Origin of the sequence: Rubripirellula reticaptiva (genome assembly GCF_007860175.1) — a bacterium.
GTDB lineage: Bacteria > Planctomycetota > Planctomycetia > Pirellulales > Pirellulaceae > Rubripirellula > Rubripirellula reticaptiva.
The window spans coordinates 749,730-807,400 of record NZ_SJPX01000001.1; the positions used below are offsets into that span (position 1 = coordinate 749,730).

The 57,671-nt window shown below is 55.5% G+C and carries 52 protein-coding genes and 1 tRNA gene (2 of these 53 cut by a window edge); 31 read left to right on the forward strand and 22 right to left on the reverse strand.

From position 1 onward, the window contains the following. Positions 1-469, forward strand: the 3' portion of a protein-coding gene (locus Poly59_RS02795; RefSeq protein WP_146532527.1) for a hypothetical protein. The gene continues 425 nt to the left of window position 1, outside the view; 469 of the gene's 894 nt are visible here — the last part of the coding sequence; its start codon lies beyond the left edge, outside the window; its stop codon occupies positions 467-469. Continuing rightward, positions 444-1,334, forward strand: a complete 891-nt coding sequence (locus Poly59_RS02800) for a DUF6339 family protein (RefSeq protein WP_146532528.1) — start codon at positions 444-446, stop codon at positions 1,332-1,334. Before Poly59_RS02795 ends, Poly59_RS02800 begins: the two co-directional genes overlap by 26 nt. Positions 1,335-1,534: 200 nt before the next feature. Here the strand turns inward: Poly59_RS02800 and Poly59_RS29205 are convergent, their stop codons facing one another. The 14 genes from Poly59_RS29205 to Poly59_RS02865 all read right to left on the reverse strand — a co-directional run bounded on the left by Poly59_RS29205 (position 1,535) and on the right by Poly59_RS02865 (position 14,326). Then, entirely contained in the window at positions 1,535-1,687 is a 153-nt protein-coding gene (locus Poly59_RS29205) for a hypothetical protein (protein ID WP_186775980.1), read from the reverse strand. Positions 1,688-1,723: 36 nt separating this feature from the next. Further along, positions 1,724-2,017, reverse strand: coding sequence for a S1/P1 nuclease (locus Poly59_RS02805; protein WP_146532529.1), 294 nt, complete (start codon positions 2,015-2,017; stop codon positions 1,724-1,726). 162 nt (positions 2,018-2,179) lie between these two features. Then, positions 2,180-5,440: a DEAD/DEAH box helicase gene (locus Poly59_RS02810; RefSeq protein ID WP_146532530.1), complete on the reverse strand. Its 3,261-nt coding sequence runs from the start codon at positions 5,438-5,440 to the stop codon at positions 2,180-2,182. A 2-nt stretch (positions 5,441-5,442) separates the two neighbouring features. Further along, positions 5,443-6,306, reverse strand: a complete 864-nt coding sequence (locus Poly59_RS02815) for a hypothetical protein (RefSeq protein ID WP_146532531.1) — start codon at positions 6,304-6,306, stop codon at positions 5,443-5,445. Between the two features lie 373 nt (positions 6,307-6,679). Next, on the reverse strand, positions 6,680-6,871 hold the full coding sequence (locus Poly59_RS02825) for a hypothetical protein (RefSeq protein ID WP_146532533.1): 192 nt from the start codon (positions 6,869-6,871) through the stop codon (positions 6,680-6,682). Positions 6,872-7,102: 231 nt separating this feature from the next. Continuing rightward, positions 7,103-7,576, reverse strand: a complete 474-nt coding sequence (locus Poly59_RS02830) for a hypothetical protein (RefSeq protein ID WP_146532534.1) — start codon at positions 7,574-7,576, stop codon at positions 7,103-7,105. A gap of 28 nt (positions 7,577-7,604) precedes the next feature. Further along, positions 7,605-10,379: a DUF3854 domain-containing protein gene (locus Poly59_RS02835; protein ID WP_186775982.1), complete on the reverse strand. Its 2,775-nt coding sequence runs from the start codon at positions 10,377-10,379 to the stop codon at positions 7,605-7,607. Then, the gene (locus Poly59_RS29210; protein WP_186775983.1) at positions 10,376-10,678 is read right to left on the reverse strand and encodes a hypothetical protein; all 303 of its coding nucleotides are present in this window, start codon (positions 10,676-10,678) and stop codon (positions 10,376-10,378) included. Before Poly59_RS29210 ends, Poly59_RS02835 begins: the two co-directional genes overlap by 4 nt. 155 nt (positions 10,679-10,833) lie before the next feature. Then, positions 10,834-11,142, reverse strand: coding sequence for a DUF1580 domain-containing protein (locus Poly59_RS02840; protein ID WP_146532536.1), 309 nt, complete (start codon positions 11,140-11,142; stop codon positions 10,834-10,836). A gap of 118 nt (positions 11,143-11,260) precedes the next feature. Then, complete coding sequence (locus Poly59_RS02845; RefSeq protein ID WP_146532537.1) at positions 11,261-12,040, reverse strand: hypothetical protein; 780 nt, start codon at positions 12,038-12,040, stop codon at positions 11,261-11,263. Positions 12,041-12,187: 147 nt separating this feature from the next. Further along, the gene (locus tag Poly59_RS02850) at positions 12,188-13,468 is read right to left on the reverse strand and encodes a tyrosine-type recombinase/integrase (protein WP_146532538.1); all 1,281 of its coding nucleotides are present in this window, start codon (positions 13,466-13,468) and stop codon (positions 12,188-12,190) included. A 123-nt stretch (positions 13,469-13,591) separates the two neighbouring features. Continuing rightward, positions 13,592-13,665: transfer RNA gene (locus Poly59_RS02855), tRNA-Val, on the reverse strand. Between the two features lie 148 nt (positions 13,666-13,813). Continuing rightward, on the reverse strand, positions 13,814-14,092 hold the full coding sequence (locus Poly59_RS02860; RefSeq protein WP_146532539.1) for a Sec-independent protein translocase subunit TatA/TatB: 279 nt from the start codon (positions 14,090-14,092) through the stop codon (positions 13,814-13,816). 3 nt (positions 14,093-14,095) lie between these two features. Beyond that, positions 14,096-14,326 (reverse strand): twin-arginine translocase TatA/TatE family subunit, encoded by a 231-nt coding sequence (locus tag Poly59_RS02865; RefSeq protein ID WP_246151331.1) that lies wholly within the window; start codon positions 14,324-14,326, stop codon positions 14,096-14,098. A 376-nt stretch (positions 14,327-14,702) separates the two neighbouring features. Between Poly59_RS02865 and Poly59_RS02870 the strand changes: the two genes are divergently transcribed. The 3 genes from Poly59_RS02870 to Poly59_RS02880 all read left to right on the forward strand — a co-directional run bounded on the left by Poly59_RS02870 (position 14,703) and on the right by Poly59_RS02880 (position 19,720). Beyond that, positions 14,703-15,662, forward strand: coding sequence for an AEC family transporter (locus Poly59_RS02870; protein WP_146532540.1), 960 nt, complete (start codon positions 14,703-14,705; stop codon positions 15,660-15,662). A gap of 161 nt (positions 15,663-15,823) precedes the next feature. Continuing rightward, a complete protein-coding gene (locus Poly59_RS02875; RefSeq protein ID WP_146532541.1) occupies positions 15,824-18,322 on the forward strand; it encodes a PSD1 and planctomycete cytochrome C domain-containing protein in 2,499 nt (832 codons plus the stop codon). Between the two features lie 6 nt (positions 18,323-18,328). Continuing rightward, positions 18,329-19,720, forward strand: a complete 1,392-nt coding sequence (locus Poly59_RS02880) for a DUF1501 domain-containing protein (RefSeq protein ID WP_222436031.1) — start codon at positions 18,329-18,331, stop codon at positions 19,718-19,720. A gap of 72 nt (positions 19,721-19,792) precedes the next feature. Here Poly59_RS02880 and Poly59_RS02885 read toward each other — a convergent pair whose 3' ends face one another. From Poly59_RS02885 to Poly59_RS02910, 6 genes are all read right to left on the reverse strand, one after another. Next, positions 19,793-20,947 (reverse strand): hypothetical protein, encoded by a 1,155-nt coding sequence (locus Poly59_RS02885; protein ID WP_146532542.1) that lies wholly within the window; start codon positions 20,945-20,947, stop codon positions 19,793-19,795. A 32-nt stretch (positions 20,948-20,979) separates the two neighbouring features. Next, positions 20,980-21,669 carry a tributyrin esterase gene (locus Poly59_RS30050; protein ID WP_146533221.1) on the reverse strand — a complete coding sequence of 230 codons (690 nt, stop codon included), beginning with the start codon at positions 21,667-21,669 and terminating at the stop codon, positions 20,980-20,982. 168 nt (positions 21,670-21,837) lie between these two features. Beyond that, a complete protein-coding gene (locus Poly59_RS02895) occupies positions 21,838-22,683 on the reverse strand; it encodes a purine-nucleoside phosphorylase (protein WP_146532543.1) in 846 nt (281 codons plus the stop codon). Between the two features lie 55 nt (positions 22,684-22,738). After that, positions 22,739-23,578 (reverse strand): purine-nucleoside phosphorylase, encoded by an 840-nt coding sequence (locus Poly59_RS02900; RefSeq protein WP_146532544.1) that lies wholly within the window; start codon positions 23,576-23,578, stop codon positions 22,739-22,741. A 170-nt stretch (positions 23,579-23,748) separates the two neighbouring features. Then, the gene (locus tag Poly59_RS02905) at positions 23,749-25,065 is read right to left on the reverse strand and encodes a glycosyltransferase (protein WP_146532545.1); all 1,317 of its coding nucleotides are present in this window, start codon (positions 25,063-25,065) and stop codon (positions 23,749-23,751) included. 161 nt (positions 25,066-25,226) lie between these two features. After that, on the reverse strand, positions 25,227-26,309 hold the full coding sequence (locus Poly59_RS02910) for an O-fucosyltransferase family protein (protein WP_146532546.1): 1,083 nt from the start codon (positions 26,307-26,309) through the stop codon (positions 25,227-25,229). Between the two features lie 62 nt (positions 26,310-26,371). Between Poly59_RS02910 and Poly59_RS02915 the strand changes: the two genes are divergently transcribed. From Poly59_RS02915 to Poly59_RS02950, 8 genes are all read left to right on the forward strand, one after another. Continuing rightward, positions 26,372-27,397 (forward strand): class I SAM-dependent methyltransferase, encoded by a 1,026-nt coding sequence (locus tag Poly59_RS02915; RefSeq protein WP_146532547.1) that lies wholly within the window; start codon positions 26,372-26,374, stop codon positions 27,395-27,397. A gap of 265 nt (positions 27,398-27,662) precedes the next feature. Further along, positions 27,663-28,418 (forward strand): triose-phosphate isomerase, encoded by a 756-nt coding sequence (gene tpiA / locus Poly59_RS02920; protein WP_146532548.1) that lies wholly within the window; start codon positions 27,663-27,665, stop codon positions 28,416-28,418. A 68-nt stretch (positions 28,419-28,486) separates the two neighbouring features. After that, complete coding sequence (secG, locus tag Poly59_RS02925) at positions 28,487-28,999, forward strand: preprotein translocase subunit SecG (RefSeq protein ID WP_146532549.1); 513 nt, start codon at positions 28,487-28,489, stop codon at positions 28,997-28,999. Between the two features lie 163 nt (positions 29,000-29,162). Then, on the forward strand, positions 29,163-30,089 hold the full coding sequence (locus tag Poly59_RS02930; RefSeq protein ID WP_146532550.1) for a YicC/YloC family endoribonuclease: 927 nt from the start codon (positions 29,163-29,165) through the stop codon (positions 30,087-30,089). Further along, the gene (gene gmk, locus Poly59_RS02935) at positions 30,086-30,688 is read left to right on the forward strand and encodes a guanylate kinase (protein WP_146532551.1); all 603 of its coding nucleotides are present in this window, start codon (positions 30,086-30,088) and stop codon (positions 30,686-30,688) included. The genes Poly59_RS02930 and gmk overlap by 4 nt, the downstream gene beginning before the upstream one ends. Further along, a complete protein-coding gene (locus tag Poly59_RS02940; protein ID WP_146532552.1) occupies positions 30,673-30,945 on the forward strand; it encodes a DNA-directed RNA polymerase subunit omega in 273 nt (90 codons plus the stop codon). The genes gmk and Poly59_RS02940 overlap by 16 nt, the downstream gene beginning before the upstream one ends. Positions 30,946-31,048: 103 nt before the next feature. After that, entirely contained in the window at positions 31,049-31,606 is a 558-nt protein-coding gene (locus tag Poly59_RS02945) for a flavoprotein (protein WP_146532553.1), read from the forward strand. Between the two features lie 6 nt (positions 31,607-31,612). Next, positions 31,613-33,271, forward strand: a complete 1,659-nt coding sequence (locus Poly59_RS02950) for a putative manganese-dependent inorganic diphosphatase (protein WP_146532554.1) — start codon at positions 31,613-31,615, stop codon at positions 33,269-33,271. 135 nt (positions 33,272-33,406) lie between these two features. Here Poly59_RS02950 and Poly59_RS02955 read toward each other — a convergent pair whose 3' ends face one another. Together Poly59_RS02955 and Poly59_RS02960 are read right to left on the reverse strand one after the other, a co-directional pair. Next, positions 33,407-34,495, reverse strand: a complete 1,089-nt coding sequence (locus Poly59_RS02955; RefSeq protein WP_146532555.1) for a sugar kinase — start codon at positions 34,493-34,495, stop codon at positions 33,407-33,409. Between the two features lie 65 nt (positions 34,496-34,560). Next, positions 34,561-35,373 (reverse strand): SDR family oxidoreductase, encoded by an 813-nt coding sequence (locus Poly59_RS02960; RefSeq protein WP_146532556.1) that lies wholly within the window; start codon positions 35,371-35,373, stop codon positions 34,561-34,563. 117 nt (positions 35,374-35,490) lie between these two features. Here Poly59_RS02960 and Poly59_RS02965 point away from each other — a divergent pair, with 117 nt between their 5' ends. The 18 genes from Poly59_RS02965 to Poly59_RS03050 all read left to right on the forward strand — a co-directional run. Continuing rightward, positions 35,491-39,258, forward strand: a complete 3,768-nt coding sequence (locus tag Poly59_RS02965; RefSeq protein ID WP_146532557.1) for a protein kinase domain-containing protein — start codon at positions 35,491-35,493, stop codon at positions 39,256-39,258. 115 nt (positions 39,259-39,373) lie between these two features. Continuing rightward, positions 39,374-39,955: a hypothetical protein gene (locus Poly59_RS02970; protein ID WP_146532558.1), complete on the forward strand. Its 582-nt coding sequence runs from the start codon at positions 39,374-39,376 to the stop codon at positions 39,953-39,955. A 114-nt stretch (positions 39,956-40,069) separates the two neighbouring features. After that, on the forward strand, positions 40,070-40,774 hold the full coding sequence (locus Poly59_RS02975) for a PDZ domain-containing protein (protein WP_146532559.1): 705 nt from the start codon (positions 40,070-40,072) through the stop codon (positions 40,772-40,774). A 199-nt stretch (positions 40,775-40,973) separates the two neighbouring features. Beyond that, on the forward strand, positions 40,974-41,756 hold the full coding sequence (locus tag Poly59_RS02980; RefSeq protein WP_146532560.1) for a hypothetical protein: 783 nt from the start codon (positions 40,974-40,976) through the stop codon (positions 41,754-41,756). A gap of 263 nt (positions 41,757-42,019) precedes the next feature. Continuing rightward, positions 42,020-42,538, forward strand: a complete 519-nt coding sequence (locus Poly59_RS02985; protein WP_146532561.1) for a hypothetical protein — start codon at positions 42,020-42,022, stop codon at positions 42,536-42,538. A 139-nt stretch (positions 42,539-42,677) separates the two neighbouring features. Next, positions 42,678-43,250: a sigma-70 family RNA polymerase sigma factor gene (locus tag Poly59_RS02990; protein ID WP_146532562.1), complete on the forward strand. Its 573-nt coding sequence runs from the start codon at positions 42,678-42,680 to the stop codon at positions 43,248-43,250. A gap of 21 nt (positions 43,251-43,271) precedes the next feature. Continuing rightward, on the forward strand, positions 43,272-43,670 hold the full coding sequence (locus Poly59_RS02995) for an acyl-CoA thioesterase (protein WP_146532563.1): 399 nt from the start codon (positions 43,272-43,274) through the stop codon (positions 43,668-43,670). A gap of 133 nt (positions 43,671-43,803) precedes the next feature. Then, positions 43,804-47,238, forward strand: a complete 3,435-nt coding sequence (locus Poly59_RS03000; protein WP_146532564.1) for a DUF7932 domain-containing protein — start codon at positions 43,804-43,806, stop codon at positions 47,236-47,238. A 3-nt stretch (positions 47,239-47,241) separates the two neighbouring features. Further along, on the forward strand, positions 47,242-48,150 hold the full coding sequence (locus Poly59_RS03005; RefSeq protein ID WP_146532565.1) for a fructosamine kinase family protein: 909 nt from the start codon (positions 47,242-47,244) through the stop codon (positions 48,148-48,150). A gap of 16 nt (positions 48,151-48,166) precedes the next feature. Next, complete coding sequence (hisF, locus tag Poly59_RS03010) at positions 48,167-48,934, forward strand: imidazole glycerol phosphate synthase subunit HisF (protein WP_146532566.1); 768 nt, start codon at positions 48,167-48,169, stop codon at positions 48,932-48,934. 102 nt (positions 48,935-49,036) lie between these two features. Further along, on the forward strand, positions 49,037-50,614 hold the full coding sequence (gene purH, locus Poly59_RS03015) for a bifunctional phosphoribosylaminoimidazolecarboxamide formyltransferase/IMP cyclohydrolase (protein WP_146532567.1): 1,578 nt from the start codon (positions 49,037-49,039) through the stop codon (positions 50,612-50,614). Between the two features lie 204 nt (positions 50,615-50,818). Continuing rightward, positions 50,819-51,607, forward strand: a complete 789-nt coding sequence (gene trpC, locus Poly59_RS03020) for an indole-3-glycerol phosphate synthase TrpC (RefSeq protein WP_146533222.1) — start codon at positions 50,819-50,821, stop codon at positions 51,605-51,607. Continuing rightward, complete coding sequence (locus Poly59_RS03025) at positions 51,600-52,934, forward strand: glycosyltransferase family 87 protein (RefSeq protein WP_146532568.1); 1,335 nt, start codon at positions 51,600-51,602, stop codon at positions 52,932-52,934. Before trpC ends, Poly59_RS03025 begins: the two co-directional genes overlap by 8 nt. Before the next feature lie 250 nt (positions 52,935-53,184). Beyond that, positions 53,185-53,940, forward strand: coding sequence for a glycosyltransferase (locus Poly59_RS03030; RefSeq protein WP_246151430.1), 756 nt, complete (start codon positions 53,185-53,187; stop codon positions 53,938-53,940). Positions 53,941-53,942: 2 nt separating this feature from the next. Beyond that, complete coding sequence (locus tag Poly59_RS03035; RefSeq protein ID WP_246151333.1) at positions 53,943-55,337, forward strand: NAD(P)/FAD-dependent oxidoreductase; 1,395 nt, start codon at positions 53,943-53,945, stop codon at positions 55,335-55,337. 116 nt (positions 55,338-55,453) lie between these two features. Continuing rightward, the gene (locus tag Poly59_RS03040) at positions 55,454-56,668 is read left to right on the forward strand and encodes an NAD-dependent epimerase/dehydratase family protein (RefSeq protein ID WP_246151334.1); all 1,215 of its coding nucleotides are present in this window, start codon (positions 55,454-55,456) and stop codon (positions 56,666-56,668) included. Positions 56,669-56,717: 49 nt separating this feature from the next. After that, on the forward strand, positions 56,718-57,593 hold the full coding sequence (locus tag Poly59_RS03045; RefSeq protein ID WP_146532570.1) for a glycosyltransferase family 2 protein: 876 nt from the start codon (positions 56,718-56,720) through the stop codon (positions 57,591-57,593). After that, positions 57,590-57,671 carry the 5' end (the start) of a hypothetical protein gene (locus Poly59_RS03050; protein WP_146532571.1) on the forward strand. It continues 1,259 nt past the right edge of the window, so 82 of the gene's 1,341 nt are visible here — the first part of the coding sequence; the start codon lies at positions 57,590-57,592; the stop codon falls past the right edge of the window. The genes Poly59_RS03045 and Poly59_RS03050 overlap by 4 nt, the downstream gene beginning before the upstream one ends.

The window sequence follows — 57,671 nt, forward strand, 5'->3', positions numbered from 1 at the left end:
CCATGTTGTCGAGCTTGAAGGCCCAGTGCCAGTCGTCTATCTAAATCAGGATTTCGAGGGACTCTACGCACTCCTTCAAGACCGAAAAGACCGAGCGCCAGTTGAATTGGCACTCCATGACGCACATCGCTATTCAATCGCTCGAAGCGTATGGATGGCACTGGTGCTGGACTCGGTGATGTCCGTTGAACCTGGAGAGGAAGAGTCGGACGCGAACTGGCCAAGCAAGGAATGGCAGAGCGAAGTTTTGAAAAAAGTTCTTCCAAAAATCGCTCCTGACAAGACCGACCAAGAATTGCTGAATCTCGCAGCTAATGATTGGAAATCCGGAACTAGTTCGGCAATTTTCCTTGGCAGAGCGGAAGCCGTCGTCGGCGAAGTTGTCGATAGCAATGCGGCACTTCGAAAATCACTACACAAGCTAAACCGAGCAGGAGTATTCCATGACGAATCAAAACAAACTTCGTAATCTACGATTGTCAGTTCGGACGTTGCTGGACGAAAGCTTTCGATCACTTAACGGATCGAATCTAGACACAACTGAATTTGAAGATGATTTCCACCGTGATATTGACCTTGAATCGCTGGCTGCAATCGTGGCTGAGGCGGAATCAAGGTTTGGTGCTCAGGTGGAGAAAGCAGACACTTGGTTAGCTCCCCGCGTTCACGCTAGTTTGCGACTAACCCGTCGAGAAGCTTCGAGAAGAGAACTGTGGGCTTATCTAAATGTTGCCGCGTTTCCTGATTTTGTACGGTGGCGTCATACTTCAACCCAGGGGCCGAGCAAAGGCCTAATCGACATAGGACGGTTCATTGGCGAAAACAGCCGCAATGCACTCGGACGACTCTGGTGGGCAGCCGAAATGACACGGAACGGAAGTGATTATTCATTGACGGAGAAAGCGATGTCTACCACGCGATTCTCAATCTCATGGCAATCGCTCGACACACTGCACCATAAAGCGTTTGCGCTCGCGTGCGTTAAGTTCCTGACCGAAGGCAATGGCGGATCACCACTGAATGACGTCGCTGGAAAACGACTGGCTAAAGCAGTGAACCTTTGCCTACGAACGACGCACATAGACGCGATCGCACCGAGTCAGCTGCTTGACGAAATTGCGATACAGGATTGGGTTAATTCAGTTCCGGACTATACAAGATTCCTGGATTCACTTCCGACAGGTCCTGACGAAGATTCTGTAAACCCTGATGACATTGAAACTTTTATCAATTTCTTGTCTGATGTCGCAACGCAAATTGATATTTTCGACAGCGTGCACGATGACTCGACAGAGGGAGAAGAAGCCAGTGAAATCGACGCAATGACGACGTAACACTGTGCTTGAACTCGCGCTTTCCGATGCTCTTAATGCGTATCGCACGCTAACCCAAGAACGCCCCGCAATCCATGAACAACGTTCCAACCGAAAGACCATCAAGAGTTTCAACAACGAATGGGACGCTTCCGTGATTTCGCCTGTGTAAACGTGAGTGCGACCAAGCTCTGACGACTCAGCAAGCCACGTCGATGGCCTTAACCAGACGGCCGAACGCTCCAACGGGACGTCAACGCTTTCCAGTTCGGCAACACGCCGGCGTACGTCGCCAGCCGATGCACTGCCGCCAAGCAAGTTGTCCCAAGCGGAGTAAAGTTTCCCGCGACCGCTGAAACGGATTGAGTTACCACCACGATCACCTTAGGAAAAGTCGGAGCGTACAAGCTTCAAGCATGGCACGGCTGATGACCGTCCACGAAAAGATGAAGAACCCAGCAGAGGGCAATTGCTCGGTCGGCTTTCGATCGTGACTTGTCGCTAAGAACCTTGACGCAAAGCTCGGTCGCTTGGCCGATGCGCAAACCTTGAGTGTCGAGAGTAGCATCGGACGGCAGCAGCCCAGGCGGATCCGGTGGCGTCACGTCGCCGAGTACGGTAGTCGCCACAAGTTGATAGTGCCACGTCGGACGGTCGTGGCTTGAGCGTCGAATCATGTCGGGCCAACAACTGGCAACACCCATACGCCAACGGTCGACTGATTCGGGATCGGTCGTCCCCCCTGGGTGTCTTGAAGTGCTTGTCGAATTGCGGACAGTGGCCCAGAACGTCCATGACAGCGGCTCGTTCCGCTGACCTGTACGCCATCGTCTGCTGAACAAGCTGAACCTCGGAATAAGCCCCTGTCACGATTCAGTCTCCCCAGAAAGCTGTTTCCAGACCTCTCGATAGTCTTCCCCCGTCATCGTGGCACTTTTCGGGGCTGCAGCGCTCCACTCTTTGTCCGTCAGCGAATGCAAGAAGTCACGGGCAGACTTTACCGACCTTTTGCTGTCTTTGACGTCGCTTGAAAACTTTCTGCCCAGCGGTTCTGCAACGCTTCTCGGAACTGCGTTCATTCGCAATAAAACAGCCGACTCGGTCTTCACACCGTGGTAAATCATCGAGGGCAGCGTATTAATTTGTCTCGCGACGTCCTCCGGCAAACTGTTGAAGTCGAGACCTGACGTTGGCATTTTGCTCAATGCAGATAAGCCCCATGGGCCTGCATTACAGAGATTTCGGTAAACCGCTTTGCAAGCCTTCGATACTGCCATGGTCATGCTTATGCCATCTTCGGCGAAATACTTCTCCGCGATCTGCCGCAATGATTTGCCGTTTACCCAATCTGAAGTGATGTTAGCAATCTGTTCGTTATCGGCTCCCGATTTTCCAATTTCCTCCAGCGAAGTTTTCAATTCGCCCACGGCGAGCATCACGCCAATCAATTCAGGAAGAGAAGAAGACGCAGCCGAACCAAACAGACTGCTTGGCTCCCAATCGCTGACCGTTAATTTCTCGTCCAGCTTGGCAAGTCCAAGGAGTGCAGTTCTGACCCCTTCGGGCGTAAAGCCTGTTGAATCAGCGAGTGAGACATTCACTTCGTGCTTGGACATTTCGGTCACATAGCCATTCGTCGCCCGCAATAGAGCATCGGCTTTCGCGGTATCTTCTTTTGACTTGCTGGACCGAAGTTCGGAGTACCCGTAGGTGCTTCGCAAGAGTTCTTCCGTGTGGGCCAAAGCGTCGTTAAGAGATTTGGATTCTCGCATCAAGTGAGCGATGTAGCATCGAAAGTCGCGCCATTCGTCCGAAGCAAAAACCTGCTCAAGGCTATTGAGCTGCCCCAATTCCTGGACGCCTTCTAAGAGTTCAACCAATCGTGAGACGAGGTCGCCGGTACTCTCTTGTACAAAACGCGTTACATCATCTTCGTTGTTTCCGCCCGCCAATCCAATGACGCCTACCGAGTCCTGGCCGAACCGACCAGCTCGGCCGGCAAGATTCCAGAACTCTCTTGGGCTCATCGGTTGCCCGTAAGGATACTTATGAGAAGCAAGAAAGACCGATGAGACGGGGAAGTTGATCCCCTGAGCGATTGTCGTGGTCGCGCATAAAACTTTCAACTTCTGTTCTTCAGCCAGCCATTCAACGAGGGATCGAATTTCGTCTGACAACCCCGAATGGTGAACAGCAACTCCGTGATCCAACATTTGAATCAGCTCAAAGTCTTTGCCGATCTCTGTCTCCAGAAAACGCTGCACCAGTTGGACTTCAGGGTGAATGCGTTTTCGCCTTGGGAGGTTCGCTGCAAGATGCCGAGCCATTGACCAAACGTGATTCGTATTAGTCGCGATGGTGATGCTGGTGCCACGGGAGCAAAACACGCTCGCCATCGCTGCTGCTTCAACGGTTGGTTTTCCGATCACCTTACTCTTCGGGAGGTTGAGGGGTTTTACACCATTAACATTGTGCCTTCCCTTTAAGTGAATCGTGTTCGGAGTCGTAACAAGCGTTTTGAACCGGAGTCGCCAACCGGCCTTTTCGGAGAGGTCCGCGACCGAGTCAAACACACCCACGATTCGCTCGTTTGGCTTCCACGCACTTGTCCCAATGCTTATGACTTTACCGGACTCCTTTCCAAGCCAGTTAGCTAGGTCCTTGGAATTTGGAACAAATGGCATCAGCAAGAGAAAGCTTGCCCGACTGTATTCACGCTGAATGCTGGCCAGCAGCAATTCAATACGAAGCCCTCGCTTCTCGTCCTGAATATTGTGAGCTTCGTCCATCACAACCAAAGCCAACGGGCGGTGATCGAGCCTATTGTTTCGCAGAACGAGTTGCAGCTTCTCTGGCGTACAAACCAGGATGTCGAACGCCGACCCTTTTGCTCGAGCAGACAACATGTCGTCCTCGAATGCATCGATCTCGACCGCTCCAGTCAATTGCTCGACAACGACGTCGAACGGCTCAAGATCGCGTCTCAGCCGACGCGTAATTTGCGACACCAACGCTCGCGTCGGAGCAACATAGGCAACCCAGCCTTTGTCCTGCTCAAATTGATTAAGCGCTTGCAGCATTCGGAACTCGGCTAGCAGTGTCTTCCCACCGGATGTCGGCATGTCGACAACGATCGCCCGCGCCGCTTGATCCAACAGTCCCTGTTCCTGAAGTGCCGCACGCTGCGGAGGAAGCAACTCGAACATTGCCTGGCTGCCTTCGGTGATACTCTTCACGAATTTCGTGACACGAGAATTCACTTTCCCGGCGACCCACCAGATGGAACCAGCTACCATTTTCCTCGAAGTTATGTGCAGCCACTTCAGCAATACTTCCAGTGCTGCATCTTGAGACGCCGGCGCTGCCTTCAATGCTTCATCGAAATGTCGATCGAGTTTCTCGTTAATTCCGATTGGCGTTCCTTGAATGACGTACGTCGCGAGCAGTTCAGTAGCTTTTGCAAAATGGTAGAGGGCCACCAGTCTCAGCGCCATAACTTGACTCTGACGTCCGTCGCTTCCCTCCAGTAGTTCGCTCTCGAAATTTTCCTGATCCTCCCGTAGGCCTGCAACGATCTCTTGAATGCGGTGCAGATCGTCCCAGCTATCCTTGCGAAGCAATCGTACCCAGCAGGCGAAAAGTCGATACAAGATCCGTTTGTCCCATGGCTGATTCACAACCGAGGGCGCACGAAGCAGTGACTTGTTTTCTTGCATCCATCGACGGAGATCTGTCCAGCGATCCCCGCAATAGGCGAGTGAAGCAAGGTGAAGAATGTGAAATATTCGCTCATCATCTTCGGTCGGGACTGGCAGCAACCGTCGGAACTCAAAAGCTCTCCAAGCGCCAGCTTGGGCTTGCTGTTGCAACGCGTCGGTGCCGGCCGATGCATGGAGCATCGCATCGAGTCCCTCGGTTGCAGCAACCTCGTAGGCTAAAGCCAGTCGGCTGAGTAGATCCTCGTCAGTCGGCTTGTCTTTAAATGACAATTCCATCTGAAGTTCGGTTGCCGCTCGAACCAATCTAATTTGAGCAACCTCCTTTCCTCGCTGACGATCCGGCTTGGAGATCGCGGTGACCGCCCAATGCTTGTCGACGCCTCGGAGGGCTTCTTCAGTGACTAACATCGCTATGACCCTCCCTTCTTGTTTCGAGGAAACTTCTTCTTAGTCACAACATTTTTCTCGGCCGATTTCTTAGCTGTCTTTTTATTGCTATAGTAATTTGCCAAATTCGGAATCGATCCCGCTGGTAGATAGATTGCGAGCAGTTCAATGTGCATCTTCGCGGGTTTCTTGGTGGCAGCCCCTTTCGCCCTTGCGCTGAGATCCTTCTTGTTCGGCTGCACATCGCGAACAAGGACGCCGAACACTGCGACGTCCGTACTCGATTTCGTGAACCGCTGAATAGCTGACTTCCATTCAGCCTCCCAGGATGCTCCGCTAGCGCGAATCGTGAGATAGCGAACAAGGGTCTCCCGAATAGATCGCTGGTCACGCAAGTCATCGAGTTGCTGTTTAAGCCCTTCAGATCCGTACATGACTCCCGGTGGATGCTTCGCTTCGTACGAGGTCTTTACCTCGCCGAACGCAAAGCGATGCCGCAAAGTCTTGTCGTTCGTTTCCTGAAGCCCGACTAGGTCGGCACCCGGCAAACTCGACTTCTCCTTTTTCTCGTCCCAGCGGTCAGCCCACGGGAAATGGCACTTCTTGTGTTTCGTTAGGTAGGCTTCGCTATACGCTTCTCCAACCTCCCAATCCTTGGGGTCAGACTCGGAGTTCAACACGCTCTTGAGATTGTCGGTTTGAAATCCGGTCAATGAAAGTGATGCAGTTAAGGAGGCGGCCATATTACGACCGCTTTCGTCCTCAATGAGTTCGCGAACGGAACCATCGAGCGCCGCATCGCGATGGGCTGCGGAATGCGACCGACCACGCGCAACGACAGCCCCATTATCAACGTTGTAGACCTCGGTGCCGATCGCGACTGTCATATCGGAATCTCCCCATTCACCATGCGAGGAAGGAGCCGTTCGCAGGATTTCGATCCATCGGCAACTTCACCTGTTCAGCCCACTTCCTCAGCGTGTTTTGCGATGCCCCAAGGATATCGGCTGCTTCAGCGGTCTTGACGCATTCACTCAGTTTCAGCATCGATCCTGCTCCTCTCGCGAGCGCCCCAGACAAAGCTGATCTAAGTCTAGCAAAGTCTGTATACCGCCGATATTGGAGACAGTTCCTCATCGATCACGATCCGAGAAGACGGTCTTCGATTTCCGACAGGCGTTCTTGCAAGGCGCTGACCGTGTCATCGGCTGGATCGAACATGGCTCGCAGGTCGGCCAGGATGGATTCGTGCGTTTCGGCTTACTCGGTGTCGCGGTTCGCGTTGATCTCATTTCGCCGGATGTAGAGCGGCGACATTCCTTCTTCGTGCTTGGTGGCTGTTGCGGCGAAGGCGTTTTCGGCACCGTCGATTTGCTTGGCGAGTTTGGTCGCCTCGCTTTCGAGCGGCGAGATCGGGTCGTACTCGTCATGTAGGTTTGCGGGACAACCCAAAGCGGCGAACCAGATAGCTCAGCGGGCGCGACGCGGTATCAAAAGTCTTTGACGTCCGAAATTGCTCGTTACATGGCAGACACCGGTGCGTCGTCGTGCATTTCTTCAAGAGCGGCACCTGCTCAGTCCGGCCAAAAACGAAATCGAACGCCTCTCAACAATTGAGTCTTCTGTAGTCACTCGGTGGGCGCCGGTCTTTGCTTCGAGAAACGACAAATGCAATATTTCTCATTAATCGGTTCCGATCGCGAGTGAACCGACATCCTCGCTGTCCTTTCGCACAACAATCGACAAGGGACCGAACTTCGCCGATATGCCTGCATTTTCGCGATTAGACATCGAGTCGTGACGCTGAGTCGCCAAGAGCGAGTGCAACAGCGTTTTTGCAGCCTGAAAACGTACGCGATCATCTTCACTACTGACCATCAATTCGTTCAGTGTTCCGATGGCATCATGACCAGCGTCTGCCAACCGCGCAAGAATGGATTCCCGCAGCGATTGCCGTGCTTCGTTAATCTGTTTTCGGAATTCCGGGTTCGCTAATCGTCGGTAAGCCGTTCGTTCCGAGATGCCAGCTGCAACAGCCGCGTTCTCGATATGGCAACCCGAAACCAATGCTTGAAACAAACGATCATCGCCTTGAAGTTCCTTTTCGTTGGTGGGGCTGCCAATCTCCGCCATTTCCTGCCTCGACGGATCATTCATAGTTCTTTCCTCAGATGAAGGAGTTGGATCATGACTGCGACTCCGAACCGCTTGAGATTGTGCGTGGCTCCCGCAACTGCCAGCCGCCACGCTCGCCAATTCTTGAAACGAAAGTTTTCCTTGCCAGCTCACCTAGAATTTTTCGAGCGTAACGTTCCGTCACACCGGCTTCCATCGCGACCGCGTGCGAGTTAACGGAACACTTCTCTATTAAGTCTTTATAGAGATCTGTTCCGTTAGTTTCCCTGTAGGAAAGTGTTCCGTTAGCTCCCTTCTGTTCCGGCCCCTCGAAGGTTCCCTTAGCGGTCAAATCCTTCATTACATCGAGAACTTTTTTTTGTGAATCCGTAAGCGGATCAGCATCGCATTCAACGAGTTTCAAGCCTAGGTTTTCGGTTGTGACAACGATGACAGGGATACCCTTTTCCGTGACCGCACGACCTCTGCCAATTGACTGCCTCAGCTCCGATTGAACAATCTGCCGATAGGCTCGGTGCCAATCGTGATCGCAGTAGGCTGGCGTCCTGACCGTTTGACGATTTCCCGATAGCGTCGTAGCAGACCAGTAATCGTTCTCCCACTTCGTTTCCTCCTCAGGGCGAGCCATCGCGCCGACTAGCCCAAGTTTGAGCAATCGATCTCGAATGGTCCCTGGTGGTACTCTGGGTGTCCCCAGCACTACGAGACAGTCGCACTGCTCTAGCCACTCGTTTGACCCACGGGACGCAGTGCCAAAAAAGTGCTCGGCTCGAACAATTCGCCCGGACCCCTCAACTAGCACGGTGGCGACATGCAGACGATGACAAATTACGCCGATCCGCTTGTATTGCAGCTTCGGTAGCAATCCACGAATGATTCCGGCGACTTTGTTCTTGGATGTGCCCTTCTTTACGTCCGTGGCAATTTGAAAAATCGGATGCAGCTGTTCAAGTTCTCCCAGAGGCGTGCGGTCAACCAAGGATCGACCACCGATTAGAGACTCGATGTCAGCGCGGTCGGCAGTGGCGTCAGCGAGCCATACCGGCGATGTAATTGGCAACACAGTTTGTCGCACCGCACAGATTGACTTGTGTACTTTTGTCTTGCTGTCATTGTGATTCTTGATCTGGTCGACCCGCACCACAAGCTCGCATATTTCCCCAGCTGCAATTGCTTTAACCAAACGCAATGCCTCACCCGGCGGCCAAGTTCCCAATTGCGACATTGCTTTCCACAAACGACTGTCGCAACCGCGAGGCATCGTCGTTGAAACTGGGAGCACTAGTTGGCAAGTTTCATTCGCCCGAACGAGCTCCGTGAGCTCAACTGCAATCTCGCTCATCAAATGAAAAAAATACTCTTCGCTTCGATTGTAGTCGTGACCGATGTGACTTCGCCGAATCTCAGCGACAACTTCGTCTGCGACTGCTCGCACGTGTTCGAATCCGGATGTCACTTGCAATCCCGGTCGTAAAAATTCAGCTGCGTCTTCATGTACCGAAATGAACTCTCGGCCCTCGGCCAAGTGTTCAAACGACATAGCACCGCGTTGGTGAGTGCAAATGCTATGTGCTGACTGTTCTGCAATTTCTAGTAACGACTGATACTCGCAAGTTTCGCGATAATTACAGCTAGGGCAGATCGCCTGTGATGGCGACAACCCATGATTCATTACCTTTTCAGCGGTCTCGTAGTCGTCGCAAGTCTTCTCAGACATTTCGGGATAGGCCACGGCATCAATACCAACTTTGCCGCACGTATCCTCAAATTCGCGGCAAAGGTTGTGCGTCGGCAGAATGATGAGGCTTTTCGAAACGCAGAGCATTGCGGCGGTGTCCGCAGTGGTCTTGCCGGAACCGGTCGGTGATCGACAAAGATTGATTTCGCGTTTTCGCAGGGAATCAATGCGAGCCAATTTTAATTCCTCTCGCCATTCTTGAAGTGACTTGGGTTCAATTATCGGATTTACTTGTTCGTCAATCAGGCGACGTAGCGAGGCATCGCCGTTCCGAACCAAGTAATCATCGATTGCGTTTTTTGATGGTCCGCCGTCAGCTTTACGCGGTCCTGGTGGTAGCTCAATGATCGTGATCAATGCACCATGATTGTGCAGAATACGAGCGAGTTCGGCGCAAGCATGATTTACACCTGGTTTGCGAATTTCGTCGTAGTCGAAGCCGATCCAAACGGGGCGTTTGAGCCAATCAATCCCGGCTAGATCGTCGATCAAAACACGTTCGCCAATTGGCTTTCCTTTCTTGTCCTTTTCACGCTTCTTTTGCCAACCCCAAACGCCTGAAACAGAGATTGAAGGGAGCCTAGATTGCGTTGCCGCTAAAGCTTTCTTCTCGCCTTCGATAATGCCGATAGTTGCATTTGGAGTGCGTAGCGGATGCACGGCATCGCGAGGGATGTAAATGCGATTGCCCACGCCACGAGGCTGTTCATACTTACGATTCGTCAACGGCCTATCGGGTTTCAGTCGTGCGAATGTTGAAAACGTGTCGGTTGGTAAATCCACAAACGGAAACGCTATCGCGGCACCAAGTCGCTTTGTAGAAATCCCCCAGTTTAAGATGTTTTGGATCATCTTTGGATCGGTGACACTGTAGATACCCGCTTCTCGAATTGTGTCCGCCGTCAAGCCAGAACCGACTAGATCGATTACGTGGTGTCCGAGTAAGCCGTCGATCGACGGTGAAGGCTTTTGGATTGTGATCGGCTTCGGAAATGCGATTGCATCGCCGACTACCGCTTTCACAATCAGAGGCGTTACCTCCGCGAAAAGCCGCGTGGATAGCATGCCTTTGGTGTCTAGAATCATGATCTTTCGGCCAGCAAGAATTCGACGCTCAATTCGCTGGCTTCTGGCAACCGCCGATAGGACGGCAATGATATGCCGACATCGGTGTTCAAGGGGCAGGCGTATCCTTCGCAGTATTGCGGGAATCCCGCTAGGTAGACACCGATGATTGCCGCGCCATTCGGGATGTACCGACCACTCCATCGCTCCACAGCGTGCTTGATCGCGTAGCTGCCGATCGATGGAGTCTTTCGCGGGGTGACTCTTTTCTCAAGCCACGCCACGCAAACCAGAATCTCGACAACTGAGGGAGGGCACATGAGTGCGCGCTTCCCCGCGATCAGTCCGTTGCAGTCAACGAAGAACAGATCGCCACCCGCAGTGGTGATGGTCGGATAGTGGTTCAGTCGTGTACGCTGTTGAGGTGACCAGAAGGGGGCTTGCTTGGCGGCGGCCCTTTTTTCGTTGGTTTCCATTAGATGCCAGCAGCCTCAAGTTCAGCTTCGGCTCGCTTAATTTGCTTGTCGCGGTCGACTGGCTTGGGCGGTGCAACAGCGGTGCCGTCAACGGCTTCGGTGATCGCGGCGAAGAATTCGCGAATCCATTGTTCAGTTGTTCGGCGATGCCCGCCAGCGAAAGCGGTTTGCAGCTTCACGCCTTTGAGGCCGCGTTGTGCCCAGCGATACATCGTGGCAGATGATGGACGATCGCCGGTGATGCCTTCGACGATAGATGCCGCGCCCGCGTTCAAGCGGACCATACGGTACGGGTCGGGAGTGACCATAGAAAAACCTCTCTTACATTGGTGTCGGAGTGTGACTGACCATGCGAGAGAGGTTAGGGGCGACTTGACTTCGGCTCTGTGCCGCAAGTTGTGCTGCGAGGGTGCCAGATTGTGCCGTTTAGTCTGCGGCCAGTTTCTTGACCAACCTTCCTTTGCTTCGTCCAATTCGTGCGTCGATTCCTGCCTCTATGAGTTTCGCATTAAATTCGCGAGTCAAACCGCGAATACTATCGTCGAAAGGTTCCTTCCAACCCGCTAAATCAGCGATAGTGTCAATCGAAACAGAGCCACCAATTTCGTTCATTTCATCTGCGACAATTCTCTGATTACCCACCATCGTCGACACCAATTCGACAGGCCAAATGGCTTGCTTGTGGGTCGCGATACGCATCTCGAAAGGTAAACCACTGATGCTGTTGCCTTGCAATAGATAGCACTTCTGTAGTCCTTCACGACATCCAACCCAGACATTTTTCTCCTCCTTATTTTGATCGTTCAATTCTCGCCACGGGTTGTAGTTTCCTGACCAGCTGAGGACTTGCTCGATTCTCTTTCCGATGGCGGTTGCACCGTTGCCAGCCTGCTTCAATCCCTGCTGCACCCAGCGAAAGTACTTCAACGACAAATTCTCGCCCCAGCCTTCCGTTGACGTCATCGATGCTTCGCTGTGTAGATGCACACAAGATTCACCAACCAACAAAAAAGACTGTTGAAATTGCTGAATGCTCTCCAAATGCTTATCAACGGTTAGCCAACCATCGCCGATGTCGCCCTCGTTTATTTCACGCCTGAATCGCTGCCAGTCGTTATGCAGTCCGCAGGCCATAAAAAGCACATCGACGTATCGTTCAATTTGCGATGTTTCAAATGAGACAACGCTCCTGCCCTTTTCGCTCATCAGATACCTTTCTCATCGGATGGGCCAATTCAATCGGCTACGGTGGAAAGGTTCGCCGGTAGCCGGTTGAATTGTGCGGCCGGAGCTACCGGCCTACCCGTTCTTGAAGTGTTCGAAGCCGTCGCCACGAACGGACGTAATTGTACGCTAGCCAAGTTCCATTGCCACTTCAGCAGCAAGCTTTAAATTCCTCAACGCGTATATTTCACTTGTGTCGGTCTTGCTGTGCCCCAGGACGGCGGCAACGGCTTCAATTCCGAACCGCTCACGAGTGAGCGTTCCCATCGTGTGTCTCAGTTGATTCGGGGACCACCGATTGTCGCTTTGCCACTTAGCCAACTCGCTGCGTTGACGTTCTGTTAATCGCCGTGCTCGTGCTGCATCGGATTCCTTGGGCATTCTTCTTAGCGGTGCTGGAGGCAAGAACACACGGTCGCAAGCGCGATGAATGACACGCCGATAGGAATCGTTTGTGTAGTGGTCGCCAGGTGCTCGGTTGCGTCGTCGCTTCCGCTTGCCTGGCTTGCATCCACACGACATCGGCGTAACACGCTTGGCGTGACGCTGGACCAAGTGAGCATCTATCACTTCGCGAGGGTCGAAACAGTAAGCGGAGGGCTCTCTGTCCAGATAGTTGGTAAGAATCGCTTGTGCCTTGGGGCCGACAACAATTGTTCGTTGCTTGTCGTGGTGTTCGGTCTTGTGGCGACTGGGAAAGAACAGCCACACATCCCCAGTGCAATCGATGTCACTCGGTCGTATGATGCAAACTTCTCCCGGCCTCGCTCCAGTGAGTCGTTGGATTCTGACCATATCTGCCACGGTCGGCGGCAGTTCCGGTAGCGTTCGGTCAACAGTATCGTCGTTGACCGGCGGCACAGGTGAATTGTCTGGCGCCTTCGTTTTACCCTTTGACAATCCGGTGACAGATTGCAGGCTGCGTAGCGTCGATTCGTTGACCAGTTCTTCAGACACGCCCCAGCGAAACATTCGCCGAATTTTGTCGACGTTTGAATTGACGTAGCCGCGAGTGTGACCTTGTTCGACAAACTTTTGTCGAACAGCTTTCAGCGCGATCGGTCCAAATTCGTCGACCGCGACGTTTCCGTATGCTTGACGGAGTGTTCGCAGCGTCTTCCGCATGTTTTCAGCGGTCTCGGTGGATGTGCCATCAGCACGGCGATAGAACGCCTTGGCATGCTTCCAGTAGCGTGCAATCAGTTCGGTAATTGTGAGAGCCAGAGGATCGACAGGCGGTGGTTGTCGACCGGATGCCAACCACTCGCCTACGAGTCGATCGTAAAGCATCCGACTCGGCTTGCTACCGTACTTACCGAGGTAGTGATCCTTCCCAGCGATCGTGACAACGGCTTGCCCGCTTGCTTTATGCTTGCGGTACTTAGGAGAGGCTGACGTAAGAATAGGCATGGCGAAACATCCTCGCAGAGGTAGCCAAAACGGTACGTACCGTTTTGCGCTTCTGGGAAAATGCCGCACGACTGAACGTCAGTCGGTATCAAAACACTGGATTCGGCGGGGTTAATCTTCAAATGGGCGATACAGAACTCGAATCTGTGACCTCTGCCGTGTGAAAGCAGCGCTCTAACCAACTGAGCTAATCGCCCGAATTTCGGATTCGTAGGGTAGCGTTCGGCTTATCGATGGGCAAGGTCGGCGGGGCTCGGGCGATACGTTGGTTACGGTCGCCTTGTGTGGTGAGCGTGAGCCCGCCTTCCGATTGTGTTGTCGGTTGGCAACATTGTCGTTGCCGGATCAGGATGGTGGCGTGAACTTGGGGGCTTGGGGGCCGGCGGGTTCGTCTTCGTCGTCGGCGAGTTCTGCGGTCTTTTTGGACGCTTTGTCGTCGACGGAAAGATTTTTCTTGGCCTCGTATTCGGCCAACCGGAACTGTTGCTGGACCTCGTTCAAGCCGCGGCGAAATTCACGATAACTGCCGCCCAGTTTGCGTGCCACCTCGGGGAGGTTGCCGCCGAACAGGACGACTGCGATGACGCCGATGACCACCATCTCGAATGGTCCAAGTCCAAACATCGATTAAGCCCGATCGTCACGCGGCTTGGATGGTTCTTCGTCGTCAGTCGACTCGCTCATCCCACGTTTGAATTCGTTGGTGCTGCGCCCAAGGTTCCGCATCAGGGTCGGCAGCTTCGACGATCCGAACAGCAACAAAATGATGCCGGCAATGATCGCAAGCTCCAACGGCCCAGGAGCACCAAAAGCCATCAGGGGATCGGCAATGCCGTCGGTCAAGTGATTCACAATCATGGTTCTCTCTCGAAAAAAAGGGTCTACGACGACCCCTGACTCGTGACCGGCGAAAGCGGGAAGGCCAATCAGCCGGAATGGTGCATCGGCTGACCACCTCCGGAACCGATGGTCGGGGGGGACATTGCGGCGGCACTCGCCACCACGTTCGAACCTATTTTATTGTCTGGCGCCAGATAGTCAAAGGCGGAGTAGGAAGACGTTGACCAGAATCACGGTCGGATCGGCGAAACGCAGTCAAATATGTTGTCCGAAGCTGGCTCGGGGGACTCGAAAGCGTTCGATTATTGCCGCACCTGGGGAGGAATCGCGGCATGGTTTAAGATGCGACTTGCTGAAATCCCCTGATCTTCGCCAAATTTTTAATCGATTCTGGATGCACAACCTCCTGCCGACTTTGACGAGCGTCTTGGGGGTTTTCTTGATCATGGCAACGGGTGCCTATTGCCGGCGCCGGGAATGGTTAACTCCGGAGGCTGACCGGACGCTGGCAAATTTGACGGCCAATGTGATGCTGCCGTCGTATTTTGGGCATCGGATTCTGACCAGCCCCCAATTCGATTCGGCTGCAGCAGCGTGGACGCCACCGATCTTTGGATTTGCAATGACGGCGATGGGGTTCTTGATGGCGTTCTTGTTCGCTCGTCATCTAGGCCGGTTCATCGGGTTGGACACCGATGCAAAACAACGTGCGTTTGCTTTGTGTACGGGCATCTGCAACTACGGCTACATCGCGCTGCCGATCGCCGAACAGTCTTATCCGGACGCGGTGATCGAGTTGATCCTGCACAACGTCGGTGTCGATATGGCGCTGTGGAGCATCGGGATCCTCATCATCAGCGGGTCGGCGGGCGGCAATTGGAAACGAGCCTTGTTGAGCCCCGCTTTGTTGGCGGTGTTAGCGGCCAGCGCCGTGCGACAGATTGGCGGTGCCGAAATCGTGCCCACGCCGATTATGTCGACACTGGGAAAACTGGGCGGCTGTGCGGTCCCGATGGGGCTGCTGCTAAGCGGCGCAATCATCGTCGATTTCCTGCGTGGCACGAACTGGAGTGGATCGCGGAACATCGTGTTGTCGTCGATCGCAATTCGCCAGTTGCTGTTACCTGCGATGATGTTGACGATTGTCGCCGCGGTTGGCGTAAGTGTCGATCTGCAGCGGGTCATCGTTTTACAAGCGGCGATGCCAGCGGCCGTGTTTCCTATCGTGTTGGTGCGGCTGTATGAACGTGACACCGAAACGGCGCTTCGCGTGGTGTTATCGACGTCACTTGCCGGGATTGTGCTAATTCCGGCTTGGCTGACGTTGGGAACGTGGTGGCTTGGGCTGAATTGATCGAACCCAACAGAATTGTCGCCGCACGAGAACTCGTCGAACGGCAGCGGGCCGGGATTTACCAGGCGAGATTATAAGGTTCGATCATGCCGGGCAGTGACGGATGAAGCTATGATGTCGGGGATCGACCTCCCCGCCTCACGACCGCGAATGCCCGCCTTATGACTCGCAGAATTTGCATCTGGCTTGCGATGACGACGGTTATTGCTGGATCCATTCCAAGTGGCGACAGCTTGACCGCTGACGCATCCGAACCGACCTTCGATTTCGTCCGCGACATCGCATCGGTCTTCCAACAGCACTGCATCGAATGCCACGGTCCCGCCGACCAGAACGGTGGCCTTCGGCTTGACCAGTCGCTAAGCGTCTTTGCCGAAGCCGACTCGGGCGAGCGCGCGATCGTACGCGGCAAGCCCGACGAAAGCGAACTGTTAACACGAATCACGTCGACAAACGAAGACGACCAAATGCCGCCCGAAGGCGATCGGTTGACGACTGAAGAAATCGAAACGATCCGGCGCTGGATCAAGTCGGATGCGGATTGGCCAGCCATGAAAAACGCTGGCGACACGGCGGACCAGCAGGACGAAGTCGAAACAAGCCACTGGGCGTTTCAACCAATCACTCGGCCGGAACCGCCCAGCGTCAAGGATGCCGTTTGGTCGCGGCACCCGATCGATCGCTTCATGCAATCACGGCGCGAAGAGACTGATATGCCGGCTGCGCCGATGGCGGATCCGATCACGCTGGTTCGCCGCGCGACTTACGATTTGACGGGGCTGCCGCCGACGCCCGCCGAAGTGACCGCGTTCGTAAAATCAGCAAAGGCAAAATCGACGCACGACGAATCGGCAACCACGGCTGCGTTTGAAACTTTGGTCGAGAATCTGCTGCAACGTCCGACCTATGGTCAACGTTGGGGCCGCCACTGGATGGACTGGGTTCGATACGCCGACACGGCGGGCGACAATTCGGACTTCCCCATTCCGCAGGCTTACCTGTATCGCAATTACATCATTGATTCGTTGAACCAGGATGTTCCCTATGATCGATTCTTGACCGAGCAATTGGCGGGCGACCTATTGCCGGCTGATTCGTTGGAACAACGTAACCGTCAAACCATCGCAACCGGCTATCTTAGCATGGCGCGTCGGTTTGGATCATTGGTCGAGCGATACCCGTGGCATTTGACGATCGAGGATACGATCGACAATTTGGGCCGAACGATGATGGGAATGACGATCGCATGCGCGCGGTGCCATGACCACAAGTTTGATCCCATCTCGACTCGCGACTACTACGGTCTGTACGGGATCTTTGCGAGCACCGGTTATCCGTTCCCCGGGATCGAACTGTTTCAAGTGCAACGCGACTTGGTTCCGCTGATCGCGCAAAAGGAAGTCGACGAAGCTTACGCGCCGTTCGCGAAAGAGAAACGATCGCTAGAAGACAAACTCGCTAAGCAATTGGCCGCCTGCGAGAAACGCTCGATCGAAAATGCAGACCGAGAAAAAACGGCGACGGTCGCCGAGAAACGCAAGATGCATGACGAGCTTGAGGAGATGCTGGGGAAAGCTCGAAACGCGGGCAACCAGTTGGCCGCCTTCCTTAAAAAGATGCCCGAGATTCCGACCGCTTATGCCGTTCGAGATATCGAACCGGTCGACGCGGCGATCCAAATCAAGGGCGAGCCGAATCGCCCCGGCGCGACCGTGCCGCGGAAGTTCCCGGATGTGCTGGGCGGATATGCGTTAACCGATGAAGCCGCTTCAAACGGCAGTGGTCGATTGGAACTGGCAAAGTGGATCACCGATCCCGACAATCCGTTGACGGCAAGGGTAATCGTCAATCGCGTTTGGCAGCGTCATTTTGGGCGGGGGCTTGTTCCCAGCACCAGCGACTTTGGACTGCGTGGTGAAACGCCGAGTCATCCGAAATTGCTGGATTGGTTGGCCAACGATTTCATACAAAACGGATGGTCGCTGAAGCACCTGCATCACACAATCATGACCTCGCGGACGTATCAGTTGTCCAGCCGTGATGTGATTGCAAAACTAGCACCTAACTTGGTCCAGGATCCCGACAATCGACTGCATTGGCGATTCAATCGCCAGCGTCTTGATGCCGAGTCGATTCGTGACACCCTGTTGATGATCGGCGGCAACTTGGACCTGTCGCCACAACAGGATCCGTATCCGTTTCCGCCGCGTGACAAGTGGGAATTCACCCAGCACCATCCGTTCAACGCAAACTACGACAGTAACCGTCGCAGCGTCTATCAAATGACCAAACGATTGACGGCGCAAACTTACCAGCAAACATTCGACGGTCCTGACCCGAACGCATGCACGAGTAGCCGAGACGAATCCGTCACCGCGCTACAAGCGTTGTACTTTATCAACGACGATTTTTTGCACGACCAAGCCGGGCTGATTGCCCAGCGATTTGTCTCGCAACATGACAATGACACCGCGCGGATCGAAGACGCCTTTTTGACGATCTTGAATCGACCTGCGACGACCGAAGAAGTCGATTGGATGTCCGAACACCTGCGTGCCGTTGGCAAGCGGCTAGCGGACACAAAGGATCTCGATAAACGGGCATGGACCAGCCTGACGCTCAGCCTGCTGCGACTCAACGAATTCCTCTATTTAGATTGATGGTGAATGATGGTGAGTAGAAAACCCAATCGTCGCGAGTGGATGGGATCTGTCGCAGCGTCCAGCCTGGCCAGTCGATCAATGGTCGCCAGTTCGCTGATGATGCCGGGTGTTGTCGCCGAACTGCTTGCCTCGGAAGCGGGCAATGATCCAACCCAGCCTCGACCAACTCACTTTCCCGCCAAGGCGAAGAACGTCATTATGATTTTCGCGACCGGCGGCGTGTCGCACATCGATACGTTCGATCCAAAATCGAACAAGAATGGCCGTGACGGTAGCGGCAAGGACAAATTGATGGGCAACTTGTTCGGATCAAAACGAAACGATCGCTGCGGCACCGAGGTCAGCAATCTGTTCCCGCATGTTCGCGACGTGATGGATGATGTTTGCTTGATCCGATCAATGAAGGCGTCACACTTTGATCATTCCGAAGCCACCCTAGGAATGCACACAGGATCGCCAACGTTTGCGAGGCCCAGCATGGGTTCGTGGGTCAGCTATGGACTGGGGACCGAAAACCAAAACTTGCCAAGCTTCATCGTCATCGCACCGCATCTGCCGTACGGTGGTACTCAGGTCTATGCGAGCGACTTTTTGCCGGCGTTCCATCAGGGAACACGTGTTATTCCAGGTAACAATCCAATCGGCAACTTAAAATCGCCGGGCGAAAGCGGGAAACTGCAGGATCTAGAATTCGAGTTGGTTGACCAATTCAATCGCAAACATCTTGGCGACCGACCACACGATTCGGCTTTGGCGGCCCGGATGAAGTCGTTTCGAACAGCGTTCAACATGCAACAGTCTGCACCGGAGGCGTTTGATTTATCGAGCGAACCGGAACACATCCGCAAATTGTATGGAATCGATCGCAAGACCAAGGGACCGGGCGCCGACTTTGCGTGGCAATGCTTGGTCGCCCGCCGTTTGGCACAGCGGGGCGTTCGCTTCATCGAATTAATTGACACCGGATCGCGACCAAATTGGGATTCGCATGGCGACATGAACGAGCACAAAGATTTGGCGAATAATGTCGACCAACCGACCGCGGCTTTGATCACGGATCTAAAACAACAAGGAATGCTGGACGAGACAATGGTGGTTTGGGCAACAGAGTTTGGACGCACGCCCACCAAAGAAGGCAATAAAGGTCGCGGGCACCATCGGGATTGCTTTAGCGTTTGGGTGGCTGGCGGCGGATTCAAAGGCGGCCACGTTCATGGCGAGACGGATGACATCGGAAAGTATTCGGTGACCCAGTCCGTTGAAGTCCATGATCTGCACGCGACGTTGTTGCATCAGATGGGTATCGACCACGAGCGGCTAACGTTCCGTCACGCGGGGCGAGACTTTCGGCTTACGGACGTTCATGGAAACGTGATGACCGAATTGTTGTCATAGCTTCGACTGCGAGTTTGCGACTCAAGCTGGCAACCTGAGCTACGAATACGCCGCTTGTTTCCTGCTGGCGGCTTAGCTTTTCACGCCAAAGGCGAGATGCCGTAGCCCGAGCGAATTGGCCCAGTTCGCATCCAGTGAAGCGAGTCGTTCGTCGCAGGGTACTTGCAGGATCGAATGTGACAGCCCGTCGAATCGTTCGAGCGATTCCTCGAGATGATGTTGCACCAGTTCGATCAAGAAGGTCGATGGCGTTGAACGAGCCGATTTGAAGCCCATTCGTGCGGCGGTGGACTGCTCGGTGGATTGTTCAGCCGATTCGATGATCGCGTTGCACCAAGAATCGATCGCCACACCCGAGGCTCCCAACGCAATCAACTTGACTGCATCGTCGGGTGTAATATCGCCCGGTACGATCCAAAGCGGCATGTTGGCGACGTTTTCGTGTTTCATCCATTGGCGGGCACGGCGAGTCATCGCCACCAATGTCAATCCGTCGAACTGGACATCATCGGCGCGCAGGATCACTCCGTCGGGTTTCTGCTGGATGACCTGAGGCAAATCTTGATCCAAGCGGTAGGGCGAGATGGACACAAACACGGCGGACGAAGGTGAGAGCATTCGGATTTGATTCAGTTTCGAATGCAGTCGATCCATGCTGGGGATGTCTGGCGGGAAGGTCGCCGCGGGAGCCCAACTACCGCCGGCAAGCGGACGCTCTTCCGAAGCCTGTTCCCATCGTTTGATCTGCTCGGGTGAATAAGCAAACCGTCCCGTATCATCACGGGTGACCGTTAAACGCACATCGACAATCGAAGCGCCGTCGAAGTCCGCGGCGCAGAGCCCGTACCGTTCGGGGCGGTAGGGGACTATGCGAGGCAGCGGTTGCAGTTTGCAAGAGTCGCCTGAATGATCGGTCGGTCGCCCCGTACGGTGATTGACGTGCAGAGCCGAAGGTGTTTCGGAATCGGACAGGTCACGACGCAGGGCCGAGACAACGATGCCACGCTGAGCCACCGATTCTGCGATCACATCGGCAGAATCGGCATCGACCCAGTCCCATGGAGGGTCAAACCAAAACAGCGGAGAATCCAAACTCAATTCAGATCCATCGGAACGCCGGATCGGGAATCCATTGGTTTGCACCGGAGCACACGTCCAAGGCATGCCCATTGCCGGTGGCACAAAGACCAACGGAGCAAGTCGATCAATCCTAGGAGACATGTTCATGTTAGGTTCAGATGACCAAGAGACTAATGACGTTAACGCCAGTTCGGATTGACTTCGCCGCGACTCGCTTCTTCCGCCTGCAGCATCGCTTCGGGAACGATCCGTCGAAACTCTTTGGCATCGCCACGAATCGAAGCATTGATCAATAGTAGACCGAGTCGCAATTGCTCGCGTTTACGCAGCGGTGCTTCGACGACGCCATCGGCAAGTGTTTTTGCGCGTCCACGAATGAACACGGTGACGTTGCTCATCGCATCGCCGAGCCGAAGACCTGCGTCACCACCAATGACAATCATTCCGCCAAGGGCACCGACACCACATTCGTCGCCAACATTTCCGCGAACAAAGATGTTGCCGCCCCGCATCGCGGCGCCGCAGCGATCGTTGGCCGATCCGTAGATCGCCAAAGTACCGCCTGACATCGCCGTACCAGCTCCGACACCGGCGTTGCCACGAACTCGAACGGCGCCACTGTTCAGACCCTCGGCGACACCATGGCCGACCGAACCGGTCAAACGCACGTCCAGGTCGGCACACCACGCGAACGCGTAATCGCCAAGCGGACCATCGACCTGCAATCGCACAGGGTGATCAATCCGCATCATGGCGTGATCCTGGCCGCATGCGCCTAAGATTTGTACTTGGGTTAGTTTTTCATCATCCGGTGAAACTGCGACCGAAAGTATCTCATGACGAAGCGAATCGTTATCTAGTTCTGTCATTGAGAACGTGTAGTCGGGCGATGCTAGTATGTCCGCACCGGACGACGGCGTCTCGCGGGGCACCACAAGTGGATCGTTTTTGGGTCCAGAGCCCGTTGATCTGCGTGCGGAGCCCGTCGATTTTGTTGCACGTGATTTTGGATCGTCTGGCATTTCGAACGAACCGTGTTAGACGGGCGGTGATTGAAGAGGAGAAGAGCTGATCTGTTGCAAGACTTTACGAACGATCGCTTCCATCTTAACCTCTGCAGCCCTTCCCGCCTCTAGCACTTCGTCATGGCTAGCTTTTACGGCTTTGTCGGGGTTTGCGACGTTGCTGACCATCGAAAGGCCGAGAATTCGCATTCCCAACCGCGACGCGGCCAGCACTTCCGGCACGGTGCTCATTCCAACGACATCGGCACCGATCCGCCGCATCATCCGGTATTCCGCTCGCGTTTCGTAGGTCGGCCCAAACGTGGCAAGATAGGTACCCGGATAGCAATCGAACCCGGATTCGATGGCAGCTTCGAACGCCGCCTGCGACATCGCCGCGTCGTACGTCATCGCCGGTCGATTGAAACACCCAGGCGCTGCGAACTTTTCAGGTGCCCCCTGATCGCTAGCAAACACGCCCGACATAAAATTAATGTGATCTTGCAGAACGACAATATCGCCGACGCGAAATTTTAGACTGACGCCGCCGGCAGCATTCGACACGATCAAGTGCGACGCGCCGACCGTGTTCATAACATCGACTGGAAACGCGACATCGTCGTTCGACCAGCCTTCGTATCGATGAAATCGCCCTGCCATCGCGACCACCGGAACCGACTCGATTGATCCAAACACCAGTTGTCCGCGATGACCACTAGCCGTTGACGTTCCGAAACCGGGGATCCGGTCAAAAGCGATAATAACGGGCGAGTCGATCTTATCCGCCAATCCGCCCAAGCCGCTGCCAAGAATAATGGCGACTTGGGGCTTCAAATCCGTGATCGAGCGGATGAAGTCGGCAGCGGTTTGCGGGTTCATTCCAATTCGCCGTCGGCTGAGTGAAGAAGTTTGAAAACCAATCGCCGGATCGCGGTTAGGCAATTCTAGTTTGGCCGGCTTCGGCAACGATGCCCTTGACGACTGCTACCAATCGCGGCGCGGCTTCGTTAGCGGTGGCGATGATTTCTTCGACATTGGCTGGCTTGAGCGCGTCAGCCAAGCACATGTCCGTGATCACGCTTAGACCGATCGTCTTGAGTCCGCAGTGAACGGCAACAATCGTTTCCGGTACCGTGCTCATCCCGACCACATCAGCGCCGATCGTTCGCAAGAAACGATACTCGGCTCGCGTTTCCAAGTTCGGTCCGGCGACTGCGACGAAGACTCCCTTGTGCAATCCTTGCCCTTGGTCACGACCGATGCTGATCACACGGTCGACCCAGGTCGGGTCATAGCATTCGCACATGTCTGGGAAGCGCGGTCCCAGGCGATCGTCGTTGATTCCGATCAAGGGGTTGTCGCCCATCAGGTTGATTTGGTCTTCAATCACCATGATGTCACCGTTGCTGTAATATGGGTTCAAACCACCGCAGGCATTGCTGACGATCATCAACTCGCAGCCAAGTTCTTTGAAGACGCGAACCGGCAAAGTGATCTGCTTTAGCGGGTAGCCTTCGTACATGTGAAAGCGACCTTCCATCACGATCACCGGAACCCCAGCGAGTTTGCCGCACACCAATCGGCCGCGGTGGCTGGTAGCCGTCGAAGTTGGAAAGTGGGGAATGTCACCGTATTCGATGGTGGCTTCGATTTCGATTTCTTCAACGATGTTGCCAAGGCCGGTACCCAAAATGATGCCAACTTTGGGGACCGTGTTGAATTGCCCACGGATCGATGCGGCGGCTTCTTGGATTTTGTCGTAGAGGTCAAGCATGGATTGGCTTCGCAAGATAAGCGGAAAGAGACGTTAAAGCAGTAGAACATCTCGCCCGCGAGTGATGAAGACGGGCAATCGGTGGATCGAGAAATCTAAACGCACCTAATGATAAAGCATCAAGACAATCCGCCGAACGACGAAGCGAGGGTCGTTGAAACACCGGCCGATCAGGCAGCCATCGACCGCGACGCCGATGCCGTTTCAAGAAGAGCCGCGTAGAGGGCTCGGTAGGCGGCGGCTTCGCGAGACGCGCCGAATTCAGATTCGATCAGTCGCCGAGCACGCAAACCCTGTTCGGCGATGGTGGCAGGATCCATGATCATGGTACGCAGTTTCTTACCCAAGTCTTCCGAATCAGCCGCCCGAGCCAACAGGCCGGTTTTGCCTGGCCGTACATAGTCGGGAATTCCACCCACGTCGAATCCGACAATCGGCGTTCCACACGCCATCGCCTCGAGACCAGAGAGCGGCAAGTTATCTTCGAGCGACGGCAACACAAAAACATCCGCAGCGCTATAAACCGTACGAAGAGCTAACAGCCCATGAACCGCGCCGACATGATGAATGGGCGGTCTTGGGAGATCGGATTCTGGCAAATCACCATTGCCAAAGACCAACCCTTCGACATTCGGCAAATCGGCAATCTGCGAGAGCGCTTCCAGCATTGGCAGCGATCCCTTCCGACGACTCTTGACGTCCATCGCGCCAAAGCAAAACAACGTCGTGTTCGGATCAATCCCCAAACGGGCGCGAGCTTCCAAGCGATCCATGGGATAGAAATCGTCGACCGGAACACCATACGGAATGTGGCTGATCGATCCGGCACCGGCGAACATAGGGCTGGACTTTGCCGCCTCGCACAACCATCGGCTCGGCGCAACGACATGCAAGTTGGCGCCGACCAGCGACGCTTGTTTGACCTGAAAGTAAAGGCGGCTCGCGTCGTTAATCGTCACGACCGAATCGGACTGAGACGGCAACTGGGGACATCCACCGCAGCCTGTTTTGAATCGATCACAACCGTCGCTGAAATGGCATCCGCCGGTGAACGCATTCATATCATGAAGCGTCCAAACAACTGGTTGGCCCGGGTCGAGCGAACCAAAAAAGCTGGGGTAGTCCAAGAACTTAGCGACCCAGTGCAGTTGCAAGATTTCGGCTTCGCAGTCAGTCCGGTTCCACGCCGTGTACGGTGCACCGTAAGGCGATGTAAAGACTTCTTCGCCATCCGGTCGCATGCGGGTCAAACGTTTGAGTGCTTGCCGTCGTTTTCGAAACGTCGCGTACGAAATCGCTCGCGCAGCCAATCCCTGTCGTTGCCAGCGGGTTTGGCCAAAGGACGCATCGAACTCGGGTCGCCGAAGTTGGCTGGGTGAATAGTGAAAACGGCTGTCGACACCGGACTTCAACAGTTCAGCATGCAATCGACGGGCTGCCGTTGCAGCGCCGCCGTCGAGAAGGCTGTTGAAATGGTTGATACGCACGAATACTGATTCAACAAGCTAGTAACAAGTTTCGCATGTTGGCGACCTGCGCCCCGTCTGATCGATTTAATCGTCAGTTTCTAACATCACACTGCACTTAAAACACTCAAAACTCTGCACTGAAATCAGTTGCAGTGAGATCAATCGGAAAGCATCCCCAATCAGGCCGCGCAAGCCATCGGTTGTGCATTGTCGGCACCAACCAAATACGGTGGATCAATTACGTTGAATGCTTCATCGACCGATTCCATCCACCGAAATGGCACACGTCCATAGAACGAAGCCCAACCGGTGTACGTGCTGGGCGGCCCGACCAATGTGTCACAGGCAGCCAGCGAATACATGTCTTCGATAATCTGCCCGGTACCCAGACAAACGTTCAAGTCACCAAAGTCTTTGTCGCCCAGCGGCACATTCCCACACACCAAGAACACCACTTGGCGATCCGAAAATTGATTGCGGATGCGTTTCATCGCCGCGACGTATTGATCGATTGAATAAAAGTATCGGCCGTTTTGAAACTTGGCGTAGTCGCCTTGGCGAATGTGTACTCCGACCACATGGTTGCCCTGTGCACGCACGCGGCGCATCAATTCATCGATGCGTTGCTGGTGCTCGGTTCGAATGCGATAGAACTGGCGAACGGTGTCGGCGTGTTTATGCAGCAGTTTGCCCGCGTCAAACTTCCAACCACTGACCAGGACAGGCCGGCGGCCTTGGGCTTTGCGTATGAATTCGGGACTTCGCAAATCGTACCGCTGTTCATCGGTGATACGAATGATGTGAAACGGAAACTTCGTCATGCGCAAGTGCGAAAGCGTTCGGCCGGACAAGTAGACGGCTTTGTACAGCGTGGTGCGCAGTGCTGGCGATGGTGGGCCTGAAGCTTGGTTAGCAGATTCGGCGACGGGGAATCGGCACCACAAATCGTTAGCGGTCGATTCAAAGTATTGGGCGTATCCAGCAAACGACGGGTTCAACAACTGCACGCCGTGTTCGCGCGCAGCCGCGATTAGGTTGGCGGACAACAGGAGTCGGTTGCCGAGTTGGCCAAAGTTTCGAGCGATGACGATCATGGACGTTTCCGGTGCGGTCGATGCAGACGTTGGCGAGGGTAGCAACGAACCGGGAAACACGGCAACGCTGATTGTGCGCAGCGCAGTTTGGCTTCGGCTTTGGAGTACACCAGCCTTAGCGTCGACGGCGCACTTGCGTTCTAGCACGCACAGAATTGACATTTTCATTCTTGTATGAAACGCCTACCGTGAAACGCATCGCATCTTATTTGTTCATAGAAGTGGTTTAGATGGCTCCTAGTTCTTCGGTACTTTATCCCTCGGTACCTTCCGCACCGTTGAAAGTTGATTCGCCAGCTCAAGTGGAAACACAGATTGCCGCCTGTCCGAGCTGCCAAGGCCAAGACCTGATTCCTCGCGGGCAACTGCCAGACGCGGACCACGTGGCCGGTCAACAACTGCCAGTCGCGTTGCCGGGCGGGTCGCTTGTTCAATGCAAGCAATGCAGTTTGCAATTCCGGTGGCCGCGACCGTCAAAGGTCCAGATGGACATGCTGTACGAGACCGGCGATGTTGGTTACTGGAATAGCGGTGCCGACAAGCGACCGGATTGGCAAATGGCGGCCGCTTGGATCGAATCGCTTGGCAAACCATCGACGACCACGCATTCGATTCTGGACATTGCCTGTTTTGACGGTCGTTTTTTGAACTCACTCGATGCGCGTCACGAAAAGAGTGGTATCGAGATTCAACCCGAAGCTGTTTCGCGAGCTGAAGATAGCGGCGTCCGAGTCATCGCTCGCGACTTTGAAGAACTAGCATCGTTGGAAACGTCAGAAAGCCATCCAAGGTTTTCGGTCGTGACCGCGTTTGACATTTTGGAACACACTCACGATCCGCTGCACTTCATCCGCTTGGCGATCAGCGTGCTGCGGCCTGGGGGAGTGCTGATCCTGGGAACCGGAAACACTGATGCCCCAAGTTGGCGTTGGATGGGCAACGATTATTGGTACTGTGCGAATCCCGAACATTTGTCGTTCATCAATCCGGCGTGGTGCCATTGGGCGGCCAACCAATTGGGCTGCGAGGTCGCCAAGGTTTCAACACTTTCACACAGCCGAAGGACGCTCAGCAAGGTTTGCCGGGAAACGTCGATGAACTTGATATTTCGTGCCGCGCCGCAACTGACTCGTCGTTATTTAGCCGGCTACCGCCGTTTGGTCGGGTCCAAGAAACGAACGACCGCCAGTTACCGGCCGCCTTGGTTTTCGGCACGCGATCACGTGTTGGTTCAGTTCCGCAAGCCGCTGGGCTGAGTTGACTGGCTGCGGGCTGGCCAGCTTGCGCCGCATTCCAGGCCAACGAAAACTCCTCATCAGCGGGGCGATATTTCATTGGTCTCGACGATTCCCACCGCCCGGTGGTACATTACGCGGCTTGCCTAAGGTTTTCGGGCGTGTTTTTCGAGCAATCGACCCATTCTGGCCCTTTGAAGCTGCTGCTTGCACTGTAGAGGACCATCGCCGGGCAACCGACACACCTTGACCGAACACTCACACAACCGAACCCGGAGACACTCGCTTGAGCCGTCAAATTTTGATCGCTGGAAACTGGAAGATGAATACCCGCAAAGCCGACGCTGTCGCGCTTGCCAAGGGAGTCGTCGCTGGCGTCGGCAAGAACCCTTCCGTCGAAGTCGCCCTTTGTCCACCGTCGGTTTATCTGGACGCGATTGCTGATGTTGTCGCTGGAAGCCCTGTCGAACTGGGCGCCCAGAACGTCTACGCCGCTGCCGACGGAGCCTTCACTGGCGAAGTCAATCCATCAATGTTGACCGACGTCGGATGCCGATTCGTGATCCTAGGCCACAGCGAGCGCCGGGCGATCATGGGCGAAACCGACAAGCAAGTTAGCGAAAAACTGCACGCCGCCCTGGCTGGCAACTTGGTGCCGATTGTCTGTGTTGGCGAAACCTTGGAAGACCGCGAAGCGGGCAACACCGAAAAAGTCGTTGAAACCCAACTGCGTGGATCACTTGAAGGACTCGACGAAGCTCGCGCCGCTGGCGTCGTGATTGCGTACGAACCTGTCTGGGCGATCGGAACCGGCAAGACGGCATCGCCCGAACAGGCCGAAGAAGTCCACGCGTTCATCCGCAAATTGCTGGCCGAATTGTTCAGCGATGATGTGGCCGGCCAAATGCGAATTCAGTACGGTGGCAGCGTCAAGCCGAACAATGCCAAGGAATTGCTCGGCCAACCGAACATTGACGGTGCACTTGTTGGCGGTGCCAGCTTGAAGGTCGAAGACTTCATGGGCATCATCAACCCCGCCTAAACAATGAAGGCCTGTGAAGGTCGGCGGCTCCCCCTTTCTCCATTCAATCTACAGTTCTTGGTATTTCGATGACGTTTCTGCTAATCGGTAGTGTTTCCAGCACCCTGCTGGGATTCTTGATGGGCTTTTTGTCGTTGTTCTTGATCCTGTTGATCTTGATCCAACGGGGCAAAGGCGGCGGTTTGACGGGTGCCTTGGGCGGTCCGGGCGGACAAAGTGCGTTCGGCAGTAAAGCGGGTGACACTTTCACCGTGATTACCGTCGTGGTCGCAGCCGTTTGGGGATTCACCTGTGCTTTCACGATGTGGTTGCTGGGCACTCACGCGCCGTCGCCGATCGCAGATTCGACGCTGTCAGCGGGCCCTGGCGATCAAGCCACCCAGACCGGCAACGAACTCGTGATTCCACCAATGGGCGGCTTTGACGGTGCCAGCTTAAGCGGCCCAGACGCCGACGCGGAACTGACCGAAACGCCGGAACCCGCCATGGTTCCGGTCGAAAAGACGACGCCAGCCGACGAGCCAGTGGCTGAAGACGCCGCTCCTGAAGAAACGACGGCCGAAGAAACAACCGCCGAATAATTCCGCTCTCAAGAGCCAAGGCCAAGATCGGAGCCCAGCTGCCGGATGGCGATTTCGATCGCACACAGACGGGTTACCCTAGGCCGATGACCATCGTGCTAGCACCCGGACGCCGAACTCATCCCCCTGAAAGCTTCGGCGATCTCCACGTCGCGTTGAACCTATGAAATCATTCAATCCTGCTGGCGTGCGTAGCATGACCGGCCAAGGACACGCGGCCCAGCAAGGTGAATTGGGGACCCTGACCGTCGAAGTCCGAACGGTCAACAATCGCGGTTTCAAGTGTTCATCGCGGATTAGCGATTCGCTGTCGGCGATCGACAACAAAATTGAAAGTTTGACTCGTTCCTTGATCCATCGAGGAAGCGTTTCGTTGGCCGTTTCGTGGCGAAAACCCGACGGCGGCAGTGGCCCCGGCATTGATACCGATGTTCTGTCGGCCTACGCCAAGCAATTGCAGCAGGTCCGAGACGATTTGAATGACCCGGCGATGACGATTGAATTATCGTCGCTAATGACGCTGCCCGGCGTGCTGGTTGCGGCTCGCGAAGACCGCCGACAAGACGACGAACTGTGGTCGTTTGTGAAATCGGGGATCACCGCTGCGATCGAAGACTTGGACAGGATGCGCGAAGTCGAAGGCGCTCACATGGCATCAACGCTTCGAGGCGATGTCGAACTAATCGCGACCGCGTTGGAACAAATCCGCATTTTGGCTCCGCGGGCAGTCGAGGCGTATCGGCAACGCTTGGAAACCAAGATCGACCGGATTTTTTCCGAGCGCAGCATCGACGTCCAGCCAGTCGACCTGCTGCGAGAAACGCAAATCTATGCGGATCGAGTCGACATTAGCGAGGAAATCACTCGCCTAGACAGCCACTTGCAAATGTTCAATCGCGTTTTGACAGGCGATGACGACAGCGACCGTCGCGAACCGACTGGCCGCAAACTAGACTTCGTCATCCAAGAAATGTTCCGCGAAACCAACACCATCGGCAGCAAAGCGTCGGATTCGGAGGTTTCGGCACACGTCGTCGAAATCAAATGTGCGATCGAACGAATGCGAGAACTGGTTCAGAATCTGGAATGAGTGACGGATACCCTGGCCGATTGATCATCATTTCGGGCCCCAGCGGGGCCGGAAAAAGCACCGTCGTGCGCGAATTGATGAGCAAATGCGAATTGCCGCTGGTTTTGAGCGTTTCGGCAACGACGCGACCGCCCCGACCGGGCGAACAGGACGGGGTACAGTACTTTTTTCTGTCGAAAGACGAATTCAGCAAGCGGAAATTGGCCAACGAGTTCCTAGAATGCAAGGAAGTGTTTGGCCTCGGGCACTGGTACGGGACGCTACAGTCACAGGTCGCCTCTGGCCTGAAAGCTGGAAAATGGGTAATTTTGGAGATTGACGTCCAAGGTGCGACGACAATCCTTGAAAACAAGACCTTTAACCCAATCTCGCTTTTCATCCATCCCGGCAGCATGGATGAACTGGAAAAACGCCTTCGGCTTCGCAAAACCGAAGACGAGGACGCGATTGCCGCGCGACTCGAAACGTCGGTCAGTGAGATGCAGTATCTGCATCGATATCAGTACGAAATCATTAACGGATCCGTCGATGTGGCGGTCGCCGAGATCTGTCAAATTTTGAAAGACCAAAAGGAAAAACAACCATGCTCGAAGAACTAAAAGAAGAAGAAATCGTCAACAAGGTCGGTGGACGTTTCAAACTGAGCACACTGATTCAAAAACGTTTGGTGCAACTGAACCAGGGCAGCCGCGCGCTTGTGAACGTGGACACTCACGACAAAATGTCGATCGTGCTGCAGGAAATCATGCAAGACAAAATTGTCCTGAACATGGACAACGAAGTCGCAATGTCAGCCGACCTGGACGCTGCGATTGCGTTGGCGGAAGGCCCCGATTTGGACATGTCGGATCTGTAAGATTCGGATCGCTAATGTTCCTCCCTCCCGGATGTCGGGAGGGCTGTGAACGACCTTTTGGGCCCTCTTCGTCACCCTGGCCTTTTATGAAATCAGCTAACCGATGAATCGTCCACGCCAGAACATCTTGCTGGCCATCGGTGGCGGGATCGCCGCGTACAAGTCCGCCATTCTGTGCAGTCGGTTGGCTCAGTCCGGCTACAAAGTTCGCGTTGCGATGACCGGGGCGGCTGGTGCTTTCATCGGTGCCCCCACTCTTGCGGCCCTATCGTCGCGACCGGTTGCGACGGAAATGTTTGACACCCGTTATCCGCTTGGGCCGCATATCGAACTGGCTGATGGTGTCGATTTGATGATCGTCGCACCCGCGACTGCGAATTTACTGTCCAAGTTCGCAGGCGGCGCTGCCGATGACTTGGTAAGCACCCTGTACCTGCAAGTCACGTGTCCCGTTTTGCTGGCTCCGGCGATGAGCGATCCAATGTGGAACAAGCCGTCGGTCAAACGGAATGTCGTCACTCTTGGCAATGACGGTTGCCACTTCGTCGGCCCAGAATCAGGTTGGCTCAGTTGCCGGACTCGCGGTGAAGGCCGGATGAGCGAACCCGAGGTGATTTTGGCGGCCGCCGAATCAATCCTCGGCACCCACAACACGGTTTAATTTGCTATGTCGCTTTTCGTTTTCGGTCACCGCAATCCCGACACCGATGCCATCTGCAGCGCGCTTGCGTATGCCGATTTTTTGCGTCGGACGACGCGGCCCGACGCCGTCGCGGCATGCTGCGGTACGCCGAACGAGCGAACAGAATTTGCCCTCAAAAAGGCGAAACTGCAGCCGCCGCGGATCATCATGGACATCCGCCCCGAATTAGAAGACGTCTGCAATCGCAAGCCGGTCGTTGCGACCAAAGATGATGTGTTCTTTGACGTCTATCAACGGATGAACGACCACGAAATCCGATCGATTCCCGTGCTGGACGAACTAGGCCAAGTGACCGGAATCGTGACGCTTTTGGACCTGCTTGAATTGATGCTGCAAGGCGGCGTCGACCCGACCCGATCACGACAAGTGACCAGCACTCTGGCCAAAGTAAACTCCGTCGTCGATGGCAAGTTCCTGCACAGCGTCGAACCGGACCGAGTCGATGACTATGTCGTGACCGTCGGTGCGATGAGCGCCGAAGGGTTCACCAGACGGATGAAAGAGTTTCCGCCTGAAAAGTTGCTGGTCGTTAGCGGTGATCGACCAACGATCCAACTTCCCGCGCTCGAAATGGGCGTGCGTGCATTGGTTGTGACCGGCGGGTTTCAACTGTCGAGCGGCTTGATGCAATTGGCAAAGGCCCAAGGTGTCTCTGTCATCACCAGCCCGTACGATACCGCAACCACCACGATGCGGATCAAGACGGCGCAGCGGATCGAGCCAATCATCGACACCAACTTCATGAAGTTGTCATCGAAATTGCCGGTCGCAGCGGCGAGACATCAGGTTTTCCGCAGTTCGCAAACGATCTTTCCGGTCGTTGACAACGGAAAACTGTTCGGCGTGATCAGCAAGACCGACTTAGTCAATCCACCCAAGATCGAAATCGTTCTGGTCGACCACAATGAGTTGTCGCAAGCGGTCCAGGGTGCTGAAGACGCGGACATCATCGAAGTATTGGACCACCACCGGTTGGGCGGATCGCTAAAGTCAAATAACCCCATGCGGTTCTACATGGAACCGGTCGGGTCTACGTGCACCTTGGTGGCCAAAATGTTCCAGCGTGCCGGCATCAACCCGTCACCTAGCATCGCGTTATGCATGGCTTCGGGAATGATCAGCGATACGTTGTTCCTGCGTTCACCGACGACAACGGACGTCGACCGGGAAATGCTTGATTGGCTTGAACAACTTTGTGATGTCGATATGGGCGAGTATGCCAACGAGTTCTTTCAAGTTGGCTCAGCGCTGCGATCCTGTGCTCCTGAACAAGTCGTCCGCGAGGACTGCAAAGAGTTCGAAGAATCGGGTCGGCGGTTTTCGATTTCACAAATCGAAGAGATCGGCTTTGACCTTTTTTGGCAACGTAAAGACGAACTCACCAAAGCGCTGGAAGAAATGGCCGCGCAGAACTCGCTGGAGTTCTCGGCGCTGCTGATTACCGACATCGCCAGCAACGGCAGCCTGTTGCTGATGAGTAGCGAACCGGACGGTTGGGAAGAGATCAGCTATCCGCAACTCGAAGACAAGCTGTACGAACTCGAACAAGTCGTCAGCCGCAAGAAACAACTGCTGCCGCTAATCATCAGCCTCTTGGAACTGCCACAGGCGCCGACCGCGTAGCGTCGACGACAACGATTGATCAATTCAGTTTGCGAACGCAATGATCAGCCGCTTCGGCGACACTCCCAGTTTATGGTTGACGAAACCGACGCAACCGCGGCGCGGCTGATTCAATCGACAAAACGCTTCGAGTTTTTAGCGTTGAACTCGTGCACTGCCGCCTTCGGCGAAAGCTTCGACTTCTGGCAGGATCGCTCGGCTGACGTCGCCGGTGAAGGTCGTCAACAAAGCGCCATGGGCCCAGCCCAGCTTCAGCGATTCTTCGGGCGTGCGTCCGTTGATCAAGCCGTAGATCAAGCCCGACGCGAATCCGTCACCGCCACCGATGCGATCGATCACGTCCAGTTCGGCAGTCGGTGCGATGTATTCTTTGCCGTCGTACCAAAGCACGGCACTCCACGAGTGCCGGTTGGTCGAGTGGACTTCTCGCAACGTTGTCGCGACCGCTTTGACGTTGGGGAACTTCTCGACCGCATCGCCGATCATCTTGAAGAAGTTCTTGGGGTCCAGCTTTCCGTCTGACTTTTCTTCGACGTCTGGTCCCTTGATGCCACAACCCTTTTGCAGGTCTTCTTCGTTACCGATCAGAACGTCGACGTTCTTGACGATCTTGGCCATCATTTCTTGGCCCTTCGCCAGACCACCAATGGTGTCCCACAACTTGGCGCGATAGTTCAGGTCGAACGAACGAATTGCACCGGCGCGGCCGGCGGCTTCCATCATTTCGATCACGACTTCGGCGGTGGTTTCCGACAATGCTGCAAAGATCCCGCCGCTGTGAACCCAACGCACGCCACCGGCAAACATCTTGTCCCAGTCAAAGTCGCCTGGCTTCAGCATTCCGCCCGCTTCGTTGGCTCGGTTGTAGAACACAACCGGGGCACGAACGCCTTGACCGCGATCGCTGTAAACGGTCGCCATGTTAGGGCCACGAACACCGTCGTGCTTGAAGTGCTTGTAGAACGGCTTGACCCCCATCGCCGCGACTTGGCGCTGGATCAATTCACCGATCGGGTTGTTGACCATAGCCGTAGCAACGGCGGTCTTCAAACCAAAGCAAGATGACAAATTAGCGGCGCAGTTGTATTCGCCACCGGATACGTGGACTTCAAAATTGTTAGCGGTGCGAAACGGGATCACGCCCGGATCAAGACGGTGAACCAATGCACCGAGTGCACAGAAATCGATTGCTTTTTCGCCGCTAGGAATGTTCAGTCCGCTCATGTTCTTGAATCTATTTTGGTGATGGGAAAGTTAAGTTTTACAGAGGATTGCCGAGGAACGACCGATCAGATGGTGACCGAAGCAAAGCCGCCGTCGACCGCGATATTTTGGCCGGTCACAAACGACGATGCTCGTCGACTGGCCAACCATACAACTGCGCCGGCCAATTCGTCAGGCTTGCCGAATCGATCCATCGGTGTGTGGCCAATGATTTGTCCACCACGCTCGGTATACGAACCGTCATCGTTGAACAAAAGTTTTCGGTTCTGTTCAGCAGGAAAGAAACCTGGGCTGATCGCGTTGACCCGAACGCCGGTCGTCGCCCATTCTCGGGACAACCACAACGTCAGGTTGATGACCGCCGCTTTGGCTGCCGAGTACGCGACGACGCGGGATAACGGGATCATGCCTGACATCGAGGCGATATTGATCACACTGCCGACGCCTGCGGCGATCATGTCGGGTCCGAAAATCTGGCTCGGCAACAGAGCACCGCCGACCAAGTTCAGATCAAAGACGTCACGCCACGCATCGAGCGGCAATTTACAAATATCGCCGCCAGGCGGGATCGTGGCGTCGGGCCGGTTTCCGCCGGCCGCATTGACCAGAATTGAAGCCGGACTGCCCGACCATTTCTTGATCGCTTGACGAGCTTCGTCCAGCGATTCGGCCGATAACCCGTCGGCTGCGAAGAATTTGGCCTGCCCGCCGGCGTCAGTGATCTTCTTGGCTCGGGCGTCTCCACGTTCGGCATTGCGGCCGACCACGGCCACTTTTGCACCGAAGGACCCGAGGGCCTCCGCCATCATTCCGCCAAGCTCGCCCGTGCCGCCGATGACGACCGCGACATCGTCGTTTAATTCAAATAGATTGTTCATAGGCGAACAATTTAGTCGGTGCCAGGACGTGTTAATAGGTGTCGCGAGAACCATTTCCGCAACAACCAGACGCTATCCTAGTGCTCAGCCATATCCGCAGTTGGGAGCCCAGCCGTTTTGAGCGATCCAGATCCTGAGAACGCCGCTCGCGTTGAATCAATCTTCTTCGACGCCCTCGACCTGCCGGCCACCGAGCGGGACGCATTCATCGATCGTCAATGTGCAGGTGACGAAAATCTAAGGTCCAAGGTCAATGATTTGCTGGCCGCCGATGAAGCCGCCGCCGGCGAAGATTTCTTGAAATCGGCTTTTATCGCAAAGCAAGTCGTCGACGACTACGGATCGCCCGAACCGCATCATGCCGTGACTGATCATTTTGATCCGGACAGTCCGTCAAACGATGACGGCGAAACCGGTCGGTTTCGAATTTTGTCGCGGCATCAACAAGGCGGACTCGGCGAAGTACTGATCGCGCTGGATCAACAACTCGGCCGCCAAGTCGCAATCAAGCAGATCAAACCCCAGTGGAAGAATCACCGTGAAGCTCGCGAACGATTCGTCCAAGAGGCCGAAGTCACCGGGCGGCTAGAACATCCGGGCATCGTGCCGGTTTACGCGATGGGAACTTGGCCCGACGGACGGCGTTTCTACGCGATGCGGTTCATTCAAGGCGACACGCTTAAACAAGCGATTGTTGACTACCATGATTCCAATCCGCATGAAACGCCGTCGGTGCGGCAACTGGGTTTGCGCCAGTTGTTGGGAAAATTTGTCGATGTCTGCAATACGATCAGCTATGCCCACAGCCGCAAAATCTTGCACCGCGACATCAAGCCGGCCAATATCATGGTTGGTCCCTATGGTGAAACGCTGGTCGTCGACTGGGGCTTGGCAAAGCTGCTCGATGCGCCGCAAAGCGAATCGATGACTCAGGCGATCATTGATGAGATTCGGCAAAATAGCGACTCGACGCCGACACGTTTTGGTGGCACCGTGGGCACGCCCCAATACATGAGTCCCGAACAAGCCGACGGACGGATCGACGAAATCAGCACGCGAACGGACATCTATCTGCTGGGCGCAACGCTATACGAAATCTTGGCAGGACTTCCGCCACATCGCGACGACTCGCTCAAACGTCTGTTGCCTCGCATCATCGCTGGTGAATTTCCGCCGCCACGTGATATCGTCGCCGATGTTCCACCAGCGCTGCAGGCGGTTTGCTTAAAAGCCATGTCGCGTGAACCCCGAGGTCGTTACGGAAGTGTTTCGGAGATGGCGACGGACATCGAACGATGGCTAGCGGACGAACCTGTTTCGGTCCATCGCGATTCGCGGCCGGTGCTGATCGGCCGCTGGGTCCGTCGCCACCGCACGCTGGCCTATTCGGCGGCTGTCGCAGCGACTCTGGTCACGGTCGGTTCGATATCGGGGTCCGCGATCTGGAACACGCTAAAGGCGAAACAGTTTCGCATCGAACGAGAGAACAATGCCAACGCGTTGGCGCTCGATGTCGTGTCCGCCCGACGACTGATTGAGCTGCGAACGTCTGCCGAAGGCGCAATCGATTTGGCCGAGAAGGAAATTGCTGCCAATCGATACTCATCGGCGCTCGGCGTCTTGAATCGCGCCATTGACTCGCTTGACGAGGAACCCGAACTGCGCGACATCCAGGACGAAACCGCCGAGAAAGCGATTCAGCTGAGCCGCATCGTCGACTTCTATCAATACGCCGACGAAACCAGTCTCTACAACGTATTAGCCCGCGACAGCCGTTCCATTGCCGCTTGTCGTGCGTCATTGGAATCGCTTGGCGTTTGGGATCATCCCGATTGGTGGTTTCGATTACCGGCGAGCGATCTTTCACCCGAACAAGCAGACCGGCTGCGATGGGACGTTTACCAGCAATGGATGTTGCTCGACGCGATGCTGATCAAGACCGCTGGAACGCGATTGACGGGTATCGGGCGAATTACTTCAAACGGCGGACTGTTCGGCGCGACGCGACGATTTTTGCGCACCAGTGAAGGCAAGAGCGAATGCAGATCGGCTGAAATCGTCAGCCGGCGAATCGAGATGTTTCGCCGTTCCGAAGCCGCCCACTGGTATCGTCGCGCTGCCGAGTTTCGATTGATGAAGGGATCACGCTTGGCTGCCAGTGAGCTTGGATTGCCTCAGACTGCGACGGACTCACATGGTCTGGGCGTCTTGTCGATGATTGCGGCGATGGACCCGAATTTCGAACTGTTCTTTCGCAATTACCAGGGTGATGACTCATTGGTCACGTCGCGCGACTTGTTCCTCCGCGCGTCGACTCAGCGACCCAACCATTACTGGACCAGTTTGGCGCTCGCCCAGGTCGAATTCTTAATGGCCGAGCGAGACGGTGGCGACGACCCACGCCAATACGACGCCGCGATCCAAGCCATCGGGCGTTGTATCGCAATCGAACCTCAGAAGTGTTTTGCGTTTGCCGATCGATCATCGATGTATCGCGCCCAAGCAAGACTGATCGAGCGTTTACCGGCGGCCGATTCTCAGTTCGACGCAGCCGATCGAAAACGCCGAGCCGCCGAGCTTCGCCGATGGAGTTTGGCGGATGCGACAGAAGCCGATCGTTTGTCGCGAAACCAACTCGAAGGTGAACAGCCCTGGGTCGGCTGGCAACATGGACTGGCAATCTACGATTTTGACTCTGATGATGCGGCACGTGTCGACCGAGCGATCGACCGGTTCACCGAGACTTCGAAGCTGACACTAGCGTTAGTTCCAATTGTCGACGCATCTCTGGTCCGCGCGGATGATTTGAGGGGGCGCGACGAGGCGGCCGAGGTTGTCAAAGCGATGGCGGATCGATCGGCCAAAGACCCGAAGTTCCCCGCACTGTTGGCATCAATTCGGCTTGGTCAGGATCGATTCGACGAAGCGAAGCTGGCTGCCGAGGAAGCGATTCGGCGATCACCTGATTCCGCCCTTGCTCACGCCGTGGCGGGATTGCTGGAATTGCAAGACGAACGGCCCAGTGCTGCGCAAATCGGCAGAGCGACGGCACACCTTAACGCCGCCAAACGCATTGACGCAAACCATGACTGGATTGATTGGGGACTTGGACGATGTTTCGAACACCGCGACCGACTTGCCGAGGCGATGACGGCGTATCGCGAAGCCTTTGCCAAAGCAAGAACGACAGACCACCGGGCGGCAGCCATGCTGGGGCAAGCCAGAATTTTTGGTGCGACCACGCGGTACAAAGAATCGAGAGAGGCTATCCAGCGGGCTCGCATCTTGGAACCGGCGACTGACTTAATGCTGACGGTGATTCGTCCGCTGGGCCTGCGTTACGGATCGATGCAGAAGGTTGCACCCGAGAACGAAAAGCTGCCAGCGATGAAAACGTTCTTGGAATCGTTAGTGACCATCCCTCGGATTAGCGACTTTGAAGTCCCCGTCGCCGATGAAGGTCCGTTTCGTGCTGCCGTGCTGAACGGTGGTTTCGAACTTGGCTCAACTCGTTATTGGACCGACGACGCGGATGCTCGTGTGATTCGAGATGATTCGCATGACGGCGAACAGTGTTTGATGATTCCCGCTGCAACCCGCGGAAGCGTAATTCAAGTGTTTCCGGTTCAGCCGGCGTCGAACTACCGAATTGAGATTTGGGCGAAAACGGTCGACGACCGACCGGCGACGTGCCGTGTTTGGTTGGACGCATCACAGGTCATCGAATTCCGACCGGCGGCCGATCAGTGGACCGCCGCCGAGGGCACATTCCAAACCACCGACCAAACTTGGCCGCCAGTAACCGATACGACGCTGCGGATCGAAGTATCGGGCGAGGGGCGGATCAAGCTGGATGACGTCCAGGTTTGGTGGAGCCCGAAGTAGCTGGGAAAAACTTTCTGAAAAACGTTAAGGGGTTTTTACGGAATTGCCGCAGGTTTGGGTGAGGCGGCCAAACGGGTCGCCAAGTTCCCGCAAACGCCCAAATCAAAGAAATCCCATGACTCACTCGATCACCCTGACCACCGTCGTTCGCACCATTTTCGCTGGCCTGGCTTTGGCCTCTATTCTTTCGCTTTCCGCATCCACCGCATCGGCCCAGTCGGCTGGATCTTGGGTCGACATCGGCAACGGATTCGCCGGAGCAGGCGGATCGGCGACCGGCCCGATCTCGATCGTCAAGAGCCGCAGCAGCTCGAAGAACGGTATGCAATTCGGGCACGGTTTCGCTCTCGGGGCCGGTCCCAACGGCTTGGCAATCAGCAACTCAATCGGTGCCGGAGCCGGTCCGGGTGGCGTCGCTCACAACATGAATCTGAACATCGGACCAGGCGGCACCCACTTCAGCCACGGTGGCGTGACCAGCACCGGCGGCAACCGTCGTGTCATTTCGGGTGGCCAAACCGGCATCCAAAACGGCCAAGTCTACGGCGGCAGCCAATCGACAGGATTCGGCCAAAACACCAACGCCTGGTCCAACAGCCACACTCGCCAATGGGGCCAGCCGACCTACCAGACCTTTCCGGTCAGCAATGGATCTTTCAACAGCGGTTCGAACCACCGAGTCTTCAACCGCCGCTAACACGAAACCAATCTCCAACCGGTCTTCGTCGCCCTGCGGGACGACGACGGCCTTTTCTTCGTTCAAGTTCTTTGTTCAATAAACCAACAACGCCTTCAACCACCGAGCCATCCTATGAAACGCTTTTTCATCGCCGCCGCTCTGCTGACCGTCACGGCCACCACTTTGCCGGCCCAAAATGACCCTCTAACGGCAATCGCAGACAACTCCATCGCCAACGAGTGGGGAATGGCACTGACCGAAGTTCCAGAACTGTTACGGATGCACTTACCGCTGCTTCGCCCCGACACGGGCATGGTGATCGAGAGCGTCACCGCGGGCAGTCCAGCCGCCGAAATGAGACTTCGAGCCGGCGACATCCTGACCGAGGTCGACCAAAATCCCGTCCGCACCTCAGCCGACTTGGGGCACCCGAATCCGCGAATCGGGCTGATGGTGATCCGTCGCGGCATCCCAGAAATGCTGGTCGCCGGCGGTGAAATCCGCCGAATGCCGATGCCCCGCTGGAACAATCGATTTCCAGCAAATCAAGCGAACCGAGGGGTCATGGGCGGAGGTTCATCGGCCGTCGGCAGCTCACCAGGCACTCGGCAATCGGCATCTTCGTCGGTTTCGTCGTCCGTTTCTGGTGACGGCGAATCGGTATCGGTAAGCCAGAGTGGCAACCAGGTCTCGCTAGACATCGCGTCCTCGAACCCCAACATTGGACGTGTTCGATTGAGCGGAACAATCGCAGAAATCCAAGAACAGCTGCAAAACGGCGACCTGACCGATGACGTCAAAGCAGCTGTGCGACGTGCCTTGCGAGGTGCTCGATGATCGCAAATCCATCATCGAAAACGCGAAATACCAGCACCCGCCGGGGCGTTTGGTCCGGTTTGAGGGATTGCAGAACAGCAATTCTGCATTTTTCCTTCGATTTATTCAAGGGGTTGAACGACATACGACGCAGGTTTGACTGTCACTTCCCGAGTATGCTGAATAAGCTCCCCGTTTTACCCCCCAAGAGAGACTGACCATGTCTTTGAAAATCATCTCGCGACGTTCCGCCCTCGCTCTCGTCGCTTCGCTGTCGCTAACGGCTTCGGGTGCTTCGGCCCAAAACTTCAATCCAGGTCAAATTGGCGTCGGCGGCCCAGGACCGATCAACGGAAATCCAGTTTACGGTGGTGCCCCGATCAATGGCGGCGTCCCTGTTAATGGAGGAGGCCAGATCAGTGCAGGAGGATGGTACAACCCCGAAATTTACAACTCGGGCCGTCAGGTTTCTGACGTCCAGTACGATCCCTTCACCGGTCGCGTCATCGTACGAACGGACAAGAACACGGTTCGCGAAAGCGTACTCGACCCGAACCGATCCAACGTCGATCCAGGTTCGTATCGCCAAGTCAATCGCTACGAAACCGATGTCAACGGCGTCCAGTGGCATGTCTCGGGAACCCAGTGGACGTCCAACGGTGTGCCGCACGGAAACCTTTCACGGCGACAAGTCGGCGGAGTCAATCATGGCGGCGGCATCGTCGAAGACCGAAATGAAAACGTGATTTACAGTGCCCGGCCAGGCGGTCAAAGCACCAGCCCTGGCCCAGTCCAACCTGGGCGTCCGAGCCAGGGCGTCTACCCAGGCCAAGGCGGTTTTCCCGGCCAGGTGGTCTACCCCGGCCAAGGCGGCGTCATCGAAGACCGAAACGAACACGTCCAGTTTTCCGCCCCACCAACACGCTCGAGCCAGCCTAGCCAGCCCGTTCGCCGCGGCACAAACCTGCGCTCGCTGGGTCGACGTCTGAATCCTTTCAACTAGCCTTCACGATGAATGGCCCCAGAGCCGTTCATTGGTAAGACCTACCTAACGATTTCATCACCAACGCCGATTCCTTCGATGGATTCGGCGTTTTTTCGTTGGTTCCTAGCCCCCCAATCCTCAAACAGCAGTAGACGCATCAAAAGAAAATTGAAAAAGAGTTAAGGGGTTTGGACAAGGTTCCCGCATGACTCCCATGAAAGCCAACTTTGACTTTCAAACATGAAACCAACTCACGCAACTTTTTTCCAAGGAACCTTACGATGACCCGCATCACCACCACGATCGCCCTGGCCGCCCTTTGCCTATTCGCCGCTGACGCAAGTGCTCAAGTCACCGCCAGCAGCTACTCAAGCGGCGGCACCGCGATCGCTAACGCCAGCGGCCGTGGCAACACTCGGCTCAACGCAACCGCAGTTGCTCGTAACGGCGGATTCGCACAAGCCAACATGACCGGCAGCGGCCGCAACGGTGGTTTCGCCAGCGGCAACAGCACAGCCATCGCCAACGGTGGCACCGCGATCTCAAACGGCCAGTCGTCAGCCAATGGCTGGGGCGCCCGATCGCACGTCAACTCGACCGCTCGAGCCAACTGGGGTGGCTTTGCCCAATCAAATGGCCAAGCAATCGCTAACGGCAATTGGTCCAACGCCCGTGCAAACGCAAGTGCCCAAGCCAACTGGGGTCAAAACAGTTTCAGCGGTGCCCGCGCCGTCGACAACCGTTACTACAACCCGCAACCGATCTACCAACCGGCCGTCCAACCAGTCTACGGATGGTAATTTGGCGTCCCGCCACACGATCGCTTTCATCCCTCGCACTTGTAAAAGGTGCGGGGGTTTTTCATGCGCGGTCGATGCTGGGCTCGAGATGTTATGTTGGTGGAGCCCCCGTCGACCGCCTTCAAGCTGAGTATCCGTCATGTCCGAGTCGCCACACGAAGTCTCGATTCTGTTGCAGCGAGTCAAGTCGGGAGACGATTCTGCCAAAGAAGCTCTCTTCACCGAACTGCAAAGCGAACTTCGGGGCATGGCCGCGGCGCTGATGAGTCGCGAACGGCCCGATCACACGTTGCAGGCCACAGCTCTGGTCAACGAAGCCTGCTTGCGGCTACTTGATTCCGACGCCGTCGCCAATGCAGCCGACCGACGCTACTTTTTCGGAATGGCCAACCGAGCGATGCGTCAGATTCTGGTCGATCATGCCCGCGCCCGACGCACCACCAAACGAGGCGGCGAATTCCAACGTGGCTCGCTCGACATCGTTCTAGACAATTTCGAAGCCAGTAACCAATGCGACTTCGTCGACTTAGAAGCAGCCCTCGACGAGCTGGAAAAGGATTCGCCCCGCGGGCGCGAAGTCATCGAACTGAGGTTCTTTTCCGGTTTGTCGATCCCCGAGGTCGCCGAAGTTTTGGATGTCAGCGTGGCGACCATCGAACGCGATTGGCGTCTGGCGCGGGCCAAACTGTTTCAGAGTCTGCGAAGCGAGTAAGCAATCAACGAAAAATAAACAATGCGAGAACATACAGTCCAACAACGAGTTCGATACGACGAATGTGACCCGATGGGGTTGGTGCATCATTCTCGATATTTACAGTACTTCGAAATCGGCCGAACCGAACTGCTGCGGGCCAGTGGCGGTCGTTATCGGTCGATGGAAGAAGCCGGCCAGTTTGTCGTCGTCGTACGCGTCGATTGTCGCTATCGCAGTCCCGCCAAGTACGATGACGTGATCAATATCCAAACACGGATCGCAAAAGTCACCGCTGCCAAAATCATCCACGACTACACCATCACTCGAGACGGAGTCACGTTGGTCGAAGCCACAGTGACTCTGGGTGTGATTGACCGTAACGGTAAACTGCAGCGAGTTCCGCAGGAACTGCTCGATCTGTATGCCGACCCCGTTTAGAAAGCGTACGAAAACAAATTCAGAATTTCACTCTCCCTCTGGGAGAGTCGGGAAAATGAGATTGAGATTGTAAATGTCGGAATTTTTTCCACGTCATTATTGAATAGTTCGCCACCAAAAATCTGATCACATCTTGCCGTTTCCATACTCTCCCGACGAATCTTTGCCTAGCTTCAGTGACGCTGGTTGCTTTGCATCGGATGCCGAAGCAGTGTTGCTTGGCGTGATTGATATCAGCGGGCGCGACGGCCCGAGCGGTCACGACGGACAAAACTTCTACAACCCACCCGCGTCACCAGGCACGCGAGGCAGCCGCGGCGGTGATGCCACCGAAGCAGTCCCCGGCCAACACGCCGGCGCCGCGCAATTGGTACTCGACTACGGACACGGCGACCGCAACAGCGGCACGCTATCGATCAGCGGCGAAATTCAACCGGCTGGTAAGCAGCGATCGACCGTGCGCGATCACGTTGCAATCGCCACCGAAGGCTATCTCTACATCCGTGGCACTGGCGGCAAGGGTGGCAACGGCGGACGGGGCGGCGACGGCGGCCCCGGCAGCCAAGGGTACCGCGGGCGCAATGCGACTCGTTTTACATCAGGCAGCAACGGCGGTCCGGGCGGTGACGGCGGCGATGCGGGTGAACCCACCGATGGCAAACCAGGTGGCGCCGGCGGTACGGCCATTGTTTCGGTCGACGAAAACAACACCGGTCTGTTGATGCTGATCAAAGGCAACTTGGTCGGGGGCGATCTTGGCTTTGCCGGCAAGGCTGGTCGCGGCGGATCGGGCGGTCCTGGCGGAAAAGGTGGCAACAGCTATCACTGGACCGAAACAAAAACCTATCGTGACTCGCAGGGCCGTACACAAACAAGAACGATCATGCGATCCAACCCCGGCGGCATCGACGGCCGACCAGGCCGCACCGGATCGATGTCACGATATCGCGCCCGTGATGCACAACCGGGCGACGACGGTCGATTCCAAATCGTCGTCACCGATTCGCGTGGCGGTCAGCAAACCTACGACTCGCCCTACGATTTAGAACTGGTCACGTTCGATATCGCTAGCGAATACACCGTCATGGAACCTGATTCGCTGGTTTCGATCGACAAACTAACCGTTCGCAATTGTGGCGGCATGCCAACACCGCCCAACTACACAGTGCGAATCTACCTGGAAAGCGACGAATGGTTGCTCGTCAACAGCGTCGATCTAGAAATCAACCATTCGCTTGCACCGGAGGAAACGTACACCTTCGACACGGCTGGCATTCGACTTCGAATCGGCGACTACATTGCTGACGACCCTCGCAAACGATCATTCAGACTTCGTCATCCTGTGTCACCGCAGTCGAGTTTAGAAAGCGGAATTGGACGCCCTTTTCGAAACTTTGAAAACGGTGAAGACCTGCACGTTCGATTCCCGATCGAACTGTCGCCGATCACATGCCTGAACAGTTTAGCGCCGGGCGAGTCCACGCGAGTCATCTGGGGCGTGACGAACGTGGGCGACGAAACGTTTGACCAAAAGTACCTGTATCGCGCCATCCGATCGCACGTTCGATTGCTCGGCGGCGACCTGGACAACCAACAAATCGTATTCTTCGGCACCGACAATGCCGAAATCGATCTGTTGACCGCAGCATACGAAAAACGGGTTGGTGAATTGGCACCCGGTGTGACCACAGTCGTCGAAACTCGCATTGGCATCCGCGACTCGGCTAACGCGATTCCCTATCAAGGATTCGCACTCGGCGTCGACTTGGACCTGCAACGGCCAAAGTCGAGCCCCGATCATGAAAAGTACCGCCGCGTCGACTATCGCAAAACCTTCATCCGTGTTTCCGAGCGTTACTTACGTGAAGACGGATCACGTTTCCTGCTGATCGCTAACGAAAAAACGACGACCACCGACATCGATAAATGGACTCAGCTTGCTGACTACTTCGGCAGCAGCCTGGATGTCTGGGACGTTTCGTACTACGGATTCCTCGACCTGATTCGCGCCGTCGACCACGACCAATCGCTGCTGCAACAGTGGTCGGGAATGACAATTATCATCCCCAACAACTACTACGAAACACCCTCGGGATCGACCGTCGCATTCAAGCAGTTGGCCAAGAGCCAGTTCTTGAGAGCCGCCGCCGATCACGACATCAACTTCTACATCGTCGGCGACTCGCGAATTGGCGGCGAAGCGATGCTGACCGCTTCATTGATCCCGGTTAGCGACGAGAAGAAACCAAGTCAACTGAAAACGCAACGAGAGTTTTTAAAGGCCGTTGGCAGGTGGAATCAGTACGTCGCTCGCAGCCAAGAAGTGGTCGGCGGAATCGCCAGCGGTGCTCAAGACTTGGCCGACGTCTCGCTCGGTGCCGTACACGAATTTGACATCAACCGCCGCACTTTTCTGTTTCAACCCAAAGCCCAGTGGCTGGAAGCGGAAGCGAATCGCCTGCAACGGAAACTGTCCAAAGACGATCCGCTGCACCGCTGGATCATCGTGCATCGCTACGACACAGGCGACACGGATACGAAGTGGGGATTCTTCAAACGTCGCAAGATCGGCAAATTAGAAGTTCGCCGCACACTCGACGCGACTAAGGGTTCAGCCGTGCTGTATGAAGTTGATGGGATCGACGCAATCAATCGTGACTTCATCACCAGCAAGGCAAATAAGCACGGGATTTTTTTGGCGCTGAAGTTCGAGGACAAAGTTGACCGTTTTATTCGTTTGGTCAGCGAGCGAACGTTCCCCCGTTACAGCGAGCACTACATCGACCGCCCGATGACCGACGACGAGGTACGGCAAATCGGTGGCGAGTTGGTGGATTCGATTCTGACGGATCTATTCAATGAACAACGCGTTGCCCGAACGTGCAAAACCTGGGGACGCGGCGGCGTGAGAAACATCATGCCGAAACTGAACTACTTGACCGAACGCTCGCTCAACTACGGCGTCACGTATCGCCAGATGCTTGAAAATGAAGTCAGTCTGGGACTGCTTTACGAATTGATTGCCAATGTGCGATACATGGCCGTGAAGTCAAAAACAGTCTGGGATCATGCCTTGATTCCGACATCGTTCTTCAAACGCAGTCGTGCTGTTTCGAATTACATGATGAATCGTTCCGATCGCATCGCGACCAACATTTTTGGTCGCTATCCGAGTTGGTGGGACCGGATAACGCACGCGGGCGATGACTATGATCCGTTCGGCAGCGCGGCGAAGAAAGAACCACAGGGGATCGCTCGTAAAACCGCCGACGACCGCGTCGCCGAGATTGAAAAAAAACTGTACGCGGCCAAGGTTGGCATCGAAAAGTATGCGACCGCGCAAGACCATCCGGGTCTGACGTACGATCCGGAATTGCTAAGCGAAACGACTCGCGTGATGACGGGCGAGCAATACGACAAACTCGTTCAAGCCGAAGCCACAGCGACCCGCATGCGCTACGAAACCGAAAAGGCCGTTCGTGCCGAACGGTCGGATTTGTTGGTTCCGCTGCAAACACCGCAAGCGATCGAAACTCAAATGCAAACCAGTCTTGCCACCCCCACCTGATCCATGCCAGCGAGTGACATTGAATCATCGCTTCGGCAACTGCTGCCGAGCATCGTCACCGTCGCGAACATGACGCTCGTCGGCGGTGGCTGCATCAGCGACGCGGTCCGCGTCGAAGTGCGTCTTCGCGACGAAACAGTCGAAACTGTCATTGTGAAATCGAATGACGCTTCGTTTGCGGATAACTTTGAATGTGAACGAGATGGACTCAGTCGGCTGCGAGCAGCGGATGCGATTGGCGTTCCCGAAGTCCTTGCCAGTGGAGTGATCCATGGCCGAGCTTGGTTAGTGACGCAGTGGATCGAACCGGGCAAACGCGGGACGGACTTCTTTGCCAAGTTTGGACGTTCGTTAGCCAGCCTACATCGCAGTTCGCTCGGCACCAGGATCGGACTCGACCGCGACAACTACATCGGGTCGACTCGGCAATGGAATTCGCTTCGGACAAATTCGTCTCAATCATGCTGGCCCGAATTTGTGGCCGACCAGCGGATTAGATCTCAACTCAAATGTGCAGTCGATCAGGGGTTGGCCAGTTCACAGCTTCGGCAAGACACGGAAACGATCATCAACCGAATGGAACAACTGCTGGCTGGGCGAGAGGACGCGACGTCGCTGTTGCACGGCGATCTATGGAGCGGTAATTACCCGTGCGACGCCGTAGGACAACCTGTCATCATTGATCCGGCGATCTACTACGGTTGTCGCGAAGCTGAGTTTGGGATGCTGAGGCTGTTCGGGTCTTGTCCCAATTCTTTTTATGACGCCTATAACGATGCATTCCCACTGGCCGCCGGTTGGCAACGGCGAACGGGCGTCTATGTTCTTTATCATCTGATGAACCATTTGAATATGTTTGGCGTCGGCTATTTGGACCAGTGCCAATCGACCGCATCAAACTTGCTTTCGTAAACCGAGATTTTCGACCATGCTTGCCGCCCGTGTGATCCCCTGCTTGGACGTTTTTCAAGGCCGCGTCGTCAAGGGAACTAATTTCGTCAATCTGCGTGACGCCGGCGATCCGGTCGAAGTGGCGCGTCGGTACGAGGCCGAGGGTGCGGACGAGTTGGTGTTTTTGGACATCACGGCCAGCCATGAAGAACGCGACATCATCCTGGACGTCGTGCGGCGAACGGCCGAACAAGTCTTCATGCCGTTGACCGTTGGCGGCGGCGTGCGAACGGTCGAGGACGTGCGAGCCCTGCTGTCGGCCGGTTGCGACAAAGTGTCGATCAACTCTGCCGCCTGCACCGATCCCGATTTTGTGCGCCGCGCCGCCGATCGGTTTGGCAGTCAGTGCATCGTTGTCAATATCGACCCCAAACGCATCATCAAAGACGGCAAAGAAGTCTGGGAAGTCCACATCAACGGCGGCCGCAAGCCGACGGGACTGATGGCGGTCGAGTGGGCCAAAGAGATCGAAAGACTCGGTGCCGGCGAGATCGTATTGACCTGCATGGACGCCGACGGGACTCGCGACGGCTATGACATCGAAATCACCTCGGCGGTCAGCGAAGCGGTTTCGATCCCGGTCGTGGCCAGCGGCGGGGCCGGTTCGCCTCAGCACATGGTCGAGGCAATTCGCGACGGCAAGGCCGACGCGGCGCTGGCGGCCAGCATCTTTCACTTCGGCCAATTCACGATCGCCGAAACCAAACAAGCGATGCGAGAAGCGGGAATCGCCGTGCGTCTCTAGCATCGCCCCGTTGACGTTTACGGCTTTTGGCGAGTACACAAGAGCGCCCTAGATACCATCTTGCCTCGCGTTTTTCTCCGCGTTTGACCACTCCGGATCGCTATGACTGCCTCTGACGTTGCCCCCATCCGCACTGCCTTGATCAGCGTCAGCGACAAGCTCGGTTTGTCCGACTTGGCTGCTGGACTGCAACGTGCCGGTGTAGCGATCTACAGCACCGGTGGCACTCGCCGCCACCTGGAAGAAACCGGCATCGACGTTCAAGACGTCGCCGATTACACGGGTTTTCCAGAAATGCTTGATGGCCGCGTCAAAACACTGCACCCAAAAATTTTTGGTGGCATCCTGGCGATTCGCGACCGCGACGATCACATGGACGCGATCGAAGAACACGACATCATCCCGTTTGATCTGGTGGTCGTGAATCTATACCCATTCGCCGCAACGGCCGCCCGCCCGGGCGTTAGCCGCGAAGAGTGCGTCGAACAAATCGACATCGGCGGCCCCAGCCTGGTCCGTGCCGCAGCCAAAAACCACATCGACGTCGCCGTCGCCACCAGCCCTCAACAGTACAGCGAACTGCTTGGCCAGTTGGACGATGCTGGCGGCACGACGCTTGACTTCCGCAGCAAGCTTGCCGCCGACGCTTTCGAACATACAGCCGGATACGACCGAGCGATCGCCGACTTCATGCGAGGCGACACGATCAGCGGCGAGTTCCCAGCCAGCCTGAATGTGACGCTTCGTCGCAAGACGCAACTTCGCTATGGCGAAAACCCACACCAACGTGCCGCCCTGTATATCGATCCGACCGTGCGTAGCGCGAACCTGGTATCGGCACGCCAAATCAGCGGCAAAGAATTGTCCTACAACAACTTGTTGGACCTCGACTCGGCACTGGAAATCGTTCGCGGTTTCGGTGGCCCCGCCGTCTCGGTCATCAAGCACAACAACCCCTGCGGCGCAGCCACCGACGCCAAACTCGCGCGGGCATGCCGCAAAGCACTCGCCGGCGATCCTCTGAGCGCCTTCGGCAGCGTGCTAGGGTTCAACCGAACAGTCGACCGAGAAACCGCCGAACTGCTGTGCGAACCAGGGCTGTTCATCGAAGCCATCGTCGCGCCGGACTTCCAAGCCGAAGCGGTTGGACTGTTGACCAGCAAACCAAAGTGGCGCGAAAACGTTCGCTTGATGCAAGTCGGTCGTTTGGACACACCGCCATCCTCGATTCAGCGCCGGTTCATTTCGGGCGGTGTCTTGGTGCAAGATGCCGATCGCATGACCAGTTCTATGCTGCAGTGGAAAACGGTCACGGAAACCAAAGTCGCTGACGAATTGTGGGATGACGTTTCGTTCGCATGGGAAATGGTCCGCCACGTCAAGAGTAACGCTATCGTGTTGGCGAAAGATACGTCACTGATCGGCGTCGGCGCAGGCCAAATGAGCCGTGTCGACAGCGTCGAAATCGCGATCGACAAAGCTGGTGATCGCGGCCATGGGGCCGTGCTGGCATCGGACGCGTTCTTCCCCTTTCCCGACTCGATTGAAGCCGCTGCCGAAGCAGGCGTCGTCGCTGTCATCCAGCCTGGTGGTTCACGCCGAGACAACGAAGTGATCGAAGCCTGCAACAAGTACAACTTACCGTTGGTGCTGACCGGCCGACGTCACTTCAAGCACTAAGAGTCGTGCTGAAATAAGTTCGGCATACGACTCTCCCTCTGGGATAGTCGGACGCCGAAGCGACCGGAGAAGGTACCGGAGAGAGTTCGCATACGGCCCTCCCCGGCCGCTACCGTGTCCGACCCTCCCGCGGGGCGTGAGGGTAATTTTGAGTTTGTGAATTCCGGAGCTATTTCCGAACAATTCCTTAGCGGCAACCGCATCATGACGATTCTCGATAAAATCATCGACCAAACCCGGATCACGATCGAAACCGATCGCGACCGCGTACCAGCGTCGGAACTCGAATCGATGCTCGGTGACCTGCCGCCGTGCCGTGACTTTCACGCGGCGCTAGCCGCCGGTGACGAAGTTCAATTGATCGCCGAAGTCAAAAAGGCCAGTCCGTCGGCAGGGCTGATCCGCAAAGACTTTGACCCAGCCACCTTGGCGAAGTGTTACGAAGACGGCGGGGCCGCCTGCATCAGCGTACTGACCGACGAGCCGTTTTTCCAAGGCTCGCTGGAATATCTAAGACAAGTTCGCTCAGCCGTCGATCTACCGCTGCTCCGCAAAGACTTCATCATTGACCGATACCAACTGCTGCAAGCCCGCATCGTCGGCGCTGATTGTGTATTACTGATCGCCGAGTGCTTGTCACCAAGCGAACTGAAACAACTACATGATCAAGCCACCGAACTTGGATTGCAAACCCTAATCGAACTGTACGAACCGTCCAATTTGGATGCCGTGCTGGCCACGGGGACTCGGCTGGTCGGCGTCAATAATCGCGATCTGAAAACATTCAAGACATCACTCTCGCACACACTCGATCTGCGCCCCTCGATTCCCGCTGATCGATTGCTCGTCGGCGAAAGCGGTATCGTGACCAACGACGACGTGTTGATGCTCGGCCGCGGCGGAGTCAAAGCGATACTGGTTGGCGAATCACTGATGCGACAAGACGATGTGACCGCAGCGACGCGTCGATTATTAGGCAAAACCAATGGCTAGTCGTTTCGAAGTTGGCAACCGTTTCTACGCGTTGCTGGCGATTGCCTTGTTTGTGATCGGTGTCACGTTGACGGCCGCGCGAACCGTCAAGCAGTACCAAACGCCCGGGCCATTCGATCCGTCGCGGCAGGGCATGTGCGACTTTCACAACGGGATCTACTTTCCGACGCGCGCAGTCCTGGAAGGCATCAGTCCCTACGGCGCTGACTACGCGGCGGCGAATCCAGTCGCGCGACAGATTCCGTTTTTCTTGCCATCGGTTTTGGTGCTGCACACTCCGTTTGTGCTGCTGCCGCTGCACACTGCCGAAGTTTTATTCTTTGCATTTTCCGTTGCCGTCGTACTTGCAATCGGCATCATCGTGTCGTCTTCGGTTGTGTCGTCATCGCCCCGACCAGGATCGACTCAAGCCGATTGGACCAGGCATCCGATCCGTTGGGATTTAACGTTTGCGGTAGCTGCTGCGTTGGTGTTTTCACGCGGCGGGCACATCACACTATTCGACGGTTACTTCACGTTCGAATTGATCTTGGCAACGTACTTAGCGATTCACTGGGGCGATCGCCGTCCTTGGATGTCAGCAATCATGCTGGCGATCGTAGCATCGAAACCCACCTACATCTTGCCGCTCGGTTTCTTGATGCTGGCTCGCGGCAATGTCAGAGCGATCATCATCGGCGCCATTCTCAGTGTCGTTTCCGCTGGCGTTCCGTTCGCTTGGCTTGCTTACCGTGAAGGCGACGGTGACGTTGGACGTGGCATCGAAATACTGCGAGACGACGTCGAAACGACGCAAGAGATTCACCGTGCTCAAGACGACGAGTCGCCAGTGTTTTCATGGACCCGAGTCGACGTGTTGGCGGTTGCCGCGAAGTGGGCCGGCAAAGATCCCAAGGAAGCGACCCACCTGATCGTGATGGCAGTGATTCTGATTCCATCGATGGTGATATTGAATCGCCGCCGTCGCCAAGGCCTGGACGATGGGCTGGTCGGCGTCACCGGTGGCCTGATCCTGTTGACAATGTTGGTCAGCCTGTATCACCAGTCCTATGACACGATGCTGATGGTCGGGCCGCTTGCAGCGATTCTCGTAAAATCGCCCCCAACCTGGGCCATGATTCCGACAATCTGGCGCATAGGGCTAGCCGGATTGTGGGCCGTTCCCCTGTTCAATTACGTTTCGACTCGCATGATCTTGGGGCGACTCGACCCGGGCGTCACGGCCGTTCGGGTCCTAACCAGCGTCAATGGCGTTTGCTTAGCCATCGGACTGGCGATTTTGGTCATTTTAGTGGCGCAATCCAAAGGGTCGCAAACTGTTTCTTAAGGGGATTTCTAGCCACTGTGAAAAAAGTGGTTAAAAGTTCACCATTCTAAGTCTTGTGGTGATGGGTTGTAGCGATAACACTGGAAACCCTGACAGCTACCCTCTGCGGGTCCTGCCAACACCCCCACCGTTGCCCAGTAACGCCTGACATGCGTCGGCCCCACACACCATGAATAACGAATCTACCGGTCCGGAAACGCAAGCCCAAGAAGCTTCTCAAGTTCAGTCAGCCAACGAGTCTCGCGATTCAATGCGATTCCGTCCGGTAAAAGTGTTCATGGCGTTGCCGGCCTATAACGAAGAAGAAGCGTTGCCAGAACTGCTGGAACGAATCGGCGAAGCTTTCGCCGACAGTGGCCTCCCCTACGAGGTCGTCATCGTGGATGACGGAAGCAAGGACGACACTGCGAAAATCGCATCACAGATGTCATTCCAAATGCCAATCCACTTGGTCAAGCACGAAGTCAACTCGGGCCTCGGCGTCACCATCCGCGATGGTCTTCGCGAAGCTGTCGACCGCGCCGGCGAACGCGACATCATCATCACGATGGACGCCGACAACACGCACCCACCTGGGCTGATCAACCGCATGGTCAGCATGATCAACGAAGGCTGCGACGTTGTCATTGCATCGCGTTTCCAGCCCGGTGCCCGCGTCATCGGTGTACCGTTCGAACGACACATCCTGTCGATCGGTGCACGCGTTCTGTTTACGACACTGTTTCCGACGCGTGGCGTTCGCGATTACACCTCAGGATACCGTGCTTACCGTGCATCGGTGATCCGCCAAGCGTTTGCCGAACACGGCGACAATTTTGTTGGCGAAAAAGGCTTCTCGTGCATGGCTGACATTCTGTTGAAACTGCGCAGCCAAGGCGTCATGTTCGGCGAAGCTCCGCTGCGTTTGCGTTACGACCAAAAGGGCGGCGACAGCAAGATGCAAGTATTCAAGACCATCTGGCTGACACTGAAATTGCTCGGTCGACACCGCGTTGGGAACAACTAGTCGTGCCGGATTCGATTTCAGAAGATGCTCCACGTCGGTCATGGCTCGTCGTCGGTGGCGGTGTGATGGGTCTAAAGATCGCTCGTGATTTGATTGCCCGTGGCCAAGACGTCACCATCGCCGAAGCCGCACCTGTCATGGGTGGACTGACCAGCGCGTGGCAATTGGGCGACATCGTCTGGGATCGCTTCTACCATGTCACGCTGCTTAGCGATTCAAAGCTTCGTGACGTCCTGTCCGAGATCGGGCTTGAAAGCGAAATCGATTGGGTCGAAACAAAGACCGGCTTCTATGCCGATGGCAAGTTGCTGTCGATGAGCAACACTGCCGAATTCCTGAAGTTCCCGCCGCTGTCGATGTTCGAGCGACTGCGACTGGGCGGCACGATTTTCTATGCGTCGAAGATCAAGAGCTGGCGGCGTCTTGAAAAGCTGTCCGTCGAAAAATGGCTGCGACGCTGGTCAGGCAACGGTGCCTTTGAAAAAGTTTGGCTGCCGCTTTTGAAAGCCAAGCTTGGCGACGCCTACAAACAAACCTCCGCTGCATTCATTTGGGCACATACCGCCCGGATGTACAAAGCCCGTCGCAGCGGTGCCAAGAAAGAAATGTTCGGCTACGTCCCGGGCGGTTATGCACGAATCTTGGACCAATGGGTCAACGTGCTGACCGAGCAAGGCCTGACCGTGAGGACGTCGTCACCGGTCATACAAGTGGCAACGGCAAACGATGGCCCCGGCTTGGATGTCACGTTCGGCAATGGTGGCACCCAACGTTTCGACAACGTCGTATCGACCATCGCATCGCCGCTGATTTCGAAGTCATGCGACGAACTGACAAGCGTCGAAAAACAAAAGCTCGACGCCATCCGCTACCTAGGCGTTGTTTGCGCATCGATGCTCTTAAAAGAACCGATCAGCCCCTATTACGTCACCAACATCACCGATACCTGGGTCCCGCTGACCGCTGTGATCGAGATGTCGACGATCGTAAATTCGGAAACTCAGCTTGGTGGAAACCATTTGGTTTACCTGCCCAAGTACCTTCCCGACGATCACGAAGGGCTCAACGAGACCGACGACGACTACAAAGAGAAGTGCCTGTCGACGCTTGAGAAAATGTACGACCACTTTTCTCGCGACAACGTGCTTGACTTCAAAGTGGCCCGTGCCAAGTACGTCGCCGCACTGGCAACGATCGACTACAGCACTCGTCTGCCACCGATTGTCACCAGCGTGCCAGGATTCTACGCCCTCAACTCGGCTCACATTCTCGAAGGCAATCTCAACGTCAACGAGACCATCACGCTGGGCGAGACCAAACTTGCCGATGAAGTTTGGCCCGACTTCGTAGCTCGCGTAAAAACGCCCCACCCCGTCGCCAATTTGCAACAAGCCTAACGCGGACCGCTAGTGCAGCCTGTTCGAAGGCTGGTCGCGCGAAGGCGTCATCAAACGTAGTGGATCTTGTTAAAGATCTTGCATTGCTAACGCCCGCAAATACGCGGGCTACTGCGATGGTCGGCCCCGCCCAAATCGGCACCGACCGCAGCGAGGTGACCAACGCGTCTGTGGTACGATGGTTGCCCCAAGCATTGTCGGCCATCCGTTTTTTGGTCGATCCCAGGTCGTGTACCTTTTTAACGCTGCAACTCATGCCGAAGCGAATTCTGATCACCGGAGTTTGTGGCTTTGTGGGGTCAACATTGGCTCAAACAATCCCCGAACATCTGTCGGGTTGCGAGATCATTGGCATCGACAACTTGTCGAGAAGTGGGTCGGCCAGCAATGTCAGCGAGCTGTCGGCACGAGGTGTCCGATTCATTCATGCCGATGTTCGAGTACCAGGCGACTTGCAATCGCTGCCAACATGCGACTGGGTGATCGACGCCGCAGCCCACCCAAGCGTTTTAGCAGGCGTCTCGGCCCAGTGCTCGCCACGGCAGGTTGTCGACAACAACCTAATCGGGACGACGCACTTGCTAGAGCAATGTCGCCACTGGCGAGCCGGCTTCACGCTGCTGAGTTCATCCCGTGTCTATTCGATTCCGCCCCTGGCGTCGCTGCCGGTGTTGGAAACGAACAACGCATTCGGTTTGGAGAGCGGCTTCGAGCTAACGGGGCTAACCGAGCGTGGCATCGGCGAAGAATTTTCCACGACTGCGCCTGTGTCACTCTACGGTGCCACGAAGCTAGCCTCGGAAGCAATCGCACTGGAGTATGGCTACGCGTTCGACATCCCTGTGTTTGTAAATCGCTGCGGAATTTTGGCCGGCGGAACTCAATTCGGCCGCGCCGACCAAGGCATTTTTTCTTTTTGGCTGCGATCTTGGCGCGCCCGTGCGCCGCTTCGTTTCAACGGATTTGGCGGCCGAGGGTTGCAAGTCCGCGATTGCCTGCACCCCAAAGATCTGGCAAGACTCGTCGTCAACCAAATCAATGCCCCAACCAACAATGACCGACCGCCAATCATCAATGTTTCGGGCGGTTTAACATCGGCACGATCGCTTGCCCAAGTCAGCCAGTGGTGCAGCAATCGTTGGGGCGATCATCAAGTCGAGTCCGATGATAACACGCGGCCGTTTGACCTTCCTTGGGTCGTTCTGGATTCTACGGCGGCCAAGCGGCACTGGGATTGGAGCCCAACGATGACGACCGAAGAAATCTTTGACGAAATTGCCGCTCATGCCGAGCAGCATCCCGATTGGCTGGATCAATCAAACTTATACTGATTGTGTGGTACCACCGCACGGAATCACCGCCGCACGGGATCTTGCTTTGATGAATCGCGATGAACTCGACACGACTTCAAGTCAGCCCGCCGAAGCGCGGATAAGCGATCAGTCGTTGCAATTGCTCAGCGTCGTCATCCCGGCCAAGGATGAAGCCGAATGCATTGCGTCGACAGTGCAACATTTGCATTTAGAACTTAGCTTAAAAACGATTCCACACGAAATTGTGGTGGTCGACGATCATAGTGCCGATTCGACATGGTCAGTTTTGCAATCGCTCGCTGCCGAGAACCCTTATCTTGCCCCGATCAAGAACCAAGGTGACGGCGGATTTGGCCGCGCGATTGTCGCGGGGCTGAATGTCGCTAAGGGTGATGCGATCGTGATCATGATGGCGGACGAATCAGACGACTGCCGCGATGTGGTCCGCTACTGGCATCTGCTCAATGAAGGCTGGGACTGCGTTTTCGGAAGTCGGTTTATCAAAGGCGGCGGAGTCATCGACTACCCATGGTTTAAGCTGCGTCTGAACCGGATGGTTAACTTTTGGATCCGCATTTTGTTTCGCATCTCGCTCAACGACACGACGAACGCTTTTAAGGCGTATCGCAAGACCGTGATCGAGGGATGCCGACCAATCATCTCGCCTCACTTTAATTTGACAGTCGAACTGCCGCTCAAAGCGATCGTGCGAGGGTATTCATGGACGGTGATTCCGATCACATGGCGAAATCGACGCACCGGAGTTGCAAAGCTAAAAATCAAGGAAATGGGCAGCCGTTATTTCTTTATCGTCGCTTACGTCTGGTTAGAGAAGTACTTTAGCCGCGGCGACTATTTAGCAAATGCGCGTTCGGCTCAGCCCTCGAGACCTGCACACCTGGGCCTATCAAAACTGGATTCGACAGCCGACGAAAAAGCGTGACCAATCGCAATAACTCCAATGACGATCGCGAATCCAAACGCAAACAATCAAGCTTGCGCTGGATCGCGTTCTGCCTTC

Bases quoted from the DNA above. Each gene is read 5' to 3' on its own strand.
- Poly59_RS03040 (WP_246151334.1), top strand. From the start codon at position 55,454: ATGGTCGGCCCCGCCCAAATCGGCACCGACCGCAGCGAGGTGACCAAC.
- Poly59_RS02970 (WP_146532558.1), top strand. From the start codon at position 39,374: ATGACTCACTCGATCACCCTGACCACCGTCGTTCGCACCATTTTCGCT.
- Poly59_RS02900 (WP_146532544.1), bottom strand. From the start codon at position 23,578: ATGCTTGACCTCTACGACAAAATCCAAGAAGCCGCCGCATCGATCCGT.
- Poly59_RS02915 (WP_146532547.1), top strand. From the start codon at position 26,372: ATGGCTCCTAGTTCTTCGGTACTTTATCCCTCGGTACCTTCCGCACCG.
- Poly59_RS02865 (WP_246151331.1), bottom strand. From the start codon at position 14,326: ATGATTGTGAATCACTTGACCGACGGCATTGCCGATCCCCTGATGGCT.
- purH (WP_146532567.1), top strand. From the start codon at position 49,037: ATGACTGCCTCTGACGTTGCCCCCATCCGCACTGCCTTGATCAGCGTC.
- Poly59_RS30050 (WP_146533221.1), bottom strand. From the start codon at position 21,669: ATGACAGAACTAGATAACGATTCGCTTCGTCATGAGATACTTTCGGTC.
- Poly59_RS02840 (WP_146532536.1), bottom strand. From the start codon at position 11,142: ATGGTCACTCCCGACCCGTACCGTATGGTCCGCTTGAACGCGGGCGCG.
- Poly59_RS02990 (WP_146532562.1), top strand. From the start codon at position 42,678: ATGTCCGAGTCGCCACACGAAGTCTCGATTCTGTTGCAGCGAGTCAAG.
- Poly59_RS03030 (WP_246151430.1), top strand. From the start codon at position 53,185: ATGCGATTCCGTCCGGTAAAAGTGTTCATGGCGTTGCCGGCCTATAAC.
- hisF (WP_146532566.1), top strand. From the start codon at position 48,167: ATGCTTGCCGCCCGTGTGATCCCCTGCTTGGACGTTTTTCAAGGCCGC.
- Poly59_RS02830 (WP_146532534.1), bottom strand. From the start codon at position 7,576: ATGAATGATCCGTCGAGGCAGGAAATGGCGGAGATTGGCAGCCCCACC.
- Poly59_RS02880 (WP_222436031.1), top strand. From the start codon at position 18,329: ATGATGGTGAGTAGAAAACCCAATCGTCGCGAGTGGATGGGATCTGTC.
- Poly59_RS02945 (WP_146532553.1), top strand. From the start codon at position 31,049: ATGAATCGTCCACGCCAGAACATCTTGCTGGCCATCGGTGGCGGGATC.
- Poly59_RS02995 (WP_146532563.1), top strand. From the start codon at position 43,272: ATGCGAGAACATACAGTCCAACAACGAGTTCGATACGACGAATGTGAC.
- Poly59_RS02955 (WP_146532555.1), bottom strand. From the start codon at position 34,495: ATGAGCGGACTGAACATTCCTAGCGGCGAAAAAGCAATCGATTTCTGT.
- Poly59_RS02985 (WP_146532561.1), top strand. From the start codon at position 42,020: ATGACCCGCATCACCACCACGATCGCCCTGGCCGCCCTTTGCCTATTC.
- Poly59_RS02875 (WP_146532541.1), top strand. From the start codon at position 15,824: ATGACTCGCAGAATTTGCATCTGGCTTGCGATGACGACGGTTATTGCT.
- trpC (WP_146533222.1), top strand. From the start codon at position 50,819: ATGACGATTCTCGATAAAATCATCGACCAAACCCGGATCACGATCGAA.
- Poly59_RS02930 (WP_146532550.1), top strand. From the start codon at position 29,163: ATGAAATCATTCAATCCTGCTGGCGTGCGTAGCATGACCGGCCAAGGA.
- Poly59_RS02810 (WP_146532530.1), bottom strand. From the start codon at position 5,440: ATGTTAGTCACTGAAGAAGCCCTCCGAGGCGTCGACAAGCATTGGGCG.
- Poly59_RS02975 (WP_146532559.1), top strand. From the start codon at position 40,070: ATGAAACGCTTTTTCATCGCCGCCGCTCTGCTGACCGTCACGGCCACC.
- Poly59_RS02980 (WP_146532560.1), top strand. From the start codon at position 40,974: ATGTCTTTGAAAATCATCTCGCGACGTTCCGCCCTCGCTCTCGTCGCT.
- Poly59_RS29210 (WP_186775983.1), bottom strand. From the start codon at position 10,678: ATGTGCCCTCCCTCAGTTGTCGAGATTCTGGTTTGCGTGGCGTGGCTT.
- Poly59_RS02885 (WP_146532542.1), bottom strand. From the start codon at position 20,947: ATGAACATGTCTCCTAGGATTGATCGACTTGCTCCGTTGGTCTTTGTG.
- Poly59_RS02860 (WP_146532539.1), bottom strand. From the start codon at position 14,092: ATGTTTGGACTTGGACCATTCGAGATGGTGGTCATCGGCGTCATCGCA.
- Poly59_RS02940 (WP_146532552.1), top strand. From the start codon at position 30,673: ATGCTCGAAGAACTAAAAGAAGAAGAAATCGTCAACAAGGTCGGTGGA.
- Poly59_RS02870 (WP_146532540.1), top strand. From the start codon at position 14,703: ATGCACAACCTCCTGCCGACTTTGACGAGCGTCTTGGGGGTTTTCTTG.
- Poly59_RS02845 (WP_146532537.1), bottom strand. From the start codon at position 12,040: ATGAGCGAAAAGGGCAGGAGCGTTGTCTCATTTGAAACATCGCAAATT.
- secG (WP_146532549.1), top strand. From the start codon at position 28,487: ATGACGTTTCTGCTAATCGGTAGTGTTTCCAGCACCCTGCTGGGATTC.
- Poly59_RS02910 (WP_146532546.1), bottom strand. From the start codon at position 26,309: ATGAAAATGTCAATTCTGTGCGTGCTAGAACGCAAGTGCGCCGTCGAC.
- Poly59_RS02805 (WP_146532529.1), bottom strand. From the start codon at position 2,017: ATGGGTGTTGCCAGTTGTTGGCCCGACATGATTCGACGCTCAAGCCAC.
- Poly59_RS02960 (WP_146532556.1), bottom strand. From the start codon at position 35,373: ATGAACAATCTATTTGAATTAAACGACGATGTCGCGGTCGTCATCGGC.
- Poly59_RS02835 (WP_186775982.1), bottom strand. From the start codon at position 10,379: ATGATTCTAGACACCAAAGGCATGCTATCCACGCGGCTTTTCGCGGAG.
- Poly59_RS02800 (WP_146532528.1), top strand. From the start codon at position 444: ATGACGAATCAAAACAAACTTCGTAATCTACGATTGTCAGTTCGGACG.
- Poly59_RS02850 (WP_146532538.1), bottom strand. From the start codon at position 13,468: ATGCCTATTCTTACGTCAGCCTCTCCTAAGTACCGCAAGCATAAAGCA.
- Poly59_RS02815 (WP_146532531.1), bottom strand. From the start codon at position 6,306: ATGACAGTCGCGATCGGCACCGAGGTCTACAACGTTGATAATGGGGCT.
- Poly59_RS03005 (WP_146532565.1), top strand. From the start codon at position 47,242: ATGCCAGCGAGTGACATTGAATCATCGCTTCGGCAACTGCTGCCGAGC.
- Poly59_RS03045 (WP_146532570.1), top strand. From the start codon at position 56,718: ATGAATCGCGATGAACTCGACACGACTTCAAGTCAGCCCGCCGAAGCG.
- Poly59_RS02895 (WP_146532543.1), bottom strand. From the start codon at position 22,683: ATGAACCCGCAAACCGCTGCCGACTTCATCCGCTCGATCACGGATTTG.
- gmk (WP_146532551.1), top strand. From the start codon at position 30,086: ATGAGTGACGGATACCCTGGCCGATTGATCATCATTTCGGGCCCCAGC.
- Poly59_RS02950 (WP_146532554.1), top strand. From the start codon at position 31,613: ATGTCGCTTTTCGTTTTCGGTCACCGCAATCCCGACACCGATGCCATC.
- Poly59_RS03025 (WP_146532568.1), top strand. From the start codon at position 51,600: ATGGCTAGTCGTTTCGAAGTTGGCAACCGTTTCTACGCGTTGCTGGCG.